Annotated in this window: 48 protein-coding genes and 1 pseudogene (2 of these 49 cut by a window edge); 15 read left to right on the forward strand and 34 right to left on the reverse strand. The window is 72.2% G+C overall.

The annotated features are described in order from the left end of the window. A protein-coding gene (locus FB563_RS04130) for a GlxA family transcriptional regulator (protein ID WP_055706635.1) crosses the window boundary here: on the forward strand, positions 1 to 285 show its 3' portion. The gene continues 708 nt to the left of window position 1, outside the view; the window shows 285 of its 993 coding nt (coding positions 709–993); the start codon falls outside the window, past its left edge; its stop codon occupies positions 283 to 285. 142 nt (positions 286 to 427) lie between these two features. On the opposite strand, the gene FB563_RS04135 is transcribed toward FB563_RS04130, so the two are convergent. From FB563_RS04135 to FB563_RS04175, 9 genes are all read right to left on the reverse strand, one after another. Beyond that, a complete protein-coding gene (locus FB563_RS04135; RefSeq protein WP_055706634.1) occupies positions 428 to 1,621 on the reverse strand; it encodes an MFS transporter in 1,194 nt (397 codons plus the stop codon). Beyond that, positions 1,621 to 2,124 carry a GNAT family N-acetyltransferase gene (locus FB563_RS04140; protein WP_055706633.1) on the reverse strand — a complete coding sequence of 168 codons (504 nt, stop codon included), beginning with the start codon at positions 2,122 to 2,124 and terminating at the stop codon, positions 1,621 to 1,623. The genes FB563_RS04135 and FB563_RS04140 overlap by 1 nt, the downstream gene beginning before the upstream one ends. 1 nt (position 2,125) lies before the next feature. Further along, positions 2,126 to 3,385: a type III PLP-dependent enzyme gene (locus FB563_RS04145; RefSeq protein ID WP_055706632.1), complete on the reverse strand. Its 1,260-nt coding sequence runs from the start codon at positions 3,383 to 3,385 to the stop codon at positions 2,126 to 2,128. Continuing rightward, positions 3,382 to 4,674: a DUF6271 family protein gene (locus FB563_RS04150; protein ID WP_055706631.1), complete on the reverse strand. Its 1,293-nt coding sequence runs from the start codon at positions 4,672 to 4,674 to the stop codon at positions 3,382 to 3,384. Before FB563_RS04150 ends, FB563_RS04145 begins: the two co-directional genes overlap by 4 nt. Next, positions 4,671 to 5,705, reverse strand: a complete 1,035-nt coding sequence (locus FB563_RS04155) for a phytanoyl-CoA dioxygenase family protein (protein WP_055706630.1) — start codon at positions 5,703 to 5,705, stop codon at positions 4,671 to 4,673. The genes FB563_RS04150 and FB563_RS04155 overlap by 4 nt, the downstream gene beginning before the upstream one ends. A 99-nt stretch (positions 5,706 to 5,804) precedes the next feature. After that, complete coding sequence (locus FB563_RS04160; RefSeq protein ID WP_142218468.1) at positions 5,805 to 7,292, reverse strand: glycoside hydrolase family 3 protein; 1,488 nt, start codon at positions 7,290 to 7,292, stop codon at positions 5,805 to 5,807. A gap of 8 nt (positions 7,293 to 7,300) precedes the next feature. Next, on the reverse strand, positions 7,301 to 8,131 hold the full coding sequence (locus tag FB563_RS04165; RefSeq protein WP_142218469.1) for a carbohydrate ABC transporter permease: 831 nt from the start codon (positions 8,129 to 8,131) through the stop codon (positions 7,301 to 7,303). Further along, positions 8,128 to 9,126: a carbohydrate ABC transporter permease gene (locus FB563_RS04170; protein WP_142218470.1), complete on the reverse strand. Its 999-nt coding sequence runs from the start codon at positions 9,124 to 9,126 to the stop codon at positions 8,128 to 8,130. The genes FB563_RS04165 and FB563_RS04170 overlap by 4 nt, the downstream gene beginning before the upstream one ends. Positions 9,127 to 9,225: 99 nt before the next feature. After that, on the reverse strand, positions 9,226 to 10,506 hold the full coding sequence (locus FB563_RS04175) for an extracellular solute-binding protein (protein WP_142218471.1): 1,281 nt from the start codon (positions 10,504 to 10,506) through the stop codon (positions 9,226 to 9,228). A 324-nt stretch (positions 10,507 to 10,830) separates the two neighbouring features. On the opposite strand from FB563_RS04175, the gene FB563_RS04180 reads away from it, so the two are divergent. Continuing rightward, positions 10,831 to 11,628, forward strand: a complete 798-nt coding sequence (locus FB563_RS04180) for a GntR family transcriptional regulator (RefSeq protein WP_142218472.1) — start codon at positions 10,831 to 10,833, stop codon at positions 11,626 to 11,628. Positions 11,629 to 11,759: 131 nt separating this feature from the next. On the opposite strand, the gene FB563_RS04185 is transcribed toward FB563_RS04180, so the two are convergent. Next, positions 11,760 to 12,185 carry a DUF6299 family protein gene (locus tag FB563_RS04185; protein ID WP_142218473.1) on the reverse strand — a complete coding sequence of 142 codons (426 nt, stop codon included), beginning with the start codon at positions 12,183 to 12,185 and terminating at the stop codon, positions 11,760 to 11,762. Positions 12,186 to 12,417: 232 nt separating this feature from the next. Here FB563_RS04185 and FB563_RS04190 point away from each other — a divergent pair, with 232 nt between their 5' ends. Continuing rightward, positions 12,418 to 12,612: a DUF5999 family protein gene (locus tag FB563_RS04190; RefSeq protein ID WP_142218474.1), complete on the forward strand. Its 195-nt coding sequence runs from the start codon at positions 12,418 to 12,420 to the stop codon at positions 12,610 to 12,612. A gap of 17 nt (positions 12,613 to 12,629) precedes the next feature. Here FB563_RS04190 and FB563_RS04195 read toward each other — a convergent pair whose 3' ends face one another. Together FB563_RS04195 and FB563_RS04200 are read right to left on the reverse strand one after the other, a co-directional pair. After that, a complete protein-coding gene (locus tag FB563_RS04195) occupies positions 12,630 to 13,028 on the reverse strand; it encodes a RidA family protein (RefSeq protein ID WP_142218475.1) in 399 nt (132 codons plus the stop codon). Further along, positions 13,025 to 14,179 carry an acyl-CoA dehydrogenase family protein gene (locus FB563_RS04200; RefSeq protein ID WP_142218476.1) on the reverse strand — a complete coding sequence of 385 codons (1,155 nt, stop codon included), beginning with the start codon at positions 14,177 to 14,179 and terminating at the stop codon, positions 13,025 to 13,027. Before FB563_RS04200 ends, FB563_RS04195 begins: the two co-directional genes overlap by 4 nt. 227 nt (positions 14,180 to 14,406) lie before the next feature. Here FB563_RS04200 and FB563_RS04205 point away from each other — a divergent pair, with 227 nt between their 5' ends. Beyond that, positions 14,407 to 15,999 carry an AMP-binding protein gene (locus FB563_RS04205; RefSeq protein WP_142218477.1) on the forward strand — a complete coding sequence of 531 codons (1,593 nt, stop codon included), beginning with the start codon at positions 14,407 to 14,409 and terminating at the stop codon, positions 15,997 to 15,999. Between the two features lie 15 nt (positions 16,000 to 16,014). Continuing rightward, a complete protein-coding gene (locus FB563_RS04210; RefSeq protein WP_142218478.1) occupies positions 16,015 to 16,827 on the forward strand; it encodes a PaaX family transcriptional regulator in 813 nt (270 codons plus the stop codon). Between the two features lie 12 nt (positions 16,828 to 16,839). On the opposite strand, the gene FB563_RS43875 is transcribed toward FB563_RS04210, so the two are convergent. The 3 genes from FB563_RS43875 to FB563_RS04225 all read right to left on the reverse strand — a co-directional run bounded on the left by FB563_RS43875 (position 16,840) and on the right by FB563_RS04225 (position 20,472). After that, positions 16,840 to 17,238: a hypothetical protein gene (locus FB563_RS43875; protein ID WP_244329001.1), complete on the reverse strand. Its 399-nt coding sequence runs from the start codon at positions 17,236 to 17,238 to the stop codon at positions 16,840 to 16,842. Positions 17,239 to 17,373: 135 nt separating this feature from the next. Beyond that, positions 17,374 to 19,638: a bifunctional salicylyl-CoA 5-hydroxylase/oxidoreductase gene (locus FB563_RS04220; protein WP_142218479.1), complete on the reverse strand. Its 2,265-nt coding sequence runs from the start codon at positions 19,636 to 19,638 to the stop codon at positions 17,374 to 17,376. Between the two features lie 6 nt (positions 19,639 to 19,644). Next, on the reverse strand, positions 19,645 to 20,472 hold the full coding sequence (locus FB563_RS04225; protein WP_055705126.1) for an enoyl-CoA hydratase family protein: 828 nt from the start codon (positions 20,470 to 20,472) through the stop codon (positions 19,645 to 19,647). Between the two features lie 296 nt (positions 20,473 to 20,768). Between FB563_RS04225 and FB563_RS04230 the strand changes: the two genes are divergently transcribed. Beyond that, positions 20,769 to 21,224, forward strand: a complete 456-nt coding sequence (locus FB563_RS04230; protein WP_055705125.1) for an ATP-binding protein — start codon at positions 20,769 to 20,771, stop codon at positions 21,222 to 21,224. Here the strand turns inward: FB563_RS04230 and FB563_RS04235 are convergent. The 3 genes from FB563_RS04235 to FB563_RS04245 all read right to left on the reverse strand — a co-directional run bounded on the left by FB563_RS04235 (position 21,181) and on the right by FB563_RS04245 (position 25,046). Then, a complete protein-coding gene (locus FB563_RS04235) occupies positions 21,181 to 22,629 on the reverse strand; it encodes an amino acid permease (RefSeq protein WP_055705124.1) in 1,449 nt (482 codons plus the stop codon). The genes FB563_RS04230 and FB563_RS04235 overlap by 44 nt on opposite strands. A 120-nt stretch (positions 22,630 to 22,749) precedes the next feature. Further along, entirely contained in the window at positions 22,750 to 23,760 is a 1,011-nt protein-coding gene (gene argF, locus FB563_RS04240; protein ID WP_055705123.1) for an ornithine carbamoyltransferase, read from the reverse strand. Positions 23,761 to 23,822: 62 nt separating this feature from the next. Beyond that, positions 23,823 to 25,046, reverse strand: a complete 1,224-nt coding sequence (locus tag FB563_RS04245) for an arginine deiminase (RefSeq protein ID WP_055705122.1) — start codon at positions 25,044 to 25,046, stop codon at positions 23,823 to 23,825. A gap of 142 nt (positions 25,047 to 25,188) precedes the next feature. Here FB563_RS04245 and FB563_RS04250 point away from each other — a divergent pair, with 142 nt between their 5' ends. After that, positions 25,189 to 26,367 (forward strand): SPFH domain-containing protein, encoded by a 1,179-nt coding sequence (locus tag FB563_RS04250; RefSeq protein ID WP_055705121.1) that lies wholly within the window; start codon positions 25,189 to 25,191, stop codon positions 26,365 to 26,367. A gap of 22 nt (positions 26,368 to 26,389) precedes the next feature. Further along, positions 26,390 to 27,280, forward strand: a complete 891-nt coding sequence (locus tag FB563_RS04255) for an NAD(+)/NADH kinase (protein ID WP_055705120.1) — start codon at positions 26,390 to 26,392, stop codon at positions 27,278 to 27,280. Between the two features lie 11 nt (positions 27,281 to 27,291). On the opposite strand, the gene FB563_RS04260 is transcribed toward FB563_RS04255, so the two are convergent. Genes FB563_RS04260 through FB563_RS04270 form a run of 3 tightly spaced genes read right to left on the reverse strand, consistent with a single transcriptional unit; the run spans position 27,292 to position 32,336 of the window. Next, the gene (locus tag FB563_RS04260; protein ID WP_055705119.1) at positions 27,292 to 29,832 is read right to left on the reverse strand and encodes a polynucleotide kinase-phosphatase; all 2,541 of its coding nucleotides are present in this window, start codon (positions 29,830 to 29,832) and stop codon (positions 27,292 to 27,294) included. Further along, entirely contained in the window at positions 29,829 to 31,298 is a 1,470-nt protein-coding gene (locus FB563_RS04265; protein ID WP_055705118.1) for a 3' terminal RNA ribose 2'-O-methyltransferase Hen1, read from the reverse strand. Before FB563_RS04265 ends, FB563_RS04260 begins: the two co-directional genes overlap by 4 nt. Before the next feature lie 45 nt (positions 31,299 to 31,343). Then, complete coding sequence (locus tag FB563_RS04270) at positions 31,344 to 32,336, reverse strand: DUF6215 domain-containing protein (RefSeq protein WP_055705117.1); 993 nt, start codon at positions 32,334 to 32,336, stop codon at positions 31,344 to 31,346. Positions 32,337 to 32,488: 152 nt separating this feature from the next. On the opposite strand from FB563_RS04270, the gene FB563_RS04275 reads away from it, so the two are divergent. Further along, positions 32,489 to 33,409 (forward strand): D-alanyl-D-alanine carboxypeptidase family protein, encoded by a 921-nt coding sequence (locus FB563_RS04275; RefSeq protein ID WP_055705116.1) that lies wholly within the window; start codon positions 32,489 to 32,491, stop codon positions 33,407 to 33,409. Positions 33,410 to 33,611: 202 nt separating this feature from the next. Here FB563_RS04275 and FB563_RS04280 read toward each other — a convergent pair whose 3' ends face one another. Continuing rightward, the gene (locus FB563_RS04280; RefSeq protein ID WP_055705115.1) at positions 33,612 to 34,535 is read right to left on the reverse strand and encodes an LLM class F420-dependent oxidoreductase; all 924 of its coding nucleotides are present in this window, start codon (positions 34,533 to 34,535) and stop codon (positions 33,612 to 33,614) included. Between the two features lie 184 nt (positions 34,536 to 34,719). Between FB563_RS04280 and FB563_RS42755 the strand changes: the two genes are divergently transcribed. Continuing rightward, positions 34,720 to 34,878, forward strand: a complete 159-nt coding sequence (locus FB563_RS42755; protein ID WP_167528464.1) for a hypothetical protein — start codon at positions 34,720 to 34,722, stop codon at positions 34,876 to 34,878. 20 nt (positions 34,879 to 34,898) lie between these two features. On the opposite strand, the gene FB563_RS04285 is transcribed toward FB563_RS42755, so the two are convergent. From FB563_RS04285 to FB563_RS04300, 4 genes are all read right to left on the reverse strand, one after another. Then, on the reverse strand, positions 34,899 to 35,420 hold the full coding sequence (locus tag FB563_RS04285; RefSeq protein ID WP_055705113.1) for a DUF6099 family protein: 522 nt from the start codon (positions 35,418 to 35,420) through the stop codon (positions 34,899 to 34,901). A 166-nt stretch (positions 35,421 to 35,586) separates the two neighbouring features. Further along, complete coding sequence (locus FB563_RS04290) at positions 35,587 to 35,955, reverse strand: nucleotide pyrophosphohydrolase (RefSeq protein ID WP_055705112.1); 369 nt, start codon at positions 35,953 to 35,955, stop codon at positions 35,587 to 35,589. Next, positions 35,952 to 37,160, reverse strand: a complete 1,209-nt coding sequence (locus tag FB563_RS04295; RefSeq protein ID WP_142218480.1) for an AAA family ATPase — start codon at positions 37,158 to 37,160, stop codon at positions 35,952 to 35,954. The genes FB563_RS04290 and FB563_RS04295 overlap by 4 nt, the downstream gene beginning before the upstream one ends. Positions 37,161 to 37,670: 510 nt before the next feature. After that, on the reverse strand, positions 37,671 to 38,060 hold the full coding sequence (locus tag FB563_RS04300; RefSeq protein ID WP_055706353.1) for a cell division protein SepF: 390 nt from the start codon (positions 38,058 to 38,060) through the stop codon (positions 37,671 to 37,673). A gap of 226 nt (positions 38,061 to 38,286) precedes the next feature. Here FB563_RS04300 and FB563_RS04305 point away from each other — a divergent pair, with 226 nt between their 5' ends. After that, the gene (locus FB563_RS04305) at positions 38,287 to 40,095 is read left to right on the forward strand and encodes a hypothetical protein (protein ID WP_411573184.1); all 1,809 of its coding nucleotides are present in this window, start codon (positions 38,287 to 38,289) and stop codon (positions 40,093 to 40,095) included. A gap of 9 nt (positions 40,096 to 40,104) precedes the next feature. Here FB563_RS04305 and FB563_RS04310 read toward each other — a convergent pair whose 3' ends face one another. Further along, positions 40,105 to 40,620 (reverse strand): YceI family protein, encoded by a 516-nt coding sequence (locus tag FB563_RS04310; RefSeq protein ID WP_055706351.1) that lies wholly within the window; start codon positions 40,618 to 40,620, stop codon positions 40,105 to 40,107. Between the two features lie 137 nt (positions 40,621 to 40,757). On the opposite strand from FB563_RS04310, the gene FB563_RS04315 reads away from it, so the two are divergent. The 4 genes from FB563_RS04315 to meaB all read left to right on the forward strand — a co-directional run bounded on the left by FB563_RS04315 (position 40,758) and on the right by meaB (position 46,348). Next, positions 40,758 to 41,267, forward strand: coding sequence for a MarR family winged helix-turn-helix transcriptional regulator (locus FB563_RS04315; RefSeq protein WP_055706350.1), 510 nt, complete (start codon positions 40,758 to 40,760; stop codon positions 41,265 to 41,267). Positions 41,268 to 41,352: 85 nt separating this feature from the next. Next, complete coding sequence (locus tag FB563_RS04320; RefSeq protein WP_055706349.1) at positions 41,353 to 43,152, forward strand: methylmalonyl-CoA mutase family protein; 1,800 nt, start codon at positions 41,353 to 41,355, stop codon at positions 43,150 to 43,152. Beyond that, the gene (scpA, locus tag FB563_RS04325; protein ID WP_055706348.1) at positions 43,152 to 45,326 is read left to right on the forward strand and encodes a methylmalonyl-CoA mutase; all 2,175 of its coding nucleotides are present in this window, start codon (positions 43,152 to 43,154) and stop codon (positions 45,324 to 45,326) included. Before FB563_RS04320 ends, scpA begins: the two co-directional genes overlap by 1 nt. Before the next feature lie 14 nt (positions 45,327 to 45,340). Next, complete coding sequence (gene meaB / locus FB563_RS04330; RefSeq protein WP_055706347.1) at positions 45,341 to 46,348, forward strand: methylmalonyl Co-A mutase-associated GTPase MeaB; 1,008 nt, start codon at positions 45,341 to 45,343, stop codon at positions 46,346 to 46,348. Here meaB and FB563_RS04335 read toward each other — a convergent pair. From FB563_RS04335 to FB563_RS04360, 7 genes and pseudogenes are all read right to left on the reverse strand, one after another. Next, complete coding sequence (locus FB563_RS04335) at positions 46,345 to 49,650, reverse strand: SAV_2336 N-terminal domain-related protein (protein WP_055706346.1); 3,306 nt, start codon at positions 49,648 to 49,650, stop codon at positions 46,345 to 46,347. The genes meaB and FB563_RS04335 overlap by 4 nt on opposite strands. Before the next feature lie 6 nt (positions 49,651 to 49,656). Continuing rightward, on the reverse strand, positions 49,657 to 50,655 hold the full coding sequence (locus FB563_RS04340; RefSeq protein WP_055706345.1) for an AAA family ATPase: 999 nt from the start codon (positions 50,653 to 50,655) through the stop codon (positions 49,657 to 49,659). Beyond that, on the reverse strand, positions 50,652 to 52,814 hold the full coding sequence (locus tag FB563_RS04345) for a VMAP-C domain-containing protein (RefSeq protein ID WP_055706344.1): 2,163 nt from the start codon (positions 52,812 to 52,814) through the stop codon (positions 50,652 to 50,654). The genes FB563_RS04340 and FB563_RS04345 overlap by 4 nt, the downstream gene beginning before the upstream one ends. A 69-nt stretch (positions 52,815 to 52,883) precedes the next feature. Further along, the gene (locus FB563_RS04350; protein WP_055706356.1) at positions 52,884 to 53,282 is read right to left on the reverse strand and encodes a CU044_2847 family protein; all 399 of its coding nucleotides are present in this window, start codon (positions 53,280 to 53,282) and stop codon (positions 52,884 to 52,886) included. 134 nt (positions 53,283 to 53,416) lie between these two features. Next, a complete protein-coding gene (locus FB563_RS43880; RefSeq protein WP_055706343.1) occupies positions 53,417 to 53,809 on the reverse strand; it encodes an MFS transporter in 393 nt (130 codons plus the stop codon). 97 nt (positions 53,810 to 53,906) lie between these two features. Further along, a pseudogene (locus FB563_RS45405) lies at positions 53,907 to 54,323 on the reverse strand (MFS transporter); the annotation flags it as partial. A 35-nt stretch (positions 54,324 to 54,358) separates the two neighbouring features. Beyond that, positions 54,359 to 56,263: the 3' portion of a sensor histidine kinase gene (locus tag FB563_RS04360; RefSeq protein ID WP_055706341.1), read on the reverse strand. Its footprint extends 642 nt past the window's final position; only the last 1,905 of its 2,547 coding nucleotides appear in the window; its start codon lies beyond the right edge, outside the window; its stop codon occupies positions 54,359 to 54,361.

Here is a 56,263-nt window from a genome sequence, read left to right on the forward strand (position 1 = left end):
ACCGGACGCCACACCATCGCCACCCTGGCCGAGTTCGCCCATGTCAGCGAACGCCACATCACCCGCATGTTCAAGGAGGAGCTGGGCACGACTCCGGCCGCGTACGTCGAATCCGCCCGGGTCGAAGTGGCCCGGAACCGCCTGGAGACCACGGACGACACCCTGGAGCGGGTGGCCACCACCTCCGGCTTCAACACCGTCGACACCCTGATCCGCGCGTTCCGCCGCAGGCTCGACACCACGCCGACGGAGTACCGGAGCCGCTTCCGCCACTCCGCCGGCTGAGGACATGCCGACGCCCCGGCTCCTCGCGGTGGGGAGCCGGGGCGTCGTGTACGGCTTCCGGATCCGCCGGCGGCCAACGGCGCTGCCGGCCGCCGGGTGCCGCGGTGTCGGGCGTTCCCCGAGCCCGCCGCCGGCAAGGACGCTAGGCGCTCTCGTGCGCCGGAATCGATGTGCCGGGAGCGGCTGTCGGGGAGCCGTCGGGCCAGGGGATCCGGATGGCCGTCAGGGTGACGATCAGGGCCGAGGCCGCGACCGCGGTCATGCCGAGGGTGAGGCTCGTGCTGCTCGCGACGAAGCCGATCAGGGCCGGGCCGGCCAGCAGGCCCGTGGTGCCCATGGCGGCGACCAGCGCCAGGGCGTCGGAGCCGTGGCCGGCGGCCGCGACATAGACGCACGGGGTGACGGCGGCCGCGCCGAGGCCGACGCAGGCGAAGCCGAGGAGGGCCGGGACGAGTCCGCCGGTGAGCAGGGCGAGGGCCAGTCCGGTGGCGGCCACCGCGCTGCCGGCCCGCACCACCCGGCCGTCGCCCCAGCGGCTGCGCCAGCGGTCCGCGCGGAGCCGGGCCAGCAGCATCATCACCGAGACGACCGCGATGCCCAGCGGCGCCATGGACGCCGAGGCCCCGACGACGTCCTTCAGATAGAGCGTCGACCAGTCGTTCATCGCGCCCTCGGTGATCGTGCCGAAGGCCATGGCACAGCCCATCAGCAGGGTCGTCCAGGAGGGCAGGGCCCGGCGGCGGCTCCGCTGCGGCCCGCCCGGCGCCCCCGGGTGCGCCGGGCTCAGCAGCCCGGAGCGGGCGCCTGCGAGCAGGAGCAGCAGCAGGGCCCCGGCCACGGCGAAGTGCGCCGGGACCGACGCGGTCAGCGTGGTCACGCCCGAGGTCAGCAGGGCACCGGCGAGCAGACCGGCGCTGAACGTGGCGTGCAGCTGGGACATGGCGGTGCGGCCGTGGACCTTCTCCAGCGCGGCGCCCTGCGCGTTCATGGCGACGTTGAGGCAGCCGACCGCGACTCCGTCTGCGCAGACGGCCAGGAGGGCGAGCGGGTAGTCCGGTACGGCGGACAGCGCGGCCAGTACGGCCACCAGGCACAGCGCGGAGACCAGGGACAGCCGCCGGGAGCCGAGGCGGCGCATCAGGACGGCGACCAGCGGGAAGGAGGCCGCCGCGCCCGCCCCGCAGACCATCAGCAGCAGTCCCACCTCCCCGGCGCCCAGGTCCAGGCGGGCCTTGAGCGCGGGCAGCCGGGAGACCCAGGTGCCGTACTGGAAGCCCAGGAAGCAGAACAGCGCCGCGATCGACCACTTGGCGCGTGGGAAGGACGGGGTGGGCATCAGCTCGCCTTCCGTACGGCGGCCAGTCGCGCCGACATGTACACCGCGCCGGGACCGTAGGCGGCGGGGAGGCGTGCCTCGGGGTGGGCGCGGTAGCCGTTGGCCCGCCAGAAGTGTTCCTTGCCGGCGACCGCGATCAGGGACATGGTCCGGAACCCGCGGGTGCGGGCCACGTCCGTCAGGTGGCGGGCCATACGACTGCCGAGCCCTCTGCGCCGCAGGGGCGCGCTGACGACGAGGTCGTGCAGGTGCAGGTTGGTGGAGCAGTGGGGGGTCTGTTCGGGCCGGGTCAGGTCGGGGTAGCGGAATCTCGGGTAGGGCAGGGCCAGTGCATAGCCCGCGATCCGGCCGTCGAGGTCCAGGACGAGACAGGTGCCGGGCGTGGCCCGGGAGCGCAGCGCGGCCTCCCCCTCCGTGAGCGCGGTGCCGGCGTACGCCTCCGCTTCCAGGGCCACCACCCCGGGCCAGTCGGCCTCGGTGATCCGGCGTATCAGGTGGGTCATGTCAGTGGTGTCCTTCCTGACCCCGGACGCACACGCAGGGCAGCGGGCGGATGCCGTTGAACCCCTGGGTCATGTAGCTGGTGGCATAGGCGCCGGCGGAGAGGATCCAGACCGGATCGCCGGAGGTGACGGACGCCGGGACGCGCACCGGGTGCCGGCCCTCGCCGTAGGCGTCGTCGCTGTCGCAGGTGGGGCCCGCGACGATCGCGGAGACGTGGTCCACCGCGTCGAGGTGGCCGGGGAACACCATCCGGTGCGTCAACTGGTCCATTTCGTACAGGCCGTTGAACTTGCCACAGCTCAGGTAGAGCCAGTGGGCGTTCGTCCCGTCCGGCTGCCGGCGGCGGGTGAGCCGGGAGACGTGGGCGCGGACGGCGCCGTGGTCGGCGACCAGGTGGCGGCCCGGCTCCATGACGAAGTCGAGCGGGGCGGAGCTGAGGTCGCGCAGCCGGTCCATGCCCTCGCGGAGCACGGTGAAGATCTTGTCCAGGGGCGGGTCGAGGGGGTTGCCGTGGCGGTCCCGGTAGCCGAGCGCGGGCAGGCCGCCGCCGAGGTTCACGTGGTCGGGTACAATCCCCCGCCCGGCCAGCGCCGTCAGCGTCCCGGCGAGGGTGTCGAGGGCCTGCTGCCAGGCCTCGCAGGTCATCTGCTGGGAGCCGACGTGCACGGACAGTCCGGCCGGGGTGAGTCCGGCCTCGCGGGCCGTCTCCAGCACGTGGACGGCGTCGTCGGGGGCGCAGCCGAACTTGCGGTTCAGGCCCCACAGGGCGCCGGTACCTCCGGTGGTCAGGCGGCAGAACACCCGGGCCCCCGGCGCGTGTGCGGCGATGGCGGTGACGTCCTCGACGCTGTCGGTGGCGAAGGTGCGGACACCTAGGCGGTGGGCTTCGGCGATGTCCTGGTCCGACTTGATGGTGTTGCCGTAGTGGACGCGGTGTGGCTGCGCGCCGGCGTGGAGGGCTTGGGTGATTTCGGCGGGGCTGGCTGCGTCGAATCCCGATCCGCGGGCTGCGAGGGTGTGCAGGACCTCGTCGACGGGGCAGGCCTTGAGGGCGAAGCGGATGTGGGTGCCGGGCAACTCGTCGAGCAGGGCGTCGTATTGGTGCTCTACGCCGGTGAGGTCGTAGATGATGCGGTCGGATTCGGCTGCGGCGAGGGATTCGGCCAGTGCGCCTACGGATGTGCCGCGAAATGCCGTCGTGCGGCTGCGGGTCTTGTGTGGCTTGTCGCACAGTTCCCCGCGCCCCTGCGGGGCGCTCATGTGCGGGCTGCTTTGATCAGGGCCGGCCAGGCCTCGACCAGGTGTGCGAAGTCCTCCATGTCCGACTCCGCCTCGTCCAATAACCGTTCGCGCTCTTCCGCGAGTTGGTCGGCGAAGCTCGCGTACCGCCCGCCCAGCTTGCGGTACGCCGTGTCCACCCGGTCCAGGCGCCAGACGTTCTCCGTGCGGTCCAGGGCCGTGCTCTCCCGCAGGAACTCCACGATCCGGTCGGGCCGTACCCGGTGCCGCTCGTCCAGCAGAGCGGCACCCTCGGCGGCCATGCGGTCGTAGACGCGGTGGAAGTAGAGCATCGAGAGCAGGAACTTCACGAACCGCCGCTGGTAGGCCGGGAAGCCGGTGTCGGTGCGGCGTTCGGGGGTGTGGAAGTTCTCGATGTGGCGGTTGTGGAGGATGCCGGGCAGGCCCGCGTCGTGGACCAGGTGGAGGAGGAAGTAGTCGCTGCCGATGGTGTCGGTGGCGGGCGGCAGGGGGATCCGCTCGTACACGGCGTGGTCGAAGGCGATGTTGCACATGTCGACGCGCATGGGGTCGACCACGGTGAGGGTCGCCCGGTCGGCGGTGAAGGGGGCCGTGCCCGCGCCGGTGAAGGACTCCTCGACCAGGTGCCGTTTGCGTTCCTCGGGCCAGTCGCCGGGCGCCCAGAGGCTGACGACGTCGTGGTACACGTCCTCGTCCAGGCGCCGTATCTCGCCGATGTCGACGGAGAACGCGCCGATGAAGGAGGCGCCCACCAGTGACACGGGGCGGCCCAGCAGCGCCGGGGCGAGGTCGGTGCGGGTGACGGAGGCCGCGGCCTCGGCGGCGGGACTGCCCAGCCAGGGCAGCTCGTGGTGGACGGGGAACACCGGTCGGCGGTCATGGAGTTGGTAGGTGCTGTCGGAGTCCCTGCGGTGCAGCGAATGGCAGCCGAGGGCGGCGGCCAGCAGGAAGGCACGGTTGGTGCAGGCGCCGTAGGAGACGGTGGGCGGGAGCATCAGGTGCAGGAGGCGGTCGGGCTGCTGCGAGCCGGCTCGTTCGATCGTCCGGCGCAGGAAGGCGCGCTGGGCCTCCTCGTCCAGGTGGTGGACCGTGACGCCGGGTACCGGGTGGAGTCCGGCGACGACCCGGGCGTGCCCGGCGCGGGTGCGGTCGGCGGAGGAGTCGAGGATCAGCAGCTGGACGTCTGCGCCGTGGCGGCGGACGGCGTAGGCGGCCTCGTCGTGGAGGGCGGTGATGGTGGACGGGCAGGCCCGGTTGGTGGGCAGGCAGAGGCAGATCCGGTGGTTCACGGTGCCTCTTCCGCCGCGGCGGTCCAGGAGTCCAGGCCGAGCAGTCTTCTGCCGAGCGGGGTGAGCGTGGCGGGGCCGTAGCGGTCGGCCTCCGGCGTGCGGGCGTCACCCAGGAGGGTGGCGTTCCAGTCGGGGGTGGCCAGGGTGCGCCAGGAGTCGATGCGGGAGTCGCGCAGTGCCGTGTGCTCCTCCAGCGCCGGCATCATCGACAGGTACTGGACGGCTCGGACACCGTTGTCGGAGAGGTTCGGTGCCACGCCGTGCGCCAGCAGCCCGTTGAAGATCAGCAGGTCGCCGGCCTGGAGGTCGGGGCGGATCACCGGGAACTCGGCGCGGTCGGTGCCGGGCCGGACCGGGTCGCGGCCGGGCGGCTGGGCCACGCGCCACTCCTCGAAGCGGCGGAAGAGCTCGGGCGCGCACTGGAAGCCGCCGAGGTCGGGCCGGGTGTCGGTGAGGGCGATGATGCCCTGGACGCGCTGCGGGAGGACGGCGAGGGTGGTGTCGACGTCCCAGTGCAGCTCGATGTCGAAGCCCTCGTCTGCGGGTTCGATCAGGGAGCGGGAACGGGTGCGTACGTTGGGCGGGTTGAGGTTCAGCCGGTCCAGGGTGACCCACAGTTCCGGGCAGTCCCATATGTCCACGAAGGCGTCGTACACGCGCTGCGTCTGGCGGCTGTCCCAGATGAGCTGGTGGTGGTAGGCCTCGACGAAGCCGTAGATGAACAGGTGCCGGTCGAGTTCGGAGCGGAACGGCGGTTCCGCGTACCAGGTGTCGGGGCGGTCGGGGTCGAGGCCCTGGAACTCCCAGGCGAAGTCGAGGAGTTGCTTGGCCTCGCCGGGGGTGATGGCCTCGCGGACGACAACGTAGCCGTACGTCTGCCAGAAGGCGAAGTCCTCCTCGGACAGCACCCGCAGGGGCTGGGACTTCTCGATGTGGCGCAGTGGGGTGGGGGCGAGGTACGTCTCGCCGTCGGCGCTGAAGTAGGGGCGGGCCGAGGCCGCTCGGTGGAGGTGGGGGTGGGGCGTCTGCATGCGGTTCCTCTGGACAACGTGTGCAGGTGAGATCCGGGAAGACGGCAGGATCGAGCGGGCCGCCCGCGCGGGCGGCGGGCGGCCGGTGGAGCGGGTGGCTCAGCCCGCGACGACGGCCTCCGCCGCCGCCACACCGCAGACCCGGGCGGCACCGTAGGTGGCGATGTGCAGGGCGCCGCGCGGGGCGGCCTGCGGCAGGCCCATCTCCACGACGACGGTGTCGGGGCGGGCGGCGAGCAGGGTGTCGAGGGCCGAGGCCATCCAGTCGTGCCGGTGTTCGTCGCGGACCACGGCGACGATCCGGCGGCCGTCGGCCGCGGCCAGCGCCTCCGCGCCGACACCCTCACCGGTGAAGGAGCCGGAGGCGGTGCCGGGCAGCAGCCGCTGCAGCTCGGCGGCCACGCCCCACGGGGTCTGGTCGCCGACGGCGATGTTGCGGGCCGGCTCGAACTGGGCGACGTACACCGGTGCGGTGACCGGTGCGGCGGCGCCCGCGCGGGTCACTCTCAGCGCGCGGCGGGCCGCGACCAGGCCGATCTCGGGGTTCGGCTCGGTGTCCGCCGCGCCGCTGCGGGCCCCGGCGGTCCACGCGGCCAGGTCCCGGACCCGGGCGGCGGCGTCGGCGAGCCGTTCCTCGGGCAGCTCGCCGGAGCGTACGGCCGCCACGAGCGCGTCCCTGAGCCTCAGCACGGTGCCCTCGTCGCACAGTCCGCCGCCCACGCAGATGGCGTCGGCGCCGGCCGCGATCGCCAGGACCACGCCGTGCTCCAGGCCGTACGTGCCGGATATCGCGCGCATCTCCATGCCGTCGGTGACGATCAGGCCCTGGTAGCCGAGTTCACCGCGCAGCAGCTCGGTCAGAACGCGGCGGGAGAGGGTGCCGGGGCGGTCCGGGTCCAGGGCCGGCACGAGGATGTGGGCGCTCATGACGGCCCGGGTGCCGGCGGCGATCGCCGCGCGGAACGGGGGCAGTTCACGCTCGTACAGGGTGTCGGCGTCGACGTCGATGCGGGGCACGGCGTGGTGGGAGTCCACGTTGGTGTCGCCGTGGCCCGGGAAGTGCTTGGTGCAGGCGGCGACGCCGGTGGACTGCAGGCCCTCGACCCAGGCGGCGGTGTGCCGGGCGACCAGGTCGGTGCTCGCGCCGAAGGAGCGCACCCCGATGACGGGGTTGTCGGGGTTGGCGTTGACGTCGGCGGACGGCGCCCAGTCGAAGTTGACGCCGCAGGCGGCCAGGCGCCGGCCCAGCTCGCGGGAGACGGCCCGGGTGAGGTGTGGGTCGTCGACGGCGCCGAGGGCGTGGTTGCCGGGGAAGGCGGAGCCGGAGCGCACGTCGAGGCGGGTGACGTCGCCGCTCTCCTCGTCGATGGCGACCAGCAGATCGTCCCGTTCGGTCCGCAACTGGGCGGTGAGGGAGGTGACCTGGTCCTCGCTGACGACGTTGCGGCCGAACAGGGCGACGGAGGCGAGGCCCTCGCCGAGGCGGCGGCGCACCCAGTCCGGCGCGGTGGTGCCGTCGAACCCCGGCTGCAGCACCGCGAGGGCGTCCCGGGTGAGGGTGTCAGGGCCGGTGGCGAGTGTGGTCATCGGCGGGGTCATCCCTTCACGGCGCCGTCGGTCAGGCCGCTGACGGCCTTGCGTTGCAGGAAGATGAAGAGGATCAGGATGGGCAGCGCGAACAGGGACGAGGCGGCCATGGTGGCTCCCCAGTCGTCGCCGAAGGCGGTCTGGAACTGCGACAGCCACAGCGGCAGGGTCTGCTTCTCGATGTCCTTGTTGAGGATCAGGACGAGCGGGAACTCGTTCCAGGCGGTGATGAAGCCGAAGAGCGAGGTCGCCATCAGGCCGGGCGCGAGCAGTGGGAAGATGACCCGCACGAAGGCCTGCGTGCGGGTGCAGCCGTCGACCATCGCCGCCTCCTCCAGGTCCTTCGGTACGGCGGCCACGTAGCCGCGCAGCGTCAGGATGGTCAGCGGGAGCACCATCATCGTGTAGAAGACGGTGAGCGGGACCAGGCTGTCCAGCATGTCGTTGTCACGGACGATCATGTAGATGGCGATGATCATGACCTCCCAGGGGGCCATCTGCGCCAGCATGAACGTCACGATGAGCCCGCGCCGGCCCTTGAACCGCATCCGGGCGAGCGCGAACGCGGCGACCAGGGCGATGACGAGCGCGAACACCACCGACAGGACCGTGACGGTGACGGAGTTGGCGACCAGCGTCCAGAAGTGGTCGGCGTGGATCGCCTTCTCGAAGTGGCCGAGGGTGACGTTCGTCGGGAACCACACCGGGTCGTCGGAGATGATGTCGCCGGTCGGTTTGAACGCCGTCGCGAACATCCAGTAGACGGGGAACACGAAGCCGGCGAAGAGGACGACGGCGGTCGCGTTGGGCCAGATACGGCCGAAGAGCGAGCGCTTCACAGCTCGTCCTCCTCTTGCTTGAGCACCATGCGCAGGTAGTACGAGGTGATGACGAGCAACGCCAGGATGGTCAGGAACGAGATCGCCGCGCCGACCCCGAAGTGCTGGTTGCCGACGCCCTCGACGAAGGCGTAGATCGGCAGGGTCTCGGTGAGGCGGTCGGGTCCGCCCTGGTTGATCGCGAAGAGTTGCGTGAACGACTTGAAGACCCAGATGACCTCGAGGAAGGTCGTGGCGTACAGGAAGGGCCGCAGGAAGGGCAGGGTCACCGAGGTGAAGCTCTGCCAGGCGCCGGCGCCGTCCAGGGACGCGGCCTCGTACAGCTCCCTGGGGATCGTGGTGGTGGCGGCGTAGAGGTTGATCGCCACGAACGGGATCGACTGCCACACGATCAGCAGGATGACCACGGCGAACGTGGAGAACTGGCTGCCCAGCCAGTTGTGGCCGGCCATGGAGTGCCAGCCGAGCCTGTCCAGCGTCCAGTTGACGACGCCGAAGCGCTGGGCGAACAGCCACTGGTAGACGGTGGTGGCGGCGACGGGGGGCATCGCCCAGGCCAGGACGAGGCCCACCATGAGCAGCAGCCGCATCCGCTTGCCGAGCCGGACCAGCAGCAGGCCCATCAGGGTGCCGAGCCCCATGATGAGGACGACGTTGGCGGCGGTGAAGAAGACGGAGCGCTCGACGACGTGCCAGAACTCCGGCTCGCTCAGCACCTGCCGGTAGTTCTCGACGCCGTTCCACTCGGTGAGGTGCTGGATGAGCTGGCGCGGGTTGAGGTTCTGGAACGACAGCATGCCGTTCTTCACCAGCGGCCAGCCGAGCAGGACCACCGTGGCCAGCAGCGCGGGCAGCAGCAGGAGGTAGGGGGCGGCGGCACCGCGGCGGGACGGGGCCCGGGAGCCGCGGTCCTCAGCCCTCGGCGGCCTGGGTATCCGGGCCTTGCGGACAGCGGGCCCCCCGGCCGTGTCCGTGCCCTGGGTCTGCACTGACATGAGTTGCCATCTCTTCCGTGGCCGTACGAACTCCATGGCCGCGCGTGCGTACGGCACATGGAGCCGGGGGCGCCCGGTGCGGCGCCCCCGGCGGGATCATCAGTTCTGCTGGGCCAGGCGCTTGTCGATCTCGCCCTCGACGTCCTTGGCGGCCGCCGCGGGAGCCTTTCCGTTCAGCACCGCGGTCATGTAGGACTTGATCGGGTTCGGGGTGTTCTCCACCGCGGCCCACTCCGGGATCAGCGGGGTGGTGCCGCCGGCCGCGGCGGCGGGCGCGGCGGCCTCGGCGGCGCCGTTGCCCTTGAGGTTGCTCTGCAGGGACGTCTTGTTCGGGATGACGCCGTTGAGCTTGGCCAGTTCGCCCTCGTACTGGTCGGACAGGGCGATCTTCAGGAACTCCTTGGCGAGGGACTGCTTCTTGCTGTTCTGGGCGACGGCGAGGTTGGAGCCGCCGAGGAAGACGCCCTCGGGCTTGTCGGCGGTGGCGCCGGGGATGGTGAAGTAGCCGAGGTCCTTCTCGATGGCCTTGTTGGCCTGGATGGCGGTGCCGGCCTCCCAGCCCATGCCGATGAACGCGCCGGTCTTGCCCTTGGCGAAGACCGTGGCCTGCTGCGGGGTGGCCTCGTCCTTGTCCTTGGGGGCCTTGGAGTAGGAGGCGTACTTCTTGTAGATCTCCATCGCCGCGGTGACCTTCGGGTCGGCGAGGTTGGAGACGTACTTGCCGCCCTGCTTCTTCACCAGGTCGGCGCCCTGGCCGATGGTCAGGCCGTCGAAGAAGTACCAGTTCTGGCCGGGCAGGTAGAGCGGCTCGGCGTCGGTCTTCTTGCCGATGGTGTCCAGGTCCTTGAAGAACTCGTCGCGGGTCTTCGGGGTGGACGTGATGCCGGCCTTCGCCCAGATCGCCTTGTTGTAGACGACGACGCGGTTGGCGAAGTACCAGGGGGCGGCGTACTGCTTGCCCTCGTACACGGAGGACTGGGAGACCGACGGCGTCCAGTCGGCGCCGATCTCCTTCTTCAGGTCGGAGAGGTCGGCGAGGCCGCCGGTGGCCGCGTAGGCCGGGGTCTGGGTGTTGCCGACCTCCAGGACGTCCGGCGGGTTGTCCTCGGAGAGGGCGGTGGTGATCTTCTGCTGGATCCCGTCCCACTTCTGGATCTCGAACTTCAGCTTCGCGCCGGTCTTCTTCTCGAACGCGGCCTGGACGTCCTTGCTCCACTGCGGCGGCGCGGACCCGTCCATGGTCCAGACGGTGAGCGTCTGGCCCTTCCAGGTGTCCGGCCCCGCGTTCTTGCCGCTGTCGTCGCCCTTGCTTCCGCCACACGCCGCAACGGAGACCATCATGCCCGCGATCACGATCGCGGCAGCGAGCTTGCGCTTCACGCCACCCTCCTCAGGGATGCCTCTAACCCCCCACGCCCTCGGCGGTGACCTGCGTACGACGCTGTTGCACGTAGGGCTCGGGACCTGGCCACTAATGGTGTAGACCAGTACGGTGGAGCTTGGCCTAGACCTTTCGAGGTGTCAAGGGTGGTCCGGGAAGCCGATTCCGGCCGTTACGAGAACGTCACCGGAGCGCGTCCGTCCGCATCCGCCCCTTTCGCCCGGCCGTTGGATCGGACCAGAACTGAGCGATCGCGTTGGACTAGACCATAGGGCAGTTGGTCGCTATAACGGGAGACCGTCGACACAGCCGGGAAGGCAGGCATGACCACCGACGTCAGCAGCGCCCAGCCGCAGTCAGGGGCGTACGGCCGCACCGCGCGCGTGCCGAAGTACTACCGGATCAAACAGCGACTGCTCGCCATGGCGGAGGAGTTGCAACCCGGCTCGGCGATGCCGGCCGAGCGGCTGCTCGCCGTCCGGTTCGACACCTCGCGGACCACCATCCGGCAGGCGCTCACGGAACTCGTGGGCGAGGGCCGCCTGGACCGGGTCCAGGGCAAGGGCACCTTCGTCTCCCAGCCCAAGCTGTACCGCACGCTCCAGCTGACCTCGCACACCGAGGACATGCGCGCGCAGGGCCTCACGCCCGCCTCGCAGGTGCTGGACATCGGGGAGATCCCGGCCGACCAGCGGCTGGCGGAGCTGCTCGGCACCGGCGCCGGCGAGCCCGTCCTGCGCATCGAGCGGCTGCGGCTGGCCAGCGGCGACCCGATGGCGATCGAGACGACCCACCTGTCCGCGCGGCGCTTCCCCGGCCTGCGCCGCTCGCTGGCGACCCGGCCCTCGCTGTACACGGCGCTCGCCGAGGTGTACGGCGTCCATCTCGCCGAGGCCGACGAGACCATCGAGACCTCGCTGTCCACCCCGCGCGAGGCACACCTGCTCGCCACCGACGTGGGGCTGCCGATGCTGCTGCTGTCCCGGCACTCGCGGGACGCGGAGGGCCGGCCGGTGGAGTGGGTGCGCTCGGTGTACCGGGGTTCCCGCTACAAGTTCGTGGCGGCGTTGCGCCGTCCGGCGGGGGGAGCGGTGGCACGGCGGGCGGGCGGTTCCCGGTGACGTGAGGGTGCCGCAGCCGTTCCGCCGGCGCCGGATGCGCGAGGCCGGCGGCGCTCGCGGTGCCGCTGCTCGGCCGGGCCGCCCGGCCGGGGAGGAGGTGCCGCACCTGTCCGGCGCCGCCGGTGCGGGTGTCACTTGAGCGTGACGTCCTGCTCCTTGAGGGCGTGGAAGGCCGGCAGCAACAGCACCAGGCCGCCGTCGCGCAGTTCCGTGACCGTCGCCTGCACATGGGCCTTGCCGGCCTTCAGGGTCTTCGGCGAGACCTTGCCGCTGTTCTCCCAGTGGTGCTCGGCGCCGTCGCACTGGGCGGGGCTGCCGCCGATGCCGTACACGGTGGTGCGGTCACCCTGGCTGATCGAGGAGCTGACGAAGGCGACACCGCTGGCATCGGTGCAGCGGTAGGTGCCGCTGAGCGTGATCGTGCCGTCCTTGGCGATGTGGCCGGTCGGATCGACCGTGACGGTCTCGGACGAGTCGGCGGCGGCTGCCGGGGCGACGGCGGCGCACAGCAGTGCGGCTGTGCCGAGGGCCGCGGCGAGGGCGGGGCGTACGGGCACGGGTACCTCCGGGTCCACGGAATGGGAGGTTCCACTGGTACCGGTCGGCCGGGCCGTCGGGCGTGACCGTCACTCCAACGGTGGCGCGTCATCGAACCGTCCGGGAGTTGTCCGGGTGTTGTCACGCTTCACGGCGCGCGGTTCCGGGGCGTTCACGACGGGAGCATGGTCTTCGTATGACGGCCGGCGGCCGCACCCGCCGGCCCCACACATCCCGATGTGGAGGTGCGCCATGTGCTCCGACCAGTCCTCGTGCCCCGCGTCCGGTCCCGCCCCGCGGCACCCGGTGGCCGCCCACCCCGAGCAGGGCTGGACCCTGCTGTGCGACGGCTCGATCGTGTTCGACGACAGCGGCGAACTCCGCCCCGACGGCAGCGTGGTCCCGCCGCGCCGGGTCCCGGCGGAACGGCTCGCCACGGCCGCCTGACCCCGGCCGCCCAGGACCTAGGACAGCACGGCGAACCCGTCCAGTTCCACCAGCGCCCGCTCGTCCCACAGCCGTACGACCTGGACGACGGCCATCGCCGGGTAGTCCCGGCCCGCCAGGTCCCGCCAGACGCGGCCGAGCCGGCCGGCGTGGGCGCGGTACGCGGCGACGTCCGTGGCGTAGACGGTGACCCGGGCGAGGTCGGCGGGGGTGCCGCCGGCCGCGCGCAGGGCGGCGAGGAGGTTGCCGAGGGCCCGCTCGAACTGCTCGGGGAGCGTGTCGCCGGTGACCTTGCCGTCGGCGTCGAGGGCGGTCTGGCCGGCGAGGAACACCACGCGCGAGCCGGAGGCGACGACGGCGTGCGAGAACCCCGTGGGCGGGGACAGCTCGGGCGGGTTGACGCGTTCGGTCGTCACCGGGACGCCTCCTCGGTCTCCGGGGCCGGCCCTGCGGTCTCCTTGTACAACTCCTTGGCGATGATGCCCCGTTGGACCTCGCTGGCGCCCTCGTAGATGCGCGGGGCGCGCACCTCGCGGTAGAGGTGTTCGAGGAGGTGGCCGCGGCGCAGGGCACGGGCGCCGTGCAGCTGGACGGCGGTGTCGACGACGTACTGCGCGGTCTCGGTGGCGAGCAGCTTGGCCATCGCGGCGCGCTTCGGCACGTCCGGCGCGCCCTCGTCGTACGCCGTCGCAGCCGCGTGGACCATCAGCCGGGCCGCCTCGGTGCGCAGGGCCATCTCGGCGACCTGGTGGGCGACGGTCTGCAGGTCCATCAGCCGGCCGCCGAAGGCCTCGCGGCGGCGGGTGTGTTCGAGGGTGGCGTCGAGCGCGGCCTGGGCCATGCCGACCGCGAAGGCGCCGACGCTGGGGCGGAAGAGATTGAGGGTGCCCATGGCGACGGCGAAGCCGCGGTCGGGTTCGCCGAGCACGTCGTGCGCGGTGACCGGCACGGCGTCGAAGTCCAGGGCGCCGATGGGGTGCGGCGAGAGCATGTCCAGGGCGGTGCCGGTGAGTCCGGGCCGGTCGGCGGGGACGAGGAAGGCGGTCACGCCGCGGGCTGCGGCGCCGGGTGTGGTGCGGGCGAAGACGGTGTAGAAGTCGGCCTCGGGGGCGTTGGAGATCCAGCGCTTGGCACCGGTGAGCCGCCAGCGGCCGGCGCCGTCGGGCTCGGCGGCGAGGGACAGCGCGGCCGCGTCCGAACCGGCCCCCGGCTCGCTGAGCGCGAAGGCGGCGACCGCGCTGCCGTCGGCGACCCCGGGCAGCCAGCGTTCGCGCTGGGCGGGGCTGCCATGGGCGTGCACCGGGTGGGCGCCCAGGCCCTGCAGGGCGAGCGCGGTCTCGGCCTCGGTGCAGGCCTGGGCGAGGGACTCCCGCATCAGGCACAGGTCGAGCGCGCCGGAACCGAACAGCCGGGCCAGCAGCCCGAGTTGACCGAGCTCGGCGAGCAGCGGCCGGTTGACGTGGCCCGGCTCGCCCTTGTCGGCGAGCGGGCGCAGCCGTTCGGCGGCCATCGTGCGCAGCTCGGCACACCAGGCGGTCTGCCGCGGTTCGAGCGAGAATGCGGGCACTGCCGGTCCTCCCTCCGGTCCGGGCCACCCTGACCCTTCCCGTTCGCCGTCCGGTACGGGGCCCTCACGACCCCGCCCCCCCTGCCACCCGGACTCCCTTCCGACCTTATCGCGCAAGGTTGACTGCCGTCACCAACACGATACGCTCAAGGCGCGAGCCCACCAGGACGCCGGTGCCCACCACGACGCCCGTCTCGACGTTTGTCACGGCAAGGGGGCGAACCGCCATGCATCACTCGGCCCATGTCGACACCTTCGCGCGCGACCATCTGCCGCCGCCGGACGAGTGGCCCGAGCTGCGGTTCGACCTGCCGGAGCTGCGCTACCCCGAACGGCTGAACTGCGCCGCCGAACTCCTCGACCACGCCGGGCCGGACCGCCCGGTCTTCCACACCCCTGACGGGCCCACCTGGACGTACGGCGAGCTGCGCGCACGGGTCGACCGGATCGCGCACGTCCTCACCGGCGACCTCGGCGTGGTGCCGGGCAACCGGGTGCTGCTGCGCGGCCCCACCACCCCCTGGCTCGCCGCCTGCTGGCTGGCCGTGCTGAAGGCGGGCGCGATAGCCGTCACCGTGCTGGACCGGCAGCGCCCGCACGAGCTGGCCACCATGTGCGACATCGCCCTGGTGCGGCACGCGCTGTGCGACATCCGGTCGGTGGAGGACCTGGCGAAGGCCGACATACCGGGGTTGCGGATCACGACGTACGGCGGTGACGGCCCCGACGACCTCCTGCACCGCCCCGGGCCCGGCACGCCGTACCCGGCGGTCGACACCGCGGCCGACGACGTGGCCCTGATCGCGTTCACCTCGGGCACCACGGGTCGCCCGAAGGGGTGCATGCACTTCCACCGGGACGTGCTGGCGATCGCGGACACCTTCTCGCGGCATGTGCTGCGCCCGCGCGCGGACGACGTCTTCACCGGCAGTCCCCCGCTCGGCTTCACCTTCGGCCTGGGCGGTCTGGTGGTGTTCCCGATGCGGGCCGGTGCCAGCTCCCTGCTCCTGGAACAGGCGGGCCCCCGGCAGTTGCTCCCCGCGATCGCCGAGCACCGCGTCTCGGTCCTGTTCACCGCCCCGACCGCGTACCGCGCCATGCTGGAGGAGCTCGACCGGCACGACCTCTCGTCGCTGCGGCGCTGTGTGTCGGCCGGCGAGAACCTGCCCGCGGCCACCTGGCGGGCCTGGCACGAGCGCACCGGACTGCGTCTCATCAACGGCATCGGCGCGACCGAGCTGCTGCACATCTTCGTCTCCGCGGCCGACGAGCGGATCAGGCCGGGCACCACGGGGGTGCCGGTGCCGGGCTGGCAGGCGCGGGTGCAGGACACGCACGGCACGCCGGTGCCGGACGGCGAGCCCGGCCTGCTCGCCGTGCGCGGCCCGGTCGGCTGCCGCTACCTCGCCGACCCGCGGCAACGGGAGTACGTGCGCGGCGGCTGGAACATCACCGGTGACACCTATGTCCGCGAGTCCGACGGCTACCTCCGTTATGTGGCCCGCGCCGACGACATGATCATCTCCGCCGGGTACAACATCGCCGGGCCCGAGGTGGAGGACGCGCTGCTGCGGCACCCGGACGTGGTGGAGTCGGCGGTCGTGGGCCGCCCGGACGAGGCCCGTGGACAGGTGGTGGTCGCCTACACCGTGCTGCGCGCGGGCGCCCGGCGCGACCCGGAGGCCCTGCGCACCTTCCTCAAGTCGGAACTGGCACCCTACAAATGCCCGCGCGAGTTCGTCTTCCTCGACGCGCTCCCGCGCACCGCCACCGGCAAGCTCCAGCGCTTCCGGCTGCGCACCGAAGGTGACCGGCAGTGATACCGGCGACCTAAAATGATCAACGTGTCAGAGCAGCACGCCCCCAGGTCCCTCATCGTCACGCTCTACGGCGCGTACGGCCGCTTCATGCCCGGCCCGGTGCCCGTCGCCGAGCTGATCCGGCTCCTGGCCGCGGTCGGCGTGGACGCGCCCTCGGTCCGTTCCTCGGTGTCCCGGCTCAAACGGCGCGGCCTGCTGCTGCCGGCGCGCACCGCCGTGGGCGCCGCCGGCTACGAACTCTCCCCGGAGGCACGGCAGTTGCTGGAGGACGGCGACCGGCGTATCTACGCGACCACGCCCGTTGCGGACGAGGGCTGGGTGCTCGCGGTGTTCTCCGTGCCCGAGTCGGAGCGGCAGAAGCGGCATGTGCTGCGCTCCCGGCTGGCCGGCCTGGGCTTCGGCACGGCGGCCCCCGGGGTGTGGATCGCCCCGGCGCGGCTGTACGAGGAGACCCGGCACACCCTGCGCCGGCTGCACCTGGATCCGTACGTCGACCTCTTCCGCGGCGAGCACCTGGGCTTCGCCCCGACGGCCGAGGCGGTCGCCCGCTGGTGGGACCTGGCCGCGATCGCCAAGGAGCACGAGCGCTTCCTGGACGCGCACGGCCCGGTGCTGCACTCCTGGGAGCGCCGCCCGGACACCCCGCCCGAGGAGGCCTACCGGGACTACCTCCGCGCCCTCGACTCCTGGCGCCACCTGCCCTACACCGACCCCGGCCTGCCGAGCCGCCTGCTGCCCGCGGGCTGGCCGGGCAAGCGCTCGGCGGAGGTCTTCCGGGGGCTGCACACGCGCCTGCGGGACGCGGGTGCGCGGTTCGCGGGGCTGTGAGCGGCCGGTGCCTCAGAACCGGCGCAGCCGCATCGCGACACCGTGTCCGACCGCGAGGTAGATCACCGCGGGCAGACCGTAGTCGAGCAGGACCCGGAGGTTCTCCGTGCCCATCGTGAAGATGTCCTGTGACCACCAGGCCAGCGAGTCGGCCACGTCCGCCACGAATCCCACGAAGACGTTCGCGTGATTGGCCCGCAGCAGGTACAGCAGGATCCACAGCCCCAGGAACGCCGCCGCGACATCGGCGATCGTATGGATGACCAGCGCGGCACGCCGGATGCCCGAGCCGTCCCGGCCGCGCTGCCGGGCGGGGGCGGCGGGCGGCGCCGCGGGGGCCGCGTACCGGGGGGCCGGAGTGCGGCCGTATCCATGTCCGGGCTGCTCGGGCAGCGGCCTGGTGTCAGTCATCGCAGTCTCGATCCCTGTGGGTCCGTCGAATGGCTCGAAAGAACCTAGACAGGTGTCGATAACAGGTCGGTTCAGGAACGGTGCGGATGACGTGGAAGGCCTGTGACCGACCCCGCACGCCCCTCCCCCGGGCCTTCAGGTGAGCGACAGCCGGGGCTTCGGGGCGTCCGTGCGGCCGGTCTGCGGGCGCCTGCTGCCCGCCCGGTAGGGGGCCGGCCAGGCGACGCCGGGACCTTCGTAGCCCTGCTCGGCCGCCGCGTGCAGGGTCCAGTGCGGGTCGTACAGGTGCGGACGGCCCAGCGCGCACAGGTCGGTGCGCCCGGCGAGGATCAGGGAGTTGACGTCGTCCCAGGACGAGATCGCTCCGACGGCGATCACCGGGACACGTGCCGAGTGCCGGATCCGGTCGGCGAACGGCGTCTGGTACGACCGCCCGAACTCCGGCCGCTCCTCGGCCACCACCTGCCCGGTGGAGACGTCGATCGCGTCGGCCCCGTGCGCGGCGAAGGCGCGGGCGATCTCCACCGCGTCCTCGGCGGTGGTGCCGCCCTCGGCCCAGTCCGTGGCCGAGATGCGGACCGTCATGGGCCGCTCCGCCGGCCACACCGCGCGTACGGCGTCGAAGACCTCCAGCGGGAACCGCAGCCGCCGCTGAAGTGAGCCGCCGTAGGCGTCGGTGCGCCGGTTGGTGAGCGGGGAGAGGAAGCCGGAGAGCAGGTAGCCGTGTGCACAGTGCAGTTCGAGGAGGTCGAAGCCGGCCCGTGCGGCCCGCCAGGCGGCCGCGGTGAACTGCTCGCGGATGTCGGTGAGCTGGGCCCGTGAGAGCTCGCGCGGCACCTGGCTGCCCGGCTTGTACGGCAGTGGGGAGGCGGCGACGAGGGGCCAGTTGCCGCCGGGCAGCGGCTCGTCCATGCCCTCCCACATCAGTCTGGTGGAGCCCTTGCGGCCCGAGTGGCCGAGCTGTACACCGATCGCGGTGCCGGGTGCCCGGGTGTGCACGAAGTCGGTGATCCGCCGCCATGCCTCGGCCTGCCGGCCGGTGTAGAGACCGGCACAGCCCGGCGTGATGCGGCCCTCCTCGCTCACGCACACCATCTCGGTCATGACCAGACCGGCCCCGCCGAGGGCGCGGGCACCGAGGTGGACGAGGTGGAAGTCGCCGGGCACGCCGTCGGTGGCGGAGTACATGTCCATCGGCGAGACGACGACCCGGTTGCGCAGGGTCAGTCCACGCAGCCGGAACGGGGTGAACATCGGGGGTGTGCCGGGCGGGCAGCCGAACTCGCGCTCGACCGCCTCGGTGAAGTGGGCGTCGCGCAGCCTGAGGTTGTCGTGGGTGACGCGGCGGCTGCGGGTGAGCAGGTTGAAGGCGAACTGGCGGGGCGGCTGGTCCAGGTACAGCCGCAGGTTCTCGAACCATTCCAGGCTGGCCCGCGCGGCTCGCTGGGTGGAGGCGACGACGGGCTTGCGCTCCTCCTCGTAAGCCGCCAACGCACGTGGTACGTCCGGCTGTTCCTCCAGGCACGCGGCCAGGGCCAGCGCGTCCTCGACGGCGAGTTTGGTGCCGGAGCCGATGGAGAAGTGGGCGGTGTGGGCGGCGTCGCCGAGGAGGACGACGTTGCCGTGGGACCAGCGGTCGTTGACCACCGTACGGAAGCCGGTCCAGGCCGAGTTGTTGGAGCGCAGGGGGCGGCCGCGGAGCGCTTCCGCGAAGATCTTGGCGCAGCGGTCGATGGACTCCTGCGGGGTGACCTCGTCGAATCCCGCCGCCTTCCAGACCTCCTCGCGCATCTCGACGATCACGGTGGAGGCCTCGGCCGCGTACGGGTAGCCGTGCAGTTGCATCACGCCGTGTTCCGTCTCGGCGATCTCGAAACGGAAGGCGTCGAAGGGGAAGTCGGCGGCGAGCCAGATGTAGCGGCAGCGTTGTGCCGTCACCTGGGGGGTGAACACATCGGCGTAGGTGGCGCGGGTGGTGCTGTGCAGACCGTCGGCGGCGATGACGAGGTCGTACTCGGTCGAGAGCGTGTGCGGGTGGGGCGCCTCGGTACGGAAGCCGAGCTCCACGCCCAGGGAGCGGCACCGGTCGTGCAGGATCTCCAGCAGGCGACGACGTCCGAGAGCGGCGAAGCCGTGGCCTCCGGAGCGGTGGGTGACACCCCGGTGGACGATGTCGATGTCGTCCCAGCGGACGAAGTCGCGTTGCAGGGCCCCGTAGACGACGGGGTCGGCGTGTTCGATGCCGCCGAGGGTCTCGTCGGAGAGGACGACCCCGAAGCCGAAGGTCTCGTCGGGGGCGTTGCGTTCCCAGACCCTGACTTCCCTCTCGGGGTCCAGCCGTTTCAGCAGCGCTGCCGCGTACAGGCCACCGGGACCCCCGCCGATGATCGCCACCTTCATGGCAGCTCACCTCCCCCGCCACTTCGGTGGGCGCTTCTCCGTGAAGGCCGCATGGAACTCGGCGTAGTCCTCGCCGTTCATCAGCAGGGCCTGGGTCGAGGCGTCCAGCTCGATCGAGGCGGCCAGGGGCATGTCCAGTTCGGCTGTGAGCAGGGCCTTGGTCTGGGCGTGCGCCAGGGCCGGGCCGTCGGCCAGGCGGCGGGCCAGTGCGTGAGCGGCCTCGTCGGCCCTGCCCTCGTCGGTCAGCTCGCTGAGCAGGCCGATGCGCTCGGCCTCGGGGGCGCGGACCGGTTCGCCCAGCATCAGCAGGCGGGTGGCGTGGCCGAGGCCGACGACGCGGGGCAGCAGGTAGGCCGCGCCCATGTCGCCGCCGGACAGGCCGACGCGGGTGAAGAGGAAGGCGAAGCGGGCGGTGGGGTCCGCGACGCGGAAGTCGGACGCCAGGGCCAGGACCGCGCCGGCGCCGGCCGCCACGCCGTGCACCGCGGCGATCACCGGGAAGGGGCATTCGCGGATCGCCCGGACCACCTGGCCGGTCATCCGGTTGAAGTCGAGCAGTTGGGCGGTGTCCATGCCGAGGGTGGCGCCGATGATCTCCTCGACGTCGCCGCCGGAGCAGAAGCCCCGCCCCTCCCCGGCCAGCACCAAGGCGCGCACGGCGCGCTCCCGGGACAGCTCGGCCAGCAGGTCGCGCAGGTCGGCGTAGGCGCCGAAGGTGAGCGCGTTGAGCTTGTCGGGACGGGCGAGGGTGACGGTGGCGACCCCGTCGGCGAGCTGGACCCGCAGGTGCTCCCAGTCGGAGGTGCGGGCGGCGGAGCCGGTGAAGGGACTCATGACGTGCGGCCTCCTAGGGCGGCGGTGCCGTACGTTGCGCTGTCCCATGAAGTTATCACTGCTTTGTGACTGTCGTCACGACTGCGCGACAGACCGCGGGCGATCGGCCGGTTCCGGTCACGTCCGTCACCGGTCGTCGACAGGGCCGTAACAGTGGGCACGGGCGGGCGAGGCGGGCCGTTCGCCCGGGTAAGCCGCCCGGTACCGGGGCCGAAGGTCCCGGGCGAAGCCCGCCGACGGTCCGAAGTGGCCGGGCCCGTACCATTCCTACAGTCGAAAGCAGGACAGCCTGCTCCATGAACGGACTCGCCTTGCACGAACGCCCCACCGAACCGGCCTCCTGGCGCATCGCGCTGCCGCACACCGCCGCCGCGGTGCCCGTGGCCCGTGCCCTGGTGCGCACGGCCCTCGCCGAGGTGGAGCACCCTGCCGACTGCGACACCGCGGAACTGCTCACGGCGGAGCTGGTGGCGAACGCGGTGGAGCACACCGCCGGGCGCGGCCCGATAGAGCTGGTGGTGGAGCTGTTGCCGAGCGGCTGCCAGGTCGAGGTGCACGACCCGGACCCGGCGCCGCCCGGCCATCTGACCCGGCCGGTGATCGAGGAGCCCGACGTCTGGCAGGAGGGCGGCCGCGGGCTGCTCCTGATCCGCGCCCTCAGCTCGTCCTGCGGGCACCGCCCCACCCCGTCGGGCAAGGCGGTGTGGTTCAGACTGCCTGCGGTTCCCGCTCAGCGGCGGCGCTCGGCGTGACCTCGGGGGCCGCCTGGGCCAGCGTGGAGTGCCGGCGGCCGTAGGCGGCGTAGATCGCCAGGCCGACCACGAGGAACACGGCGAACTGGACCCAGGTCTGCCAGCCCGTCTCGTACATGAGGTACAGGCAGAAGGCGACGCCGAGCAGCGGGCCCACCGGGTACAGCGGCACCCGGAAGCTGCGGACGAGGCCCGGTTCGCGGCGGCGCAGGGCGATCACCGCGATGTTGACGACGGCCATGATGGCGAGCGTGCCGATGGTGCACAGGTTCATCACGGCGTCGAGCGAGGCGAAGGCCGCCGGGAGCGCGAAGACGACGGCGACGATCAGGGTGCCCGCGACCGGCGTGGAGGTCTTCGGGTTCACCTTCTCGAAGACGCGCGGGATCAGGCCGTCGCGGGACATCGACATGAGGATGCGGGTCTGGCCGTACATCACCGCGAGGACCACCGAGGCGATGGCGACGACCGCGCCGAAGGCGATCACACCGCCGCCGACGGTCGAGCCGGTGACCGCGTTGACGACGTACGACAGCGCGGCGGGGCGGCCGGCGACCTGCTTGCCGCCGATGGCGCCGATCGCGGCGACCGCGACGGCGCAGTACAGCAGGGTCACGATGCCCATGCAGACCATGATCGCGACCGGGATGTCCCGGCGCGGGTTCTTGGCCTCTTCACCAGCGGTGGTGATGGCGTCGAAGCCGATGTAGGAGAAGAACGCGGCCGTGGTGCCCGCGCCGATGCCGCCGAGGCCTGCGGGGGAGAACGGGGTGAGGTTGCCGTGCTTGAAGGCGCTGTAGCCGATGGCGCAGAAGGCCAGCAGGATGACGAGCTTGACGGCGGCCATGGCGGCCGTCGCCCGGGCGCTCTCCCGCACCCCGCGCACCAGCAGGACCGAGGCCATCGCGATGACGATCACGGCGGGGAGGTTGATCACCCCGCCGTCGCCGGGCCCGGCGGACAGGGCGGCCGGGAGCTGGACGCCGGTGAGGCTGTGCAGCAGCTCGTTGACGTACTGGCTCCAGCCGACGGCGACGGCCGAGATGGAGATGCCGTACTCCAGCAGCAGGCACCAGCCGACCAGGAAGGCGGTGGACTCGCCGAGGCCGGCGTAGGCGAAGGAGTACGAGGAGCCGGAGACCGGGATCGCGCCGCCCAGCTCCGCGAAGGAGAAGGCGGTGAACACGCAGGTGATCGCGGCGAGGATGAAGGAGACGACGACGGCCGGGCCGGCCTGGGCGACGGAGTCGGAGAGGCCGACGAAGATACCGGTTCCGACGATGGCGCCGACGCCGAAGCAGATGAGCTGGAAGAGGCCCATCGTGCGCTCGAGGCCGTGTCCCTCACGGTCGGCGCCGGATTCGGCGACCAGCAGGTGCGGGGACTTGATGCGGGGAGCGGGCATTGCGGGTGGTGCTCGTTTCTGGTGGTGCGGGCGACCGGGTCACGGTCGCGGCGACGGCCCGGAAGGGGTGGTTCAGGGCCGTCGGTCAGGATAGGGGCTGGTCGGGACGGTGGACCAGGGTCAGCGGGCGAGTGTGGCGACCAGCACCGCCTTGATGGTGTGCAGCCGGTTCTCGGCCTCGTCGAAGACGACCGAGTGGGCGGACTCGAAGACCTCGTCCGTGACCTCCAGGGAGGTCAGGCCGTACGTCTCGTGGATCTCACGCCCGACCTTGGTGCCGAGGTCGTGGAAGGCCGGCAGACAGTGCAGGAACTTCACGTCCGGGTTGCCGGTGGCGCGCAGGACGTCCATGGTCACGGCGTACGGCGACAGCGCGGCGATGCGCTCCGCCCACACCTCCTTCGGCTCGCCCATGGAGACCCACACGTCGGTGGCGACGAAGTCCGCCCCCGACACGCCCTCCGGGGCGTCCTCGGTGAGGGTGATCCGGGCGCCGCTCGCCTCGGCGAGCTTGCGGGCGTGGGTGACGACGTCCTCGGCGGGCCAGTAGGCCCGGGGGGCGACGATCCGCACGTCCATGCCGAGCAGGGCGCCGGTGACCAGGTAGGAGTTGCCCATGTTGAAGCGGGCGTCGCCGAGGTAGGCGAGGGCGAGCTCGCTGAGCGGCTTGTCGCTGTGCTCGGTCATGGTGAGCACGTCGGCGAGCATCTGGGTGGGGTGCCAGTCGTCGGTGAGCCCGTTGTACACGGGCACGCCGGCGTACGCCGCCAGCTCCTCGACCTTGGCCTGGCTGTCCCCGCGGTACTCGATGCCGTCGAACATCCGGCCCAGCACCCGCGCGGTGTCCCGCACGGACTCCTTGTGGCCGATCTGCGAGCCGGACGGATCCAGATAGGTGGTGTGGGCCCCCTGGTCGGCGGCGGCGACCTCGAACGCGCAGCGGGTGCGCGTCGAGGTCTTCTCGAAGACCAGCGCGATGTTCCGGCCGCGCAGGTACTGCGTCTCGGTCCCCGCCTTCTTGGCCGCCTTCAGCTCGGCCGCCAGCTCGACCAGGCCGCGGAACTCCTCCTCCGTGAAGTCGAGCTCCTTGAGGAAGTGGCGGCCGATGAGGGCGGTCGGGACTGTCGCCATGGGGGCGCTCCAGTGGTGCGAGAACGAGGGACTATTGGAAGTCTATACGACCTCACACATTTCTATACAGCGTCTCGCTCTACGGGACAGCTCATGCACCGCGGTCCGCCCCGGCCCCGGCCCAGTTCGCTGCCCGGGATCTCGATCACCTCGATGCCCTGCTTGCGCAGGTGCGTGTTGGTGGTCGAGTTGCGCTCGTAGGCGACGACGACCCCCGGCTCGACGGCGAGCACGTTGCAGCCGTCGTCCCACTGCTCACGCTCGGCGGCGTGCACGTCCTGGGTGGCCGTCAGCACCCGGATCTCGCCGAGGCCGAGGGCGGCGGCGACCGCCCGGTGCATGTGCTCCGGCGGATGGTCGGTGACCTTCAGCTCCTTCTCGGTGACGCCCGGCTCGATGGTGTACGAGCGCAGCATGCCGAGCCCCGCGTACTGGGTGAAGGTGTCGCCGTCGACCATGGTCATCACGGTGTCGAGGTGCATGAACGCCCGCCGCTTGGGCATGTCGAGCGCGACGATGGTGCGCGCCGAGCCGGCCGCGAACAGCTTGTACGCCAGCATCTCCACGGCCTGCGGGGTGGTGCGCTCGCTCATGCCGACCAGCACGGCGCCATTGCCGATCACCAGGACGTCGCCGCCCTCGATGGTGGAGGGATGGTCGGCCTGCCCCTGGGACCAGACGTGGAACAGCTCGTCGCGGAACAGCGGGTGGTGGCGGTAGATGGCCTCGAAGTGCACGGTCTCCCGCTGCCGCGCGGGCAGCCGCATGGCGTTGATCGCGACCCCGTCGTAGACCCAGGCGGAGGTGTCGCGGGTGAAGAGGTGGTTGGGGAGGGGGGCGAGGAGGAAGTCGTCGAGGTCCATCACATGGAAGCGGACGGAGGTCGGCTCCGCGTGCGCCTGGAGGAACTCCCGCTTGGTCATGCCGCCCACGAGCGCCTCGGCCAGCTCGCGCGCCGGCAGGGACTCGAAGGCGGCGCGCAGATGATCGGTGGCGAGGGGGCCGTACTCCTTCTCGTGGAAGACCCGGTCCAGGACGAGGGTGCGGGCCTCGGGAACCTCCAGGGTCTCGGCGAGCAGGTCGCCGAAGAGGTGGACGGCGACCCCGCGGTCCCGCAGGACGTCGGCGAACCCGTCGTGCTCGGCGCGCGCCCGGCGCACCCACAGCACGTCGTCGAAGAGCAGGGCGTCCTTGTTGCTGGGGGTGAGCCTTTTGAGCTCCAGATCGGGCCGGTGCAGGATCACGCGGCGCAGCCGCCCGGCCTCGGAGGCGACATGGTAGGTCATGCCTCCATCCTGGCCGTCCGCGCCCGCCTTCACGCGCTTGTCGACCGTTTCCGTCCCTTCCTGTTTTCGTCCCCTTGACGAGAAGCGACTCCTCCGCTTATCGTCTCCATGACGAAAAACGGGTCGGCGACGAGGGGGATCCATGGCCGACATCACCCGGCGCCTGGGCCGGCGCCATCTGCGCGGGGCACCGACCGCGCACATCCGGCACCACCGCTCGGGCAAGCTGGTGCACGACGGTCCCGGGCTCAGCTTCTGGTTCCGGCCGCTCACCGCGGCCCTGTCCGAGGTACCGGTCGACGACCGCGAGCTGGCGATGACCTTCCACGCCCGGACCTCCGACTTCCAGGACGTGTCCGTGCAGGCGACGGTGACCTACCGCATCGCCGACCCGGCCCTGGCCGCCGCCCGCCTGGACTTCTCCATCGACCCGGACACCGGCGCCTGGCGCGGCACCCCGCTGGAACAGCTCGGCACACTCCTGACCGAGACGGCCCAGCAGCACGCGCTGGACGTGCTCGCCCGTACGCCGCTGTCGGCGGCGCTGGTCGACGGCGTCGCGGCGGTGCGCGAGCGGGTCGCGGCCGGCCTGGGCGCCGAGCCCCGGCTGCCGGCGACCGGGATCGAGGTGGTCGCCGTACGGGTGATGGCGCTGCGGCCGGAACCGGAGGTGGAGCGGGCCCTGCGTACCCCGGCACGGGAACAGATCCAGCAGGAGGCCGACCGGGCGACCTACGAGCGGCGGGCCGTCGCGGTCGAGCGGGAGCGGACCATCGCCGAGAACGAACTGGCCAGCCGCATCGAACTCGCCCGCCGCGAGGAGCAGTTGGTGGAGCAGCGCGGCACCAACGCCCGGCGCGAGGCCGAGGAACAGGCGGCCGCGGACGCGGTACGGGCCGAGGCGGAGGCGGCCCGCTCCGTGCGGCTCGCCGAGGCGGAGGCCACGCGGTCGGTGAAGCTCGCCGAGGCGGAGGCCACGCGGCAGCTCCGGCTCACGGAAGCCGAGGCGGCCGGATCCCGGCAGCTCGCCGAGGCCGAGGCAGCGCGCACCACGCTGCTGGCCGACGCCGAGGCGGCGCGGTCGGCACGGGTCGCCCGTGCGGAGGCCGAGGGCGCGCGGGAGCTGGGGGCGGCCCGGGCCGAGGCCCAGGCGGCCTGGCTGCGGGTGCACTCCGAGGCGGGCGTCGACGGGGCGACGACCCTGCGGGCCCTCACCGCCACCCGGCTGGCGGAGAACCTGCCCCGCATCGACAGCGTGACGGTCTCACCGGACGTGCTGACCGCCCTGCTCGCCAGGATCGCTCCGGGAGGATCCGCATGACCCGCACCCCGGAGGCCACCGGATGAGCCTCGCCCCGCGCGCCGTCCTGGTGCACCGCACCACGGAGTACGAGGAACTGATCGCCCGGCACGGCACGCACGGCCAGGCCGCGTTCTTCCTCGCCTCCCGGGGCCGGGACATCGAGGAGGTGGCCGCACGCCACCGGCGCGCCCGGCGCGCGCTGGCCGAGGTGGCCGCGGCGGTGCCGCCGGCCTGGCGGCAGGCGCGGGTGGAGCGGGGCGATCTGGACCGGTTCCTGTTCGCGCCCGAGGACGTGGTGGTGGTCATCGGCCAGGACGGACTGGTGGCGAATGCCGCCAAGTACCTCCGCGGCCAGCCGGTCATCGGCATCGACACCGACCCGGACCGCAATCCGGGCGTGCTGGTACGGCACCGCCCGGCCGACGCGGCGAGGCTGCTGGCGGCCGGGGACACCGCGGTGGACGAACTCACCATGGTGGAGGCCGTCGCCGACGACACCCAGCGGCTGCTGGCACTCAACGAGATCTACCTGGGCACCCCCGGTCATCAGACCGCCCGGTACCGCCTGGGCCTCGAGGACGACGGGGGTGTCGTCGAGGCCCAGGCCTCCTCCGGGGTGCTCGTGGGGACCGGCACCGGCGCGACCGGCTGGCTCCGCTCGGTGTGGCAGGAGCGGGGCGGCGGGCTCCCGCTGCCCTCCCCCACCGAGGACCGGCTGGTGTGGTTCGTCCGCGAGGCCTGGCCGTCGCCGGCCACCGGTACCAGCCTGGTGGCGGGCGAGCTCGGGGCCTCGGCGGCGCTGACGCTCACCGCGGAGTCCGACCGCCTCATCGCCTTCGGCGACGGCATCGAGACGGACGCGCTCCAGCTCACCTGGGGGCAGACGGTCCGGGTGGGGGTGTGCGGACAGCGGCTGCGGCTGGTCGGTTAGACCGCGGCGGCTCACAGCCGGGGGTCGACCGGCTCCGACTCCAGGGCCAGCACCCCGAACACCGCCTCGTGCACCCGCCACAGCGGCTCCCCGTCCGCGAGCCGGTCCAGGGCCTCCAGGCCGAGGGCGTACTCGCGCAGGGCGAGGGACCGCTTGTGGTTCAGGAAGCGCTGCCGGAGCTTCGCCAGGTTGTCCGGGCGGGTGTACTCGGGGCCGTAGATGATCCGCAGGTACTCCCGGCCCCGGCACTTGACGCCGGGCTGCACCAGCCGGCCGTCGCGGCCCCGGACCAGCGCGCCGAGCGGCTTGACGACCATGCCCTCGCCGCCCCGGCCGGTCATCTCCAGCCACCAGTCGACGCCCGCGCGCACCGACTCCGCCTCGCCGGTGTCGAGGTACAGCCGCCGGGTGGTCTGCAGCAGTCCGGTGCCGTCGTGCTCCACCAGCCGGTCGATCAGGGCCAGTTGCTCGTCGTGCGGCAGCGCGGCGAGGCTGCGGCCCTGGACGGCCAGCAGCTGGAAGGGCGCCAGGCGTACGCCGTCCAGGCCGTCCGTGGTCCAGCAGTAGCGCCGGTAGGCGGCGGTGAACGCGGCCGCGTCGGCGGCGCGGCCGCGCTGCCGGTCCAGCAGGCAGGTCACGTCCGCGCCCCGTGCGGCGGCGGCCTCCAGGGCGGCCAGCGCGCCCGGGAACACCGCGCCGGACGCGGCACCGACGGCCGCGTACTGGCTGCGCAGCAGCCCCGAGGCCTTCAGCGACCACGGCATCAGCTCGGCGTCCAACAGCAGCCAGTCGGTGGCCAGTTCGTCCCACAGCCCCGCGCTGTCGACGGCCGAGCGCAGCCGGCCGAGGATCTCCTCGGTCACCTGCTCGTCGTCGAAGAACGGCCGCCCGGTCCGGGTGTAGAGGGACCCGGTCGGGCCGTCCACCCCGAAGCGCTTGCGCGCCGCCTCCGCGTCCCGGCACACCAGGGCCACGGCGCGCGAGCCCATGTGCTTCTCCTCGCACACGACGCGCTCGACCCCCTGCGCCGCGTACTGTGCGAAGGCCTCCTGCGGGTGCTCCAGGTAGCCGTCCACCTGCGAGGTCGCCGTCGGCGCCATGGTCGGCGGGAGGTACGGCAGCAGCCGCGGGTCGGTCGCGAAGCGGCTCATGACCTCCAGGGCCGCCGCCGCGTTCTCCTCGCGGACCGCCACCAGTCCGGCGTGCCGGGTCTCCACGGCCCTGCGGCCGTGGACGTCCGCCAGGTCCAGCGGCCGGCCGTCGTGTCCGCCGGGCGCCTCGGAGCGCAGCGGCTTCGCCGGCTCGTACCAGACCCGCTCGGCCGGTACGTCGACCAGCTCGCGCTCGGGCCAGCGCAGCGCGGTCAGCTTGCCGCCGAAGACCGCGCCGGTGTCCAGGCAGATGGTGTTGTTGAGCCAGGTCGCCTCGGGCACGGGTGTGTGGCCGTAGACCACCACCGCACGGCCCCGGTAGTCCTCCGCCCACGGGTAGCGCACCGGCAGCCCGAACTCGTCGGTCTCGCCGGTGGTGTCGCCGTACAGGGCGTGCGAGCGGACCCGGCCGGAGGTGCGGCCGTGGTACTTCTCGGGCAGGCCGGCGTGGCAGACGACCAGCTTGCCGCCGTCCAGGACGTAGTGGCTGACCAGGCCCGCCAGGAACTGCCGGACCTCGGCCCTGAACTCCTCGCTCTCGCCCTCCATCTGCGCGATGGTCTCGGCGAGCCCGTGGGTGTGCTGGACCTTGCGGCCCGCCAGGTAGCGGCCGTACTTGTTCTCGTGGTTGCCGGGCACGCACAGGGCGTTGCCCGACTTCACCATCGCCATCACCCGGCGCAGCACGCCCGGGCTGTCCGGGCCGCGGTCGACCAGGTCGCCGACGAATACGGCGGTACGGCCCTCGGGGTGGACGCCGTCCGCGTATCCCAACTCGGCCAGTAGCGACTCCAGTTCGGCGGAGCAGCCGTGGACGTCGCCGATGATGTCGAAGGGGCCGGTGAGGTGGGTGAGGTCGTTGAAGCGCTTCTCGGTGACCACGGTGGCGTTCTCCGCCTCCTCGACACCACGCAGGACGTGCACCTTGCGGAAGCCCTCGCGCTCCAGGTGGCGCAGCGAGCGGCGCAGTTCGCGGATGTGGCGCTGGATGACCCGGCGCGGCATGTCGGCCCGGTCGGTACGGGCGGCGTTGCGCTCGGCGCACACCTCCTCCGGCATGTCGAGCACGATGGCGATGGGCAGCACGTCGTGCATCCGGGCCAGTTCGAGCAGCTGACGCCGGGCGTCCTGCTGCACGCTGGTGGCGTCCACGACGGTGCGGCGGCCGGCGGCCAGCCGCTTGCCGGCGATGAAGTGCATGACGTCGAAGGCGTCCCGGGTCGCGCTCTGGTCGTTCTCGTCGTCGGAGACCAGACCGCGGCAGAAGTCCGAGGAGATCACCTCGGTCGGCTTGAAATGCCGGCGGGCGAAGGTGGACTTGCCGGAGCCGGAGGCGCCGACGAGGACGACGAGGGAGAGGTCGGTGACGGGGAGGACCCGTCCACCTCGGTTCTCGGTCATGCTGCCTTCGCCTCCTTCTCCTTCTCGGTCCTGATCACGAACACTGCCATCTGGGTGGGCGGGCCGACCTCGGGGTCGTCCGGTCCGACGGGCGCGAACTCCACGTCGTAGCCGTGCCGTTCGGCCACCGCCCGCGCCCAGGTGCGGAACTCGGTCCGGGTCCACTCGAAGCGGTGGTCGCCGTGCCGGGCGTGTCCGGCGGGCAGGGTCTCCCAGCGGACGTTGTACTCGACGTTCGGGGTGGTCACGAGGACCGTGCGCGGGCGGGCGTGCCCGAACACGGCGTACTCCAGGGCGGGCAGCCGGGGCAGGTCCAGGTGCTCGATCACCTCGCTGAGCACGGCGGCGTCGTACCCCTTGAGCCGGTTGTCGGTGTAGGCGAGCGAGCCCTGCACCAGCTGGACGCGGGACGCCTGCCGCTCTCCCATGCGGTCCAGCTTCAGCCGCCGGGAGGCGATGGTGAGCGCCCGCACGGACACGTCGAGGCCGACGATCTCGGTGAACCGCACGTCCTTCAGCAGCTCCCGCACCAGCTCGCCCTGGCCGCACCCGAGGTCGAGGACGCGGGCCGCGCCGCAGTCGCGCAGGGCGGCGAGGATCGCCTCCCTGCGCTGAACGGCGAGCGGGGCCGGCTTCTCCTCCGTCTCGGTCTCCTCCTCGACGGCGTTGTCGATCTCCTCCACCTCGCTGTCGTCGGCCTCCGCGAGCCGCACCAGCTCCAGCCGCTCCATCGCCTGCCGGGTCAGCGACCAGCGCCGGGAGAGGTAACGGCTGGTGATCAGCTTCTGCTCCGGGTGCTCGGGCAGCCAGCCCTCGCCGGCCCGCAGCAGCTTGTCGACCTCGTCGGCGGAGACCCAGTAGTGCTTGGCGTCGTCGAGGACCGGCAGCAGGACGTAGAGGTGGCGCAGGGCCTCGGCGAGGGTCAGTGCCTCGGACTCCAGCACGAGACGGACGTACCGCGAGTCGCCCCACTCGGGGAACTCCGCGTCCAGGGCGACCGGTTCGGCGGTGACCGTCCAGCCCAGCGGCCGGAAGAGACGCCGTACGAGCTCCGGTCCGCCACGGGCGGGCAGCGCGGGCACCTCGATGCGCAACGGCCTCGCCCGGCCCGGCAGTTCGGGCCGGGCGTGGCAGGTGCCCTTCATCGCGCTGGAGAAGACGCCGCTCAGTGCGACCGCGAGCAGCGAGGAGGCCGCGTAGGGGCGGTCGTTGACGTACTGCGCGAGCGCCGCGTCGGGGGCTCCGCCGCGGCCCTTGCCCTTGGCCCGGCGGACCAGCGCGAGGGTGTCGGTCTCCAGCAGCAGCGCGGCCGTGCAGCGCAGATCGTCCGCCTCGGGGTAGAAGACGTGCGCCGTGCCGTAGGACGTGGAGAACCTCTGCGCGTTGTCGGGATGCTTGTGCAGCAGGTATCCGAGGTCGGTGGCCGGGTGGGCGGCGTCGCCGCGCGTGGAGATCGTCAGGAACACACGTCCGAGTGTTCCGGGATCAGGGCCCGCCGACCACCGGTTTTCTCACCGCGCGCCCCGCTCGGGGATCGTCGGAAGGACCTTCTCGGCGATGTCGACCAGGGCGCTGTCGTCGGGGAGGGCCCCGGTCTGGCTCCACACCGTGAGGTCGTAGTAGCCGCCCCGGTCCTTGCCGTCGAGGGCCACGGTCAGCGTCCGGGCCATGGGACCTTCCTCGACGGGTCCGCCGCTGCTTCCGCCGCTGCCGAGCCTGAACTCCAGCTTCATGGTGTGGTCCGAGGAGAAGACCGCCGGCCGGCCGAGCACCGTACGCGTCTCGACGTTCGGCTCGTTCCCGATCTGCTTCAGCTTCACGTACTGGGCGACGGACAGGTGGTTGTAGGTGGCGGACAGGTTCACGGTGTACGTGTCGAACCCGATCTCGGCCTCCGGCTCGGCGACCTTCCCATCGGTCAGGGCAGCGGTGTCGCTGTTGCCGGAAGCCGTGGTCGCGGTCTCCCCCGGGGTTCCCAGGAGCCGGGCGAGATCGGGCCGGTTGAGTGCCTTGCACAGCTGGTCACCGGTCACGGGCCGGGAGGTCTTCCTGTACACCTGCGGCAGTTCCTCGTGTCCCGGGCCCGGACACGAGGCGGCCCGCTGCGTGGCGTCGTCGGACGGCAGCAGGTGCGGGCCCAGCCACAGCACGGCCCCGATCGCCCCGAACACGGCCACGGCCGCGACGGCCTGGCCCCACGCGTTGGGCTCCTTCTCCGCGGTGACCGGGGCCGGGGCCTGGACCTGGGGGGCCGCGGCGGCTGCCGTGCCGACCGCCGGCGCGGGAGCCGGGGTGTCCGGGTCCCGGCGTGCGCGCAGCACCCGGACCATCGTGTGGATCCGTATGGCGGTGAACACGAGGAACACCGCACCGATGCCGGCCGGCACCCAGTCGTGGTCGCGGACCGCGAGATACATGAGGCGGACGCCGAAAACGGAGCCGATCACGACGTACAAGGGCTCGCGGACCCAGAAGGGCAGCAGGCGCAGGAGGAAACCGAGCATCCGGCGATCCCACCAGGACCGGGACGATCACGCTGTGGCGGAGCCCACACTTCCGACACAGGACGTACACAGTTACGGCATAGTGATCAACCGTCAACTGACCATTGACCACTGACTCGAACGTCAACCGACCACTGACTGCAGGGGGAACCATGTCTCACGGCCACCACGTCCGCGTCGGCAGGAGAGCCGTCGTCGCGGCACTGGCGGGTACGGTCCTCGGTACGGGGGTCCTCGCGGCCGCGCCCGCCGAGGCCGCCACGGCACCGCAGGTACAGGCCCAGGGCGCGTTCGCGCTGAACCCGGCCACCGGAAAGACGCTGTTCGGCAAGGCTCCGGACGGACGGCTGCGGACCGGGTCCACGACGAAGATCATGACGGCGCTGGTGGTGCTGTCGCAGCCGCACCTCGACCTCGGCAGGAAGGTGAAGATCAAGAAGGAGTACACCGACTACGTCATCGACCCCGCCAACCCGGGGAACCTGCGCTATTCGAGCGCCCACCTGATCCTCGGCGACTCGATGAAGGTGAGCGACCTGCTGTACGGGCTGCTGCTGCCCTCGGGCTGCGACGCGGCCTACGCGCTCGCGGACACCTATGGCACGGGGTCGACGACGGCGGCGCGGACTACGTCGTTCATCGCCAAGATGAACGGCGAGGCGCGCGAACTGGGCCTGACCAACACCCACTTCGACTCCTTCGACGGGGTGTCCAACGGCAACAACTACGCCTCGCCGCGCGACCTGGCGAAGCTCGCCGGGGTCGCGCTGAAGAACGCGACGTTCAAGAAGGTCGTCGGGACCAAGGTGTACAAGGACATGCAGTCCTACCGGCCCGGCGGTGGCACGCACGCGATGGACCCGTGGACGAACACCAACAAGCTGCTCGACACCTACCGGGGCGCGATCGGCGTGAAGACCGGCTCCGGGCCGGAGGCGGGGGCCTGCCTGGTGTTCGCGGCGACCCGGGGCGGCCGGACGGTCGTGGGCACGATCCTCGCCGACACCTCGCCGGACCAGCGTTTCCAGGACGCGGCGAAGATCCTCGACTACGGATTCGCGCAGAGCGGCTGAGCCGGGCACGGGGCCGCCGCCACGGCGCACGGCGGCGGCCCCCGCCCCTGGGCAGACTCATGTGGAGCCGGCCCCCGTCCTGCCAGGTGGCGAAGCCGGGGGTGCGCTCACAGATCAGCGCGGCCGTCTCGTCCGGCATCCGGCGCGCCTCCACTCAGGGGAACGGCGGCGGCACCGGCCTGCGCCGTGTCACTCGACGGCGTCACGACAGCTGGGACTGCACCTGGGAGGAGATCAGCTCCAGGTGGTCCAGGTCGTGGAGGTCGAGGATCTGCAGATAGATGCGCTGGGAGCCGATCTCGGCGTACCGGCCGATCTTGTCGACGACCTCGGCCGGCGAGCCGGCCAGGCCGTTGGCCTTCAGCTCGTCGACCTCGCGGCCGATCGCGGCGGCGCGGCGGGCGACTTCCTGGTCGTCCCGGCCGACGCAGGCCACGAGCGCGTTGGAGTAGGTCAGCGCGTCCGCGCCGCGGCCGGCCTCCTCGGCGGCGGCCCGCACCCGCCCGAACTGCCGCGCGGTGTCCTCGAGGCCGGCGAAGGGGATGTTGAACTCGTCGGCGTACCGTGCTGCGAGCCGCGGCGTACGGGTCGCTCCGTGCCCGCCGACGAGCACCGGGACCTTCCCCTGGGCCGGCTTGGGCAGCGCGGGCGAGTCGGTCAGGTCGTAGTACGTGCCGTGGAAGTCGAAGGTCTTGCCGGCCTCGGTCGCCCACAACCCGGTGACGATCGCGAGCTGCTCCTCCAGCCGCGCGAACTTCTCCTTGGGGAACGGGATGCCGTACGCCCGGTGCTCCTCCTCGAACCAGCCCGCGCCGAGGCCGAGTTCCACCCGGCCGCCGGACATCTGGTCGACCTGGGCGACCTGGATGGCGAGCACGCCGGGCAGCCGGAAGGTGCCGGCCGTCATCAGGGTGCCGAGGCGGATGCGCCTGGTCTCGCGGGCCAGTCCGGCGAGCGTGATCCAGGCGTCCGTGGGGCCGGGCAGGCCGTCGCCGCTGCCCATGCGCAGGTAGTGGTCGGAGCGGAAGAAGGCGTCGAAGCCCAGGTCCTCGGTGGCCTTCGCCACGGTGAGCAAGGTGTCGTAGGTGGCCCCCTGCTGGGGCTCGGTGAAGATTCGAAGGTCCATACATCCATCCTGCACGCCGCCCACCACGTCAACCTCGTGGGTACCGCCCGGCACGGCCGTCCCCGGTCGGGTGAAAATCATCTCGCCGGGTGCGTCGACGCGAGGCGGGCCGGTGACCGGCCCCGCCGGTGATCGTTGGGTGGTCGGAGCCGGACCGTCCGGCGCCGGTGCCGAGGAGGCCGACATGTCCGAAGAACCTGGCTCCGCGGTGGGCTCCACCGGTCGGCCGAAGGGGTTGCTGGAGCAGATGGAAGAGCTGATGGCGGCGTTGAACGCGGATCTGTCGGAGCTGGCGGATCTGCAGGCCTGCCGGGGCACGGCCGAGGAGGCCGACCTGGCCTGAGGCCGGTCTGCGCGCTCCCCTCACACGCCGGACGGGCTGCTCTGGTTGCCGTTCGGGCTGGGCTGGTCGCTGTTCGGGCCGTCGTCCTCCCGTAACGTCTCCTCCCGCACCGCCAGCTTGCGCAGCATCTCCAGGACACGGTCGCGGGACTCGTCGGCCGCGTCGATGGCCTCCATGCACTGCCAGTACGTCGTCTCGTCGGCGGCCGAGCTGGCCAGGCCGACCAGGGCCATGCCGACCTCGCCGAGCAGCCCCCCGAGGCAGACGAGGGTCTCACGGGCGTCGGCCAGCTCGGTGAGCTGGGCGGCGCGCAGAGCGCCCAGATCGAGTTCGGGCGGGTCCAGGACACCGCAGCCCCGGCCCGCCAGTTCGGTCAGGCCGAGCGCCTCGCCGCGCAGCTCGGGCGGGCCGGAGACCGCGAGCCGGCTGCCGATCGCCTGGGCCAGGGCCTGCGCCTGCCACACCTCCGCCATGATCTCTGCCGCGTCGGCGCCGCACGCCAGCGCACGCCTGCTCGTGAGGATGAGCCGTATCGCGTCCATGAGTCGCCCCCGTCCTTCCGCGCGCTTCCTCGCGCGCCCTCTCGAACTCCCTTGTCCACTACCCAGAGTGAAGGTGCTTGAGGCGAAAAGCCAGAGGTGGACGGAAATCTGTGGACAACAATTCGGATTCGACAGGTGGTTCAACTCCGGAGAGTAATAGCGGAGTTCATCCCTCCGGCGGGTGAGGGCGCTCGGGCGCGCTCTGCGCCCCCGGTGCCGGGAAGCGGTGTTCGTTACGGTCGATCTTGGCGGCCAGCGCGGCGAGCGGATCGATACCGAGGACGTCGCAGAACTGCAGCAGATACGCCAGGACATCGGCGACCTCGTCGGTCACCCGGTGCGCGGTGTCCGGGTCGTCCATCACCCGTGCGGACTCCTCCGGCGTCAACCACTGGAAAATCTCGACCAGTTCGGAGGCCTCCACGCTGAGCGCGGCGACGAGGTTCTTGGGGGTGTGGTAGGGCTGCCAGTGGCGCGCGGCCGCGAACGCGGCGAGCCTGCGCTGGAGCCGGGCCAGGTCGAGAGGTTCCGTCACGCGTCCAGGTGTACCACTGTGACGCCCTCGGTCCCGGCCGCCCAGGAGGCGTCACTGACCGCGCCCACGCAGCGGATGTGTCCGCGCTCGCCCATCCGGACGGCCGTCCGCAGCAGCTCCCGGCGCTGGTTGGGGTCGAGGCCGCGGTCGAAGCCGTCGGCGAGGACAGTGAGGGTGCACAGGGCGTCCGGCACCTCGCCCGGGGTGTCCACGTCCAGGACGCCGGGACCGGTCAGCAGCACCAGCGCCAGCGCGAGATAGCGCAGTTCGCCGTCGCCGAGCCGGGCCAGTTCGGTGCGCAGGCCGTCGCCGCGGTCGAGCAGCGCCCGTACCGTGCCGTCCGGCAGCGGCTCCGCGACGAGATCGGTCACCGGACCCGCGCAGCCCGCGCGCAGGGCGTCGACCAGCCGGCCGTGCCGACGGCCGCACTCCGCGCGGGTGCGCCACAGCACGTCGGCGAGGTTGTCGCAGCCGGACAGCAGCCGGCCGGAGCCGGTGGGCACGGGGGCGCGCATGTACTCGGGGCGGGGGTCGCAGGGGAAGACCGAGCGCAGGGCGACCACCATCTGCTCGGCCGCGGCGAGCACCTGGCGCTGCCCGTCGGTCTTGCCGGCCACGCGCAGCGGCAGCAGGGCGGTGCCGAGGCGGTCGTCGGGGAGCGGGGCGCGGGTCACCGGGGCAGAGCCCGCGGTGTGCCAGGCGGCCTGCACGGTACGGCGGCCGGGGTCGCGCAGCGCGGTCTCCAGCAGGACGACTCCGCCCGCGGTCAGCCGCTCGCCCACGATCCTGAGGTCCGGTTCGGCCTGTACGGCGACGTCGAGCCGGACCGGTCCCTCGGCGCCGTCGGCCGTACAGCCGATCCGGAAGCCGCGGCGCCCTCCGGCGTCGGGGCGGGCCCGCTGCGGCACACAGGCCACCGGGTCCGGGAACACCTCGAAGAGCGAGGCTCCACCACCGAGCCGGGCCAGCGCCTCGTACGCCGTGAGCGCGGTCGTCTTCCCCGCTCCGCTGGGCCCGGCGAACAAGGTGACCGCCCCCAGCGGGAACCCGGCCCGCCGATGCCCGGCGAAGGCCGACAGCCGCAACTCGGTGATCCGGGCACGCACGTCGGGGCCCCGCCGGGACTGCGCCGGAACGACCCCGGCGGACACATCGGTGGTGGGCGGCTCAGCAGACGGCTCAGCGGACACGGAAGGCACGGCCATGCCCGGACCGTAGGGCTCCCCCTCCCTGCCGAACCGTTTCCTGCCGCGACCTTCCTACGATCGGGCGGTGCGGCAGCCCTGCAGGCGACGAGAGGGCACTCGGACGAGTGACAACGGCCACCTGGCACGCGGCCTCGCTCTTCCCCGCGCGGCCCTCCTCGGCCGTGGGCGGCCTTCCGGGGCATCGGCTCGCTTCTCCGGTGGAGGGCTGCCGCCGGGGACGGACGGCTGGGGGCCGCCGTGGGACGAGAGGTTCCAGGGACGAAAGGGCGGCCCGGCTCGGGGGCATCGGACATGCCCCGCTGCCGGCCGACGCGCACCGCCCGCCGCCACGCACAGCGACCGCACATCACCGTCGCAGCCGACGGCTGGGGCACGCGAGGCCGCGTGGAACCCACCACCCAGGCCGATGCCGCAGACCGCGATCTCGGCTGCCGCGAGTACCCCGCAGACCGCCGGAGGCCATCGCTCAGTCGCCGGAGGCATCCGCCCAGCCCCCGGAGTCAGCGGTCAGCCCCCCGACACCCCCACGCCCTCCATCAGCCCGCTGACCTCGGTGCCGGGCGGGGTGAGGAGGAACACGTTGCGGTCGACGCGGTGCATCCCGCTGCCCAGGCCGAAGACGACGCCGGTGCTGAAGTCGAGGACGCGCTTGGCCACCTCGGTCTCCGCGCCGGTGAGGTCGAGGAGGACCGGCGCGCCGGCCATCAGGGTCTCGGCGACTTCCCGGGCGTCGGCGAAGACGTTGACGCGCAGGACGACGAACCGGCGCCGCGTCTCGGTCTCGGCGTCCGGCAGCGAGCGGTGGTTCACCGCGGACGGCCAGGCGTCCCGGCCCCGCAGCGGCACGACCTGGGCGAGCCCCTCCCACTGTTCATCGGTGACGTCGTAACGGCTCACCGGCTCCCCCCGACCTGACTCGCACTCGATGCCTGCACCAGCCAATTCTTACGCCAAGTCACCCGTTCGGCCCAACAACGACACACTGCGCGACCGGTCCGCCCCCACAGCACCCGAAGCTACCTGGGGGCACATGTACGAATACGCCCGCTTCTTACCTCTCTCATACCGTTCTCTTTACCCCTGGCCACATGTCGCTCATTCGCCCCCGATAGCGTCCGGTCCCGTGCACTTGGCAGAAACACAGCAGGTGACAGCCGGCCGGCGGACGCAGTCGGCGGTGTCCGCCGTACCGGTCGCCCGCGCGGAGCTCCACGAGCCGCCCGCGCAGTGGCACCGCGTGCTGACGCTGCTCGCCGACGTCAGCCTGTTCATCGGCACGCGCTCGGTGTGGACGCAGGCGGCCACGCACAAGCTGGTCCTCGCGGGGGTCATCTCGGTCTGCTACGCCTCGATCCTGGTGACCGGCGTGCTCACGCTGACGGTCCGCCGCGCGCGTTCGCTGGCCCGGCTCGACGCCGTGGTGCTGGTGACCGCGATCGCGCTCACCCTGTGCGCCTGGGCGCTGAACCACGCGGGCGGCGACGAGGCGGTCCTGACCACACAGGCGGCGAAGCAGATCGTCGGCGGCCACCAGGTCTACGACCAGCCGTGGCCGTGGCTCTTCCACCTCAAGGGCGTCGCCCTGACGGCGACGACGACCGGCGGTTACGACTTCACCTACGGCTATCCCCCGCTGACTCCGCTGCTCACCGCGCCCTTCCTGTGGCTCGGCCACGCCGGGGCACCGGCCACGCTCGCGGTGACGGTCGTACTGATCGTGGGCACCGTGGTGCTGTGGCGGCTGCTGCCGACGCCGTGGCGGTCGGCGGCCACGATGGTCTGCCTGGGCTTCAGCTTCCTGCCGATGTACGCCCGTCAGGGCTACCCGGCGATCGTCGGCCTGGTCCTGCTGGTGCCGGTGGTGGTGCGCTGGCCGCGGTTGGGCGCCGGGGGCCGGCTGGGCGCGTCCGGGATCGCGCGGGCCGCGTGCATCGGGGCCGCGTGCGCGGCACAGCAGCTTCCCTGGTTCGTCACCCCGTTCCTGCTGGCGGGGATCTACGCCGTGCGCCGCGGTGAGCTCGGCGGGCGGCAGGCCGCGCGGGTGGTGCTGCGGATCGCGGGGATCGCGGTCCTTACCTGGTTGCTGATCAACGCTTACTTCGCGGTGAGCGAGCCGGGCCCGTGGTTCGAGGGCATCGCCCTCCCGCTGACCCAGGGCGCGGTGCTGCACGGCCAGGGCCTGGTCGACGTCTCCCTGTACTTCACCCACGGCAGCGACCGGCTGGACTGGTACAGCCACGCGAGCATGCTCCTCGCCGCGGCCCTGCTGGCGCTGTTCGTGCTGTTCGTACGGCGGCTGGGCCCGGCCGCGACCGTGCTGCCCTGGTGCGCCTTCTACCTGGCGACCCGGTCCCAGGACGGCTACTACCTGATGTACACCCCGCTGTGGCTGGCGGCGGCGATCACCGTGCCCCTGTCGGAGTTCAGGAAGGCGTGGCAGCCGCGGCCCCGGTGGCTGACCGGTCCGCGCCGCCGGCCGGCCCTGGCCGCCGCGGTCGTCCTGCTGATCACGCCCGCGCTGGTGAGCGCGACCCTCGCGGTGACGGGCAGGCCGCCGCTGCGGATGGACATCACGGCGGTCCGGCACTCCTCGGCGCACACGGTGTCCACGATGACGGTGCGGGTGGCCAACACGAGCGACGACGCGCTGACCCCGCACTACATGCTCACCACGGGCCAGGGCATGAACCGGTACTGGTCCCTGGCGCACGGCCCGGCCACGATCCCCGCGCACACCACGGCGACCGTCGAGCTGCGGGCGCCCAAGAACGGTTTCCCGGTGCCCACGACGAAGTACACGCACCTGCGGCTGCGCGCCTTCACGGCGACCCCGCAGACGCTCTCCACCAAGGACGTGAGCCGGGCCGAGCTGGGCGTCAAGGACAGAAGCGGCAAAGACGGAAGCGGCAAGGGCGGGACGCCGAAGGGCTGACCCGCCCGCTCACGCCTGCGACCGCGTGAAGCGCAGCTTCGCCGTCACCCTGGTGAGCCCGCGCATCATGCCCAGCTGGTTCCAGCCCATGCCGAACTGGTCCCGGTCCACGGTGAACTCGGCGTCCAGGGTGAGCGCCTCGGCGCTGGCCTCGGCCAGGCGCGCGGTGAAGGTCACCGGCCTGCTGATGCCGCGCACGGTCAGCTGACCGGTGACCCGGACGCCGTCGCCGTCGAGGCGGTCGGCGCCGCGGACGGCGAAGGTGATCTCGGGGTGCTGGTCGGCGTCGAAGAAGTCGGCCGAGCGCAGGTGGGTGTCCCGCTTGGCGTGCCCGGTGTCCAGGGAGGCCGCCTCCAGGGTGACGGTGCCGGTGGCCGAGCCGTCGGCGTGCACCTCGCCCGCGCCGGTGACGGCGGCGAACGAGCCCTTCACGGTGACGAGCCCCCACATGGTCCTGTGCCGCACTCCCACGGTGGACGCGGCCGGGTCGAGCTGCCAGGTGCCTGTCTGTACGGCGACGGTCATGGTCGTACTCCGGAGTTGATTGGTTCAAATTTGGATGACTGGCGCCACGCTAGCGCGTCATCCAAAATTGAACAACCTGTTGGTCCAAAATTGGATGAGACCCTCGTCCAAAATTGGACAACAGGTAGACTCGACCCATGTCCGCCTCCGACGCGCACCCCGCCGACCAGCTCGAATGTCCCGCCTCAGCAGGCGGCCTGCTGCCCGCGGAGCTGCGCGCCTGGATGCTCCTGCTGGCCGCCACGGGCGCCGTGGAGCAGCGGCTGCGCTCGGTGGTGAAGGAGAACCTCGACGTCTCCCACGACGAGTTCCTGATCCTCTGCCTGCTCGCGGAACAGCCCCGCACCGGACTGCGCATGACCCAGGTCGCCGACCTCCTCGGTCGTCCCAAGACCCGGCTCACCTACCAGATCGCCTGCCTGCAGCGGGCCGGTCTGGTCGCCCGCACGTCCGTCTGCGGCGACAAGCGCGGGGTACAGGTCGCCCTCACCGCCAAGGCGCGCGAGCTGCTGAGCCAGACCTCCGCCCTGCTCGCCGGGACCGTCCGGCAGGCCCTCGCCGATGCCATGGGCCCCGACCAGCGCGCGGCCATGTGCGCCCTCGTACCGGATCTGCCGGAGCCGGGCGAGCAGCCCTCCGACGGCTGAGCGACGCGGGTCACAAGCACAAGGGGAGAAACCTCACAGCCCCTGATTTACTCTCACTTGAGCGTGCTGCCCTAGCATCCGAGCCATGACGGTCCTGCCTGACGACGGGCTCTCACTGGCCGCCGAGTTCCCTGACGCGACGCACGAGCAGTGGCAACGCCTGGTCGAAGGTGTGCTGCGCAAGTCGGGCAAGGAAGTCTCGGGCGCGGCAGCTGAGGACGCTCTGTCCACGACGCTGGAGGACGGGCTGCGCACCCGGCCCCTGTACACCGCGCGCGACGCCGCGCCCGACCCCGGCCTGCCCGGCTTCGCGCCGTACGTGCGCGGCAGCCGGCCCGAGGGCAACACCGCCGGCGGCTGGGACGTACGGCAGCGGCACTCCGCCCTCACCGAAGACGCCGTGCTGGCCGACCTGGAGAACGGCGGCACCTCGCTGTGGCTCGTGCTGGGCGAGGGCGGCATTCCGCTCGACGGGCTGGGCCGGGCGCTGGAGGGGGTGTACCTCGACCTGGCGCCGGTCGTGCTGGACGCCGGCCGGGACACCGAGCGGGCCGCCGAGGCGCTGCTGGGGCTGTGCGCGGACAACGGCGTCGACGCCAAGGCCGTACGCGGCAATCTGGGCGGCGACCCGCTCGGGTACGAGGCCCGCACCGGCACCCCGCTGGACTTCGCGCCGTACGCCGCCCTGGCCGCCCGCTGCGCCGAGCGGTACCCCGGCCTGCGCGCCCTCACCGTGGACGCGCTGCCGTACCACGAGGCGGGCGGCTCGGCCGCGCAGGAGCTGGGCGCCTCGCTCGCCACCGGTGTGGCGTATCTGCGGGAGCTCACCGAGGCGGGCCTCGACGTCGAACGGGCCGCCGGGCAGCTGGAGTTCCGCTACGCGGCCACCGCCGACCAGTTCCTCACCATCGCCAAGCTGCGCGCCGCACGCCGGCTGTGGGCCCGGGTCGCCGAGGTCTGCGGGGCCCCGGGCGCACAGCTGCAGCACGTGGTCACCTCGCCGGTGATGATGACCCGGCGCGACCCGTGGGTGAACATGCTCCGCACGACGGTCGCCACGCTCGCCGCCGGGGTCGGCGGCGCCGACTCCGTGACCGTCCTGCCGTTCGACCACACGCTCGGCCTGCCCGACGCCTTCGCCCGCCGGATCGCCCGCAACACCTCCACGATCCTCATCGAGGAGTCCCACCTGGCCCGGGTCATCGACCCGGCGGGCGGCTCCTGGTACGTCGAGCAGCTGACCGACCAACTCGCCCAGGCCGCCTGGGAGTTCTTCCGTACCATCGAGCGCGACGGCGGCCAGGCGGCCGTGCTGCGCTCCGGCCGGCTGCGCACCGACCTCGCGACGACCTGGGCGGAGCGCTCCAAGAAGCTCGCCAAGCGGCGCGAACCCATCACCGGCGTCAGCGAGTTCCCGCTGCTCGCCGAGAAGCCCGTGGAGCGCGAGCCCGCGCCCGAGCCGCCGTCCGGCGGTCTGCCGCGGGTGCGCCGCGACGAGGCGTACGAGGAACTGCGCGCCCGCTCCGACGCCCACCTGGCCGCGACCGGCGCCCGCCCCCGGATCTTCCTGGCGACCATCGGTTCGGCCGCCGCGTACACCGCGCGGGCCACCTTCGCCGCCAACCTCTTCCAGGCGGGCGGCATCGAGCCGGTCACCGAGGGCACCTTCGAGGACAGCGGCGCCACCGAGGCCGTGCTGTGCTCCAGCGACGCCCTGTACGCCGAACAGGCCGAGCAGGCCGCCGAGTCGCTCAGGGCGTCCGGGGCCCGGCATGTGTTCCTGGCGGGCCGGGGCGAGTACGCCGGCATCGACAGTTACGTCTTCGCGGGCTGCGACGCCATCGACGTCCTGTCCGCGACCCTCGACCGCATGGGAGTGTCCTGATGGGAATCCCCGACTTCTCCGGCATCGAGCTGGGGACGCCGGTCGCCGACGGCAGTGCCGATCAGTGGCGTGCGGCCGTCCAACGGGCCACCGGCGGCGAAGAACCGCTGTGGGAGACCCCGGAGGGCATCGGGGTCAAGCCGCTGTACACCGGCCGTGACCTGGAGGGCCTGGACTTCCTGGGCACCTACCCGGGTATCGCGCCGTACCTGCGCGGCCCCTACCCGACGATGTACGTCAACCAGCCCTGGACGATCCGCCAGTACGCGGGCTTCTCCACCGCCGAGGAGTCCAACGCCTTCTACCGGCGCAACCTGGCGGCCGGCCAAAAGGGCCTGTCGGTCGCCTTCGACCTGCCCACGCACCGGGGGTACGACAGCGACCACCCGCGGGTGACCGGTGACGTCGGCATGGCGGGCGTGGCCATCGACTCCATCTACGACATGCGGCAGCTCTTCGACGGCATCCCGCTGGACAGGATGTCCGTGTCGATGACGATGAACGGCGCCGTGCTGCCGGTGCTCGCGCTGTACATCGTGGCGGCGGAGGAACAGGGCGTACCGCCCGAGAAGCTGGCCGGGACCATCCAGAACGACATCCTCAAGGAGTTCATGGTCCGCAACACCTACATCTATCCGCCGAAGCCGTCGATGCGGATCATCTCCGACATCTTCGCGTACACGTCGCAGCGGATGCCGCGCTACAACTCGATCTCCATCTCCGGCTACCACATCCAGGAGGCGGGCGCGACGGCCGACCTGGAGCTGGCGTACACGCTCGCGGACGGCGTGGAGTACCTCCGCGCGGGCCGCGAGGCGGGCCTGGACGTGGACGCGTTCGCCCCTCGGCTGTCCTTCTTCTGGGCGATCGGCATGAACTTCTTCATGGAGATCGCCAAGCTGCGGGCGGCCAGGCTGCTGTGGGCCAAGCTGGTCGGCCAGTTCGAGCCGAAGAACGCCAAGTCCCTCTCCCTGCGCACCCATTCGCAGACCTCGGGCTGGTCGCTGACCGCGCAGGACGTGTTCAACAACGTCACGCGTACGGCCGTGGAGGCGATGGCGGCGACCCAGGGCCACACCCAGTCGCTGCACACCAACGCCCTCGACGAGGCCCTGGCGCTGCCGACGGACTTCTCGGCGCGCATCGCCCGCAACACCCAGCTGCTCATCCAGCAGGAGTCGGGCACCACCCGGGTCATCGACCCGTGGGGCGGCAGCGCGTACGTGGAGCGGCTGACGTACGACCTCGCGCGCAAGGCCTGGGCACACATCCAGGAGGTCGAGCAGGCGGGCGGCATGGCGCAGGCCATCGACGCGGGCATCCCGAAGCTGCGTGTGGAGGAGGCCGCGGCGCGGACGCAGGCGCGGATCGACTCGGGCCGTCAGCCGGTGATCGGCGTGAACAAGTACCGCGTGGAGAACGACGAGGCGATCGAGGTCCTCAAGGTCGACAACTCCGCCGTACGCGCCCAGCAGATCGACAAGCTGCGGCGGCTGCGCGCGGAGCGGGACGAACAGGCCTGCCAGGACGCCCTGGACGCGCTCACCCGGGCCGCCGACGGCAAGGAGAACCTGCTGGAGCTGGCCGTCCACGCGGCCCGCGCCAAGGCGACGGTCGGTGAGATCTCCGACGCCCTGGAGAAGGTGTACGGCCGGCACGCGAGCCAGATCCGTACGATCTCCGGTGTGTACCGCAACGAGACCGGCCAGTCCCCGTCCGTGGACCGCACCCGTGCCCTGGTGGACGCCTTCGAGGAGGCCGAGGGGCGCCGCCCGCGCATCCTGGTCGCCAAGATGGGCCAGGACGGCCACGACCGCGGCCAGAAGGTGGTCGCGACCGCGTTCGCCGACCTCGGCTTCGACGTCGACGTCGGCCCGCTGTTCCAGACCCCGGAGGAGGTCGCCCGGCAGGCGGTCGAGGCGGACGTCCACGTGGTCGGCGTGAACTCGCTGGCCGCGGGTCACCTCACCCTGGTCCCGGCGCTGCGCGAGAAGCTCGCCGAGGAGGGCCGCGAGGACATCATGATCGTGGTCGGCGGGGTGATCCCGCCGCAGGACGTGCCGACGCTGCGGGAGATGGGCGCGGCAGAGGTGTTCCTGCCCGGGACGGTGATCCCGGACGCGGCGTACGAACTGGTCAAGCGGCTGTCGGCCGACCTCGGCCACGAGCTGTAGCGGGGGCTCCCGGGGTGGCATCGATCGATCTCGACGCATATGTGAAGGGCGTGCTGGACGGGAAGCGAGCGATCGTGGCCCGTGCGATCACGCTCGTGGAATCCACTCGCCCTGCGCACCGGTCGTCGGCACAGGAGTTGCTCACACAGCTCCTTCCGCACAGCGGCCGGGCGCGGCGGATCGGCATCAGCGGGGTGCCGGGCGTGGGCAAGTCGACGTTCATCGACGCGTTCGGCTCGCTGCTGACCTCGCTGGGCCACCGGGTCGCGGTCCTCGCCGTCGACCCCTCCTCCACCCGCACCGGCGGCTCCATCCTCGGCGACAAGACGAGGATGGAGCGCCTGGCCGTCGACCCGAACGCCTTCGTCCGCCCCTCCCCCAGCGCGGGCACGCTGGGCGGGGTCGCGAAGGCCACCCGGGAGTCGATGGTGGTGATGGAGGCGGCGGGCTACGACGTGATCCTCGTGGAGACCGTCGGCGTCGGCCAGTCGGAGACCACGGTGGCCGAGATGGTCGACACCTTCCTGCTGTTGACCTTGGCCCGCACCGGCGACCAGCTGCAGGGCATCAAGAAGGGCGTCCTGGAGCTGGCCGACGTGATCGCCGTCAACAAGGCGGACGGCCCGCACGAGCGCGACGCGAAGGCCGCCGCCCGCGAACTGGCGGGCGCGCTGCGCCTGATGCACGGCAAGGACGCCTTCTGGACCCCGCCGGTGCTGAGTTGCAGCGCCCGGGAGTCGAGCGGTCTGGACACGGTGTGGGAACGGCTGGAACAGCACAGGACCTTGCTGGACTCCACCGGCCGGCTGGCCGCCAAGCGCCGCGATCAGCAGGTCCGCTGGACCTGGGCGATGGTCCAGGACGAACTGCTGGACCGCCTGCGGCGGGCTCCGGCGGTACGCGAGGCCGCCCCGGGCCTCGAACGCCAGGTCAGGGAGGGCCGGTTGACGGCGACACTGGCGGCGGAACGCATTCTGGAGGCGTTCGGGGAGCGTACGGCACCACCGGCCCCGGACGCCTAGTCGAGCTCAAGCCTGAGGTCGGTTCCCGCAGGAACGATCTTGACGTACAGGCCCGTGAGCTGTCCGGCGAGCTGAGCGTTCAGGCCACCTCGTCCGATGGCACTGCGGACCTGATGGTGCGGGACGGCGACGACTGCTCGCTGCCGGTCGATGAGGATCCCCGTCGGCTCCGCGTAGACGAGTGCGTTGACCAGGAGGACGCGCTGATCGCTGGAGTAGGCGATGACCTCGAACTTTTCGTTGGTCGTCCCCCCTGACAGCAGGCGCTGGGCGCCCCTGATCCGCTCGGCGTCCCTTCCCACGAACGCTCCCCTGACGGTGTTCGCCGGCCTGGTGGGTGCGGCGGCGATCTTCGTCAGTGCTCCGGCGACCCGGGCGATCCCCGTGATCACCACCTCGCCGGTCGTCAGCTCGGGCACGAAGCCGACCAGGACACGCTCCACCAGGTCCGCGGCGGTGAGGGAGAGAACCAGGCCGTCGGCCGACGGCTCGAGGACCAGCGCGACCACGCGGTCCCCCTTCCTCAGGCGCGAGAGCGGCCGGTCCCTGTGGAGCTCCCGGAATGCGTGTGCCGGCAGGATCGCTTCGTGCGCCTGCCCGGTGACGGGATCGTGGACGGTGCAGCGATACGCTTCCGGCGTCCGGCCGGTGACACGCGCGGTCACCGCCATACCGGGTGCCGGGAAACGGTCACCGGAGTCGTTCAGAATGAACGCGGCCGCCTCGTCCGGGGTCAGGGACAAGGTGTCCACGACGAGGCGCACCAGCCCGACCGCGCGCGGGTAACAGTGTTTGCAGGAGACCTGCGGACGGGAGGCGACCGTCAGGACGGCGTCCCCGTGGTCGCCCCGGTCAAGGGGGCAGGTCCACCGCACCCCGTCCTCCGACGTGACGCCGAGCCGGCGCAGCACTGCCGCAGGGTCCGCCGCGTTCGCCTCCGCGATGCGCCGGTTGAGCGGCGATACCGGGGGCACCGGCACCACCTCCGTCGTCTCACCGCCTTTCACGGCCTCCTTGCGGTACCGGTCCGCTGTCTGCCTGATCAACTCCAGGTCGACGCCCTGTCCTTCAGTGGACTTGCCGGCCGGAGGCGGCTCCGTTCCGGTGGACAGCACCGGCAGACGCCACGCGGTGTCTCCCCTGGTCCGCAGGGCCGCGATCCTGGCCAGCATGGTCAGGGCGGCCGACGCCGAGTCCGGTGGAACCATGCGCAGCCGTGCCGCGTAGCGCACCGCCCGTACCGAGGTCTCGTCCAGCTGCCCGTCCGGGTCGACGGCGAAGGGCACGGTGGGCATGCCGTCCGCGGGTGGTCCGCCCGCCTGGGCCCAGACCAGGAACGTGGACGGCCGCGCCACCTCACCGATGCGCTCGGTGAAGAGCTGCAGGCCGGCCATGTCGAGCGGGCTGCCATCGGCGTAGGCGTCCACCCACCGGTGGGTGAATCCGGCCACCGCGGTGTACGCCGGCAGGGCCTGCGGTCCCGGCGGCGCGATGAAGACGATCTTCGCTGCCACGTCGCTCGGTGTCAGACCGGCTGCCCTCAGCGCCTGGGCCGTCTTGAGCTTCAGGTCCGCTTCCTCCCCGGCGGCCCACGGGATCAGCATCTCCTTCGCCGCCATGCCGGGCGGCGTCGGCGGCGAGTGGGGCGTCCGGATCGCGAGGTCGTACGGCGGCGGCGCGACCGCGGGTGTCGGGGCGTCCGGCAGCGGAACGCCCAGTCGGCGCATGACCCGCTCGTCCACCCAGCTGAGAGCCCGTTGACCGGTGTCGATGTGGTCCTGGCCGTCCGGGTGGGGCAGCCAGGCGAGGAAGCTGGGCGCGGTACCGCTCAGCTCGGCCAGGCGGCTGGAGATCGCGCGGGTGGTCCGTACGAGTTCGGGCGGCGGGATCACGCCGAGGAGGATCCGGCGCGTCCCTTCGGCGAAGTCGAACTGCCACTGCTGTGGTGGCCGCTCGATGTCGCCGACACGGCGGAGCAGGCCGCTGAGGAAGACCTCCGCGAGGTGGCCCGAGTCCACCGACGCGCCCAGTGCCTGCCGTACGAGCTGCATCGCGGGCACCGGCAGGGGCGCGACCGCCGCCAGGTGCGCCGCGAGTCGGTAGGCCTCCGTCGACGCGAAGGAGCGGAACCGCAGCACCTCGGCGTACGGCTCCTGGTGTGGGCGAGTCGGCGCGGCGCTCGGCGCGTCGGACGGGGTGCGCCGGGGCGCGGGCGCCAGCAGGGGCAGCAGCGCGCTGGTGCCCGCCGAGCCGACCAGGCGGGTCCACGCAGCCACCGCGTCGGGGGTGGGGACGAGGACGGGGACGGGTGTGCCGTCGAAGGGCCGTAGGTCGGGTGGCAGCACCGGATCCGTGACGCGCCAGGTCGCGTTGGCCGCCGCCGCGCGGCGCGTGGTCACCCGCCAGTGCTCCGCCCGGATGCCGGTGCCGGCCCACATCCGCCGGGGAAGCGTGTGCAGCACGGCGATCGGGCTCACCCTGGCCAGCCGGTCGAGCAGATCGTGCATGCGTCCGTCGCGCCACGCCCGGCCCACGCCGTCGCTGACCACGATCAGCAGTGTGCGGCCCGAGGGGTCGGCGACGGCGGAGGGCGGGAGCGTGGCGGGAGCCGTGCCGAAGGGGCGGTAGCCCAGCAGCGGTCCCTCCGGGCTCCGGGTGTCCAGGCTGAAGGTGTGGACGAAGCGGAACGCGCCGCTGCGTTCCATGAGGAGTCGTACCTCGGTGGCCAGGCGCTGCCAGGGCAGCATGGACACTCCGTCGTCCACCAGGATCGCGAGGTCCAGCCCATGCCCCTCGGCCGGGCGCAGCACGATGTCGGGGAGCCCGGTCTCGGCCATGGCCGCCACGGTTCGGGGAATGTCCAGCTCGGCGCGGTGCGGGTCCGGCCGGTGCAGACGGAGCGGGCGCAGCGCACGGCCGAGGGCGAGTTCCGCCGCGCCGAGCGCCTTTTCGCCGGGAGGCCGGACCGATACGGCCGGGGCGGCCGGGGGCACGGCGAAGGTGCGGTCGGGCTCCGGAGCGGGGGCCGCGCCGCCGCGCAGGGCGCCCCTACCGCGCCGGGGCCGCCGGAACGGGCCGGCCGGCCGGGCGTACGTGGCCGGGCCACCGGCGTCCGCCGAGTCGCCCTGGTCGCCCGCCTGGAGGCCGTCGTCCGACAGTGCCCCGGACGTCCGCTCCATCCGCGCCAGCGGGCCGGCGGGGCCCGGTGGCAGCCGGGTGGCCAGCCAGAGGGCGTCGAGGAACTCCTCGCTCGACAGACCCACTCCGCAGTCCGCCAAGGCCTTCAGGACCCGCTCGAACATGCTCTGCTACACCGTCCCAGCGAGGCGATGCAGCACGGCGTCCAGGAGACCGTCGGAATCCAGGCCGACACCGCCGAGGCGCAGGAACACGGCGTTGAGCAACTGGTCCGTGGCCAGCTCGCCGCTCGCGCGCCGGGCCAGGAACGCGCGCACGAGCTCGTCGACCCCCTCGAGGCCCTCTTCCTCGGACCCGGCGCCGCCACCCAGGTGGGCCCGTACGATCGCCCGCAGGCGCTCCTCGTCCGGCTCGGGCAGATCGAGACGGACGCAGCGGCGCAGGAACGCCGGCGGGAAGTCGCGTTCGCCGTTGCTGGTGATGACGACGACCGGGAACTCCTCGCAGCGCACCCAGCCGCGCTCGACGTCCGCCCGGCCTCCTGGGTCCGCGGTCACCACCCGGGCACGGTCCTGCTCCCCGGTCAGCCGGGCCAGCTCGGGGATCTCGAACTCGCCGTCCTCGAATATGGTGAGCAGGTCGTTGGGCAGATCGATGTCGCCCTTGTCGAGTTCGTCGATCAGCAGAACCCGCGGCCGGGCCCCCGGGAGCAGCGCCGTCCCCAGTGGTCCGAGGCGGATGTAGGAGCCGATGTCCGGCTCCTCGCGCACCGGGCCCTGCTCGCCGTCCCGGTCACGCCGCAGGCTCGCCTCGCGCAACCTGCCGATGGCGTCGTAGTGGTAGAGGCCGTCCTGCAGCGTGGTGCGGCTGTTGACCGGCCAGTGCAGTACCCGGCCCAGACCCAGCTCGTGGGCGACGGCGTGCGCCATCGACGACTTGCCCGTCCCTGGCTGCCCCGTGACCAGGAGGGGCCGCCGCAGCAACAGGGCCGCGCTGACCACGTCCGCCTCGTCGGACCCGATGAGATACGGGCGCTCGCTCCGTCGGCCCGCCCCTGGCGGGGCACCGCCGAACCGGCGCCATGGCGGTGCCGCGGGGAGATCCACCTCGCGTACCCGGCCGTCGCCCCGGAACAGCCGCCAGCTGTCGTCGAGGTCCTTCGCAGTCATCTGGCAGCCATCCTTCCGGAGTTCGTCAGAGCGTCGGGGGGATCCCCGTAGTCGGGCGGCATGGGGAGCGCCATGCCGGGGTCGTCCCAGACCATGGCGGGGCGTGCGGCGGCCGTCCTGACCCCGTAGTACACCTCTTCCCGGAATCTGCGGACCGCCTCCGGCAGATCGGGCAACGCCACGCTGCCGACGATCTCGTCGAGCCGCTGCGCCTGTTCCGCGTGCGCGGCCTCGCGGTCCCAGAGCACCACGGGGACCCCGTGGGCCAGGCAGATCGCCAGGAGCTTCTCGCGGTGCAGCGGCCCACCATGCAGAACGGTCCACGACACGTCGCTGTACTCGGCCGTCATCGCCCGCAACAGCACGAGCAGGTTGGTGTCCTCCTTGATGACGAGGGGTCCCGTGCGCCCGGCTGCCCAACGCCGCGCGAGCACCTGGCGGCGCTTGTTCTCTGCTTCCGTTTCGCTGTAGTACTCGCGCAGTCGCAACGCCATCTGGTACTGCGCCCCCAGTACCAGGGGGCTGTCGTCCGCGTCCGAGGACGAGATCCCGAGCGCGGCGAGCTCGTCCAGCAGGGTCGAGGCCGTCCAGCCGTCGACGGGCACGTCGAGATGCTCTCTTGCGACCACCACGTCGATCCAGGGAGCGGGCTCGTCGCCTCCGTTGCCGTGTTCCCCGGCCAGCCCATGGATCTCCCGTCCGATCTCCTCCGCCGTGTACGGCCCGGCCGAGATGCCCGCCTCCTGCGGTGCCCGGCCCTCGCGCACCCGCCAGATGTGACAGGTGTACCGCTGGCAGTCCGCGTCGTTGCGGGACAGGTCGACGACGATCCGCGTCAACGGCCGACGCCTCGACTTGACCCACGAAGAAGCCTGCGCACGGCAATCCGTCAAGAGGGACCGGTCGCGGCCCAGACGCCGGCCGACGTCGTCGCACCAGGCGTCCAGCTCCTTCCTGAGCTCCTTGTCGGCGACGGCGGCGGACAGGAAGACGGCCAGCCGCAGCAAAGGCGGCATCATGTCCGCGCTGTCCTGGTCGAGATCGGCGACGGCGGCCGCCAGTCGCGCCTCCGGCACGGCGCCGTCGTAGACCCATTCGGGCAGACGGTGGGCCAACTGCAGTACGTGGCGGGCTGCCTGGCACAGGAGGCGGGGGTGGGCGGCGTTGACGGGTGTCAGCAGCGCGAGGAGTCTGTGATGCTCCCCGACGGACAGGAGGCGGACGCCCTCCTGCGTCCGCCCGAGCGCCACCAGCCGGTCGAGTGTCTTCCGGCGTTCCTCCCCCACCACGTCGGTGAGCAACTCGGCCAAGGTGGCGAGCGCACGTCCTTCGGTGAACAAAAGGGCGGCCAGTTCCTCTTCCAGCGGGAGCACGGCCGTATCCGGCTCCTCGGTGGTCATGTGGAAGCCGAGTTTCTTCGCCAGCCGGTTGGCCTGGTATTTCAGTTGTTCCCTGCTGTCGAACAGCCGCAGCAGGAGGTCGACGGCGCCGTCCGGTACGTTGCCCGTGTCGGTGAAGGGGGCGCGCAGACATGCGGCGATCACGTCGTGCGCCTCTGCCCGTTCGAGCTCATCGCGAATGCGCTGCCACGGCACCGTCAGGGTGCGCCGCACGACCTGTCTGTCCGACAGCAGTCTGTCGTTGATGACGTGGCTGGTCACGAGTCCGACGGCAACCGTGAGGTCGTCCTCCCTGCACAACGGCCCGCCGCTGTAGCCATGTTGGATGGAGGCACCCCTGAGGTCGGCGTCGGCGAAGTAGTACCAGGCATCGGCGGCTTTGATGGTGGTGTCGGCGAAGGTGCCGGTGTCGCCACCGCCGTGCCACGCCCGAACCCTGAGCCCTTCCGTCATGTCCTGCCATGTCACGGCGCGCATCGGGGGTGTGGCGGGCTCATCGAGCTCCAGCACCGCCAGGTCCCCCTCCCCCCAGTTGTTCCCGGGAGTGTGGCGCGGAGGCACCCACACCACCAGCCGTGCCGTGCTCCGGTGCAGTTCCGCGCCCTGACGCACCATGACGTCGAGACGTGCGGAACGCGTCGGCGGTTCGATGTCCGTCGGCTGCTTGCCCAGTGCGTCGCTGACCACGTGGGCGCAGGTCAGAACGTAGCGCGGGGAGAGGAGTGCCCCGGCACCCGCAACGGACGGATCTTCTGCCATCGCCCTCACCCTCATCACCGACACCAGGGTCGGCGTGATGTCCCCCGACCGGCGGAACCACCCCATCCATCAGTCCCTTCGGGTGCCGTCGACGTCCCAGGTGGCCGAAACCGTCATCGTGGCATGGCCGTTCACACCCACGATGCCCAGCTTGAGGTCCTGCCCCACCTGGATCCCGAAGGTGACCGAGAGCTGCTGGGGAGGGTCGGCCACGCTGGTGACCGAACGGTGCACCTCCTCGAGCAGCGGCCCCAACGGGCTGAGCATGAGCCGCAAACCCTCTGTGGCGACCACCGCGGCGCGACCGCGCCGGGCGGACACGGGCGTCACCGTGCCGAAGCCCTCCGGAAGATCCGGCCGGTGGTCGTCCTCCTCGACCGGGCCGGCATCCGAAGCCGGCTCCCCGGCATCGGACAACTCCAGCCGCAACACCGCTCCGGCTAACTCGACTTCAAGTGACTCAGGCATGTACACATCTTGTCCGACAGCCCGGTCACATGCCTAGGCAATGCCACAACGCCCCCCGGCCACGCCGTCCCGGCCCACGGTTCCGGAACCGTTCTCGGACCGCGGCCCGCGCGGCCGGCGTACCGGACCGCCCGTCAGCGCCAGCGTGCCCGGCCCACTGCCGCGGCCACCGTCAGGGGCACGGTCAGGAGCGCCGCGAGCCAGAACAGGGACCGGTAGTCGTGTGCCTGAGCGGTGGAGGCCGCCGGCCCGCCGGCCATGGCACTGCCCACATACAGGGCAACGCCGAACAGGTCCACGCCCGTTGCGCGGGCCGTCGGGGACAGGACCGTCGCCCACGACTGGATCGTGGAGTGCACGAAGGACCAGCCACCCCCGGGGAGCAGGGCGACGACGACGAGCGCCCCGGTGGACTGGCTGTAGCCGGCGAGCAGGTACGCCAGGGCCAGCTGCACCCCGCCGGCCACGATCAGGCCCACCGCGGACCACTGCCCGACGAACCGCTTGACCACCTGTGCCGCCGCCATGGAACCGACCCCGTACAGGGCCGCGACACCACCGCCACCGTGAGGACAGCACCACGCGGAAGGGCGCCGGCAGTGATCCGGAGCGGGCGCGCTGGGGCTCGGGCAGGTGGCGCAGGGCCGCCACCAGGTATGCGGCGAGGACACCGGGCAGCGCGAACACCAGCCGCCATGTGAGGTGGTGCGCCACCGCCCCGGCGACGACCGTGGCCACGGCGGTGCCCAGCGCGAACGCGGTCATCAGCTCGCTGAGGGGGCGCTGCCGGATCGCGGCGGGCCCGGTGTCGCCCACGTACGTCAAGGAGGCGGCGATGGAGGCGGCGATGAACGCGCCGGCCAGAGCGCGGGCCCCGATCAGCACGGGGGCGTCGGGAGCGAGGGCCGAGGCCAGGGCGGCCAGTGCCGCACCGGTAAGCGACACCCGCATCACCCACACACGGCCCCACCGGTCGCCGGACACTCCCCACACCGGCTGCATCAGCCCGTAGGCCAGGTAGTAGCCGCTCGCGGCCGGCATCACGGTGAGGAGCGGGGCCCCGAGCCGGGGGCCGTTCACGTCCTGACGGCGGATGTGCGGCCGGGCTCCTCCGGGTGGCGCCCGGGTGCCGTCGGCAGGGTGAGGACCATGGTGAGGCCGCCGCCGGGGGTGTCCTCGGCGTTGAGGGTGCCGCCGATGGCCTCGGCGAACCCGCGGGCGACCGCGAGTCCGAGTCCGACGCCGGCGCCGCGGGGTGAGTCGCCGTAGCGCTGGAACGGCTCGAAGATGCGGGACTTGGCCTCGTCCGGGACGCCGGGCCCGCGGTCCACGACCCGGACCTCCACGCGGTCGGCCATGGCGCTGGCCGAGACCAGGACCCGCTTGCCGGGCGGGCTGTACTTGACCGCGTTCTCCACGACGTTGGCGACCGAGCGTTCCAGCAGGCCGCGGTCGACGTCGACCATCGGGAGGGTCTCCGGGACGTCGAGGTCGACGCTGTCCTCCGGTACGCCGCCCAGGGCCATCGGGATCACCTCGTCCAGGTCGGTCTCGCGGATGATCGGCGTGACCGTGCCGGTCTGGAGGCGGGACATGTCGAGGAGGTTGCCGACGAGGTGGTCGAGGCGGTCGGCGCCCTCCTCGATGGCCTCCAGGAGGTCGGCCTGGTCCTGGGGCGACCATTCGACGTCGTCGGAGCGGAGGGAGGTGACGGCGGCCTTGATGCCGGCGAGCGGGGTGCGCAGGTCGTGGCTGACGGCGGCGAGCAGGGCGGTGCGGATGCGGTTGCCCTCGGCCAGTTCCTTGGCCTCGTCGGCCTTCTGCTGCAGGCGCTGGCGGTCCAGGACGACGGCGGCCTGCGCGGCGAACGCCGCGAGCACCCGGCGGTCCTCGGCGGGCAGGACACGGCCGGAGAGGGCGAGTGACATGTGGTCGCCGACGGGCACGTCGACGTCCGCGTCGTCGGGGGTGGTGCAGGGGCGGGGGCCGACGCTGCCGGCGCAGGTCCAGGGCGCGATGTCGCTCTCGCGTTCCAGCAGGGCCGCCGACTCCATGCCGAAGGTCTCGCGGACCCGGTCAAGGAGGGCTTCCAGGGTGGTCTCGCCGCGCAGGACGTTGCCCGCGAGGAAGGACAGGATCTCCGACTCGGCCCGGAGCCGGGCCGCCTGGTGGGTGCGGCGGGCGGCCAGGTCCACCACGGAGGCGACGGACAGGGCGACGCCGAAGAACACGGCGATGGCGACGATGTTCTTCGGGTCGGCGATCGTCCAGGTGTGGACCGGTGGGGTGAAGTACCAGTTCAGCAGGAGGGATCCGGCCACCGCCGAGGCCAGGGCGGGGAAGAGGCCGCCGAGCAGGGCCGCCGCCACCGTCATGGTCAGGAACAGCAGCATGTCGTTGGCGAGCCCCACATCGGGGACGAGGCTGCTCAGGAGGCAGGTCAGCAGCAGCGGGCCGCCGAGGCCGGTCAGCCAGCCCCAGACGAGCCGGGCCCGGCCGAGCCGCGCGCCCCTGCCGGGGACGGGCAGACCGCGGCCCTTGCCCACCTCGTCGTGGGTGATGAGGTGGACGTCCAGGTCAGGACCGGATTCCCGGGCCACCGTCGCGCCGACGCCGGGCCCGAAGACGTACTGCCAGCCCTTGCGGCGGGAGACACCGAGGACGATCTGGGTGGCGTTGACGCCTCGGGCGAAGTCCAGCAGAGCGTTCGGTATGTCGTCGCCGACGACATGGTGGAAGGTGCCGCCGAGGTCCTCCACCAGAGTGCGCTGGACGGCCAGTTCCTTCGGGGAGGCCGAAGTCAGGCCGTCGCTGCGGGAGATGTAGAGCGCCAGTACCTCGCCGCCGGCTCCCTTCTCGGCGAGCCGGGCAGCACGGCGGATGAGGGTGCGCCCCTCCGGGCCCCCGGTGAGCCCGACCACGATCCGTTCGCGCGAGCCCCAGATCCTGGAGACGCGGTGCTCGGCACGGTACTCGGTCAG

This window comes from Streptomyces puniciscabiei, from assembly GCF_006715785.1.
In the GTDB taxonomy this organism is placed as follows: domain Bacteria; phylum Actinomycetota; class Actinomycetes; order Streptomycetales; family Streptomycetaceae; genus Streptomyces; species Streptomyces puniciscabiei.

Excerpts from the sequence above, each read along its gene's own strand:
- FB563_RS04135 (WP_055706634.1), bottom strand. The coding sequence starts at position 1,621 with ATGCCCACCCCGTCCTTCCCACGCGCCAAGTGGTCGATCGCGGCGCTG.
- FB563_RS04140 (WP_055706633.1), bottom strand. The coding sequence starts at position 2,124 with ATGACCCACCTGATACGCCGGATCACCGAGGCCGACTGGCCCGGGGTG.
- FB563_RS04145 (WP_055706632.1), bottom strand. The coding sequence starts at position 3,385 with ATGAGCGCCCCGCAGGGGCGCGGGGAACTGTGCGACAAGCCACACAAG.
- FB563_RS04155 (WP_055706630.1), bottom strand. The coding sequence starts at position 5,705 with ATGCAGACGCCCCACCCCCACCTCCACCGAGCGGCCTCGGCCCGCCCC.
- FB563_RS04160 (WP_142218468.1), bottom strand. The coding sequence starts at position 7,292 with ATGACCACACTCGCCACCGGCCCTGACACCCTCACCCGGGACGCCCTC.
- FB563_RS04170 (WP_142218470.1), bottom strand. The coding sequence starts at position 9,126 with ATGTCAGTGCAGACCCAGGGCACGGACACGGCCGGGGGGCCCGCTGTC.
- FB563_RS04180 (WP_142218472.1), top strand. The coding sequence starts at position 10,831 with ATGACCACCGACGTCAGCAGCGCCCAGCCGCAGTCAGGGGCGTACGGC.
- FB563_RS04190 (WP_142218474.1), top strand. The coding sequence starts at position 12,418 with ATGTGCTCCGACCAGTCCTCGTGCCCCGCGTCCGGTCCCGCCCCGCGG.
- FB563_RS04205 (WP_142218477.1), top strand. The coding sequence starts at position 14,407 with ATGCATCACTCGGCCCATGTCGACACCTTCGCGCGCGACCATCTGCCG.
- FB563_RS04210 (WP_142218478.1), top strand. The coding sequence starts at position 16,015 with ATGATCAACGTGTCAGAGCAGCACGCCCCCAGGTCCCTCATCGTCACG.
- FB563_RS43875 (WP_244329001.1), bottom strand. The coding sequence starts at position 17,238 with ATGACTGACACCAGGCCGCTGCCCGAGCAGCCCGGACATGGATACGGC.
- FB563_RS04220 (WP_142218479.1), bottom strand. The coding sequence starts at position 19,638 with ATGAAGGTGGCGATCATCGGCGGGGGTCCCGGTGGCCTGTACGCGGCA.
- FB563_RS04225 (WP_055705126.1), bottom strand. The coding sequence starts at position 20,472 with ATGAGTCCCTTCACCGGCTCCGCCGCCCGCACCTCCGACTGGGAGCAC.
- FB563_RS04230 (WP_055705125.1), top strand. The coding sequence starts at position 20,769 with ATGAACGGACTCGCCTTGCACGAACGCCCCACCGAACCGGCCTCCTGG.
- FB563_RS04235 (WP_055705124.1), bottom strand. The coding sequence starts at position 22,629 with ATGCCCGCTCCCCGCATCAAGTCCCCGCACCTGCTGGTCGCCGAATCC.
- argF (WP_055705123.1), bottom strand. The coding sequence starts at position 23,760 with ATGGCGACAGTCCCGACCGCCCTCATCGGCCGCCACTTCCTCAAGGAG.
- FB563_RS04245 (WP_055705122.1), bottom strand. The coding sequence starts at position 25,046 with ATGACCTACCATGTCGCCTCCGAGGCCGGGCGGCTGCGCCGCGTGATC.
- FB563_RS04250 (WP_055705121.1), top strand. The coding sequence starts at position 25,189 with ATGGCCGACATCACCCGGCGCCTGGGCCGGCGCCATCTGCGCGGGGCA.
- FB563_RS04255 (WP_055705120.1), top strand. The coding sequence starts at position 26,390 with ATGAGCCTCGCCCCGCGCGCCGTCCTGGTGCACCGCACCACGGAGTAC.
- FB563_RS04260 (WP_055705119.1), bottom strand. The coding sequence starts at position 29,832 with ATGACCGAGAACCGAGGTGGACGGGTCCTCCCCGTCACCGACCTCTCC.
- FB563_RS04270 (WP_055705117.1), bottom strand. The coding sequence starts at position 32,336 with ATGCTCGGTTTCCTCCTGCGCCTGCTGCCCTTCTGGGTCCGCGAGCCC.
- FB563_RS04275 (WP_055705116.1), top strand. The coding sequence starts at position 32,489 with ATGTCTCACGGCCACCACGTCCGCGTCGGCAGGAGAGCCGTCGTCGCG.
- FB563_RS04280 (WP_055705115.1), bottom strand. The coding sequence starts at position 34,535 with ATGGACCTTCGAATCTTCACCGAGCCCCAGCAGGGGGCCACCTACGAC.
- FB563_RS42755 (WP_167528464.1), top strand. The coding sequence starts at position 34,720 with ATGTCCGAAGAACCTGGCTCCGCGGTGGGCTCCACCGGTCGGCCGAAG.
- FB563_RS04285 (WP_055705113.1), bottom strand. The coding sequence starts at position 35,420 with ATGGACGCGATACGGCTCATCCTCACGAGCAGGCGTGCGCTGGCGTGC.
- FB563_RS04295 (WP_142218480.1), bottom strand. The coding sequence starts at position 37,160 with ATGGCCGTGCCTTCCGTGTCCGCTGAGCCGTCTGCTGAGCCGCCCACC.
- FB563_RS04310 (WP_055706351.1), bottom strand. The coding sequence starts at position 40,620 with ATGACCGTCGCCGTACAGACAGGCACCTGGCAGCTCGACCCGGCCGCG.
- FB563_RS04315 (WP_055706350.1), top strand. The coding sequence starts at position 40,758 with ATGTCCGCCTCCGACGCGCACCCCGCCGACCAGCTCGAATGTCCCGCC.
- FB563_RS04320 (WP_055706349.1), top strand. The coding sequence starts at position 41,353 with ATGACGGTCCTGCCTGACGACGGGCTCTCACTGGCCGCCGAGTTCCCT.
- scpA (WP_055706348.1), top strand. The coding sequence starts at position 43,152 with ATGGGAATCCCCGACTTCTCCGGCATCGAGCTGGGGACGCCGGTCGCC.
- FB563_RS04335 (WP_055706346.1), bottom strand. The coding sequence starts at position 49,650 with ATGTTCGAGCGGGTCCTGAAGGCCTTGGCGGACTGCGGAGTGGGTCTG.
- FB563_RS04340 (WP_055706345.1), bottom strand. The coding sequence starts at position 50,655 with ATGACTGCGAAGGACCTCGACGACAGCTGGCGGCTGTTCCGGGGCGAC.
- FB563_RS04345 (WP_055706344.1), bottom strand. The coding sequence starts at position 52,814 with ATGGCAGAAGATCCGTCCGTTGCGGGTGCCGGGGCACTCCTCTCCCCG.
- FB563_RS04350 (WP_055706356.1), bottom strand. The coding sequence starts at position 53,282 with ATGCCTGAGTCACTTGAAGTCGAGTTAGCCGGAGCGGTGTTGCGGCTG.
- FB563_RS43880 (WP_055706343.1), bottom strand. The coding sequence starts at position 53,809 with ATGGCGGCGGCACAGGTGGTCAAGCGGTTCGTCGGGCAGTGGTCCGCG.